Source organism: Desertivirga brevis, from assembly GCF_017355835.1.
The window spans coordinates 57,672-115,342 of sequence record NZ_JAFEWF010000004.1; the positions used below are offsets into that span (position 1 = coordinate 57,672).

At 40.9% G+C, this 57,671-nt stretch carries 37 protein-coding genes (2 of these 37 cut by a window edge); 35 read left to right on the forward strand and 2 right to left on the reverse strand.

All coding sequences use genetic code 11. The features are described 5' to 3' along the window. The 6 genes from J4N25_RS12315 to J4N25_RS12340 all read left to right on the forward strand — a co-directional run. Positions 1-204 carry the 3' portion of a glycoside hydrolase family 95 protein gene (locus J4N25_RS12315; protein ID WP_439648756.1) on the forward strand. Its footprint begins 2,622 nt before the window's first position, so the window shows 204 of its 2,826 coding nt (coding positions 2,623-2,826); its start codon lies off the left edge, out of view; it ends in the stop codon at positions 202-204. A 4-nt stretch (positions 205-208) separates the two neighbouring features. After that, positions 209-3,724, forward strand: a complete 3,516-nt coding sequence (locus tag J4N25_RS12320) for a malectin domain-containing carbohydrate-binding protein (RefSeq protein WP_207422516.1) — start codon at positions 209-211, stop codon at positions 3,722-3,724. A 67-nt stretch (positions 3,725-3,791) separates the two neighbouring features. After that, entirely contained in the window at positions 3,792-4,163 is a 372-nt protein-coding gene (locus J4N25_RS12325) for a SpoIIAA family protein (RefSeq protein ID WP_207422517.1), read from the forward strand. A gap of 140 nt (positions 4,164-4,303) precedes the next feature. Further along, positions 4,304-4,675 (forward strand): iron chaperone, encoded by a 372-nt coding sequence (locus tag J4N25_RS12330; RefSeq protein WP_207422518.1) that lies wholly within the window; start codon positions 4,304-4,306, stop codon positions 4,673-4,675. Positions 4,676-5,088: 413 nt separating this feature from the next. Further along, on the forward strand, positions 5,089-6,645 hold the full coding sequence (locus J4N25_RS12335; protein ID WP_207422519.1) for a sodium:solute symporter family protein: 1,557 nt from the start codon (positions 5,089-5,091) through the stop codon (positions 6,643-6,645). 73 nt (positions 6,646-6,718) lie between these two features. Further along, positions 6,719-7,651, forward strand: a complete 933-nt coding sequence (locus J4N25_RS12340; RefSeq protein ID WP_207422520.1) for a dihydrodipicolinate synthase family protein — start codon at positions 6,719-6,721, stop codon at positions 7,649-7,651. 337 nt (positions 7,652-7,988) lie between these two features. Here the strand turns inward: J4N25_RS12340 and J4N25_RS12345 are convergent, their stop codons facing one another. Beyond that, entirely contained in the window at positions 7,989-8,879 is an 891-nt protein-coding gene (locus tag J4N25_RS12345) for an AraC family transcriptional regulator (RefSeq protein ID WP_207422521.1), read from the reverse strand. 280 nt (positions 8,880-9,159) lie between these two features. On the opposite strand from J4N25_RS12345, the gene J4N25_RS12350 reads away from it, so the two are divergent. The 5 genes from J4N25_RS12350 to J4N25_RS12370 all read left to right on the forward strand — a co-directional run bounded on the left by J4N25_RS12350 (position 9,160) and on the right by J4N25_RS12370 (position 18,297). Next, positions 9,160-10,764, forward strand: coding sequence for a fucose isomerase (locus J4N25_RS12350; RefSeq protein ID WP_207422522.1), 1,605 nt, complete (start codon positions 9,160-9,162; stop codon positions 10,762-10,764). A gap of 123 nt (positions 10,765-10,887) precedes the next feature. Next, the gene (locus tag J4N25_RS12355) at positions 10,888-11,574 is read left to right on the forward strand and encodes a DUF3826 domain-containing protein (RefSeq protein WP_207422523.1); all 687 of its coding nucleotides are present in this window, start codon (positions 10,888-10,890) and stop codon (positions 11,572-11,574) included. A 331-nt stretch (positions 11,575-11,905) separates the two neighbouring features. Beyond that, positions 11,906-15,127 (forward strand): SusC/RagA family TonB-linked outer membrane protein, encoded by a 3,222-nt coding sequence (locus tag J4N25_RS12360; RefSeq protein WP_242695887.1) that lies wholly within the window; start codon positions 11,906-11,908, stop codon positions 15,125-15,127. Between the two features lie 10 nt (positions 15,128-15,137). After that, positions 15,138-17,021, forward strand: coding sequence for a RagB/SusD family nutrient uptake outer membrane protein (locus J4N25_RS12365; protein ID WP_207422524.1), 1,884 nt, complete (start codon positions 15,138-15,140; stop codon positions 17,019-17,021). A 28-nt stretch (positions 17,022-17,049) separates the two neighbouring features. Continuing rightward, positions 17,050-18,297 carry a hypothetical protein gene (locus J4N25_RS12370; RefSeq protein ID WP_207422525.1) on the forward strand — a complete coding sequence of 416 codons (1,248 nt, stop codon included), beginning with the start codon at positions 17,050-17,052 and terminating at the stop codon, positions 18,295-18,297. A gap of 432 nt (positions 18,298-18,729) precedes the next feature. On the opposite strand, the gene J4N25_RS12375 is transcribed toward J4N25_RS12370, so the two are convergent. After that, on the reverse strand, positions 18,730-19,983 hold the full coding sequence (locus J4N25_RS12375) for a hypothetical protein (RefSeq protein ID WP_207422526.1): 1,254 nt from the start codon (positions 19,981-19,983) through the stop codon (positions 18,730-18,732). 268 nt (positions 19,984-20,251) lie between these two features. Here J4N25_RS12375 and J4N25_RS12380 point away from each other — a divergent pair, with 268 nt between their 5' ends. From J4N25_RS12380 to J4N25_RS12495, 24 genes are all read left to right on the forward strand, one after another. Then, positions 20,252-21,907 carry a pectate lyase family protein gene (locus J4N25_RS12380; RefSeq protein ID WP_207422527.1) on the forward strand — a complete coding sequence of 552 codons (1,656 nt, stop codon included), beginning with the start codon at positions 20,252-20,254 and terminating at the stop codon, positions 21,905-21,907. 302 nt (positions 21,908-22,209) lie between these two features. After that, positions 22,210-23,850 carry a pectate lyase family protein gene (locus J4N25_RS12385; RefSeq protein WP_207422528.1) on the forward strand — a complete coding sequence of 547 codons (1,641 nt, stop codon included), beginning with the start codon at positions 22,210-22,212 and terminating at the stop codon, positions 23,848-23,850. Positions 23,851-23,854: 4 nt separating this feature from the next. Next, positions 23,855-26,986: a DUF6298 domain-containing protein gene (locus tag J4N25_RS12390; protein WP_242695888.1), complete on the forward strand. Its 3,132-nt coding sequence runs from the start codon at positions 23,855-23,857 to the stop codon at positions 26,984-26,986. Positions 26,987-26,990: 4 nt separating this feature from the next. Continuing rightward, the gene (locus tag J4N25_RS12395; protein ID WP_242695889.1) at positions 26,991-28,388 is read left to right on the forward strand and encodes a glycoside hydrolase family 140 protein; all 1,398 of its coding nucleotides are present in this window, start codon (positions 26,991-26,993) and stop codon (positions 28,386-28,388) included. A 21-nt stretch (positions 28,389-28,409) separates the two neighbouring features. Beyond that, positions 28,410-29,345, forward strand: coding sequence for a glycoside hydrolase family 43 protein (locus J4N25_RS12400; RefSeq protein WP_207422529.1), 936 nt, complete (start codon positions 28,410-28,412; stop codon positions 29,343-29,345). Positions 29,346-29,348: 3 nt separating this feature from the next. After that, positions 29,349-31,193, forward strand: coding sequence for an exo-alpha-sialidase (locus J4N25_RS12405; RefSeq protein ID WP_207422530.1), 1,845 nt, complete (start codon positions 29,349-29,351; stop codon positions 31,191-31,193). Next, a complete protein-coding gene (locus J4N25_RS12410; protein WP_242695890.1) occupies positions 31,194-32,636 on the forward strand; it encodes a sialate O-acetylesterase in 1,443 nt (480 codons plus the stop codon). A 65-nt stretch (positions 32,637-32,701) separates the two neighbouring features. Continuing rightward, positions 32,702-35,476 (forward strand): glycoside hydrolase family 2 protein, encoded by a 2,775-nt coding sequence (locus tag J4N25_RS12415; protein WP_207422531.1) that lies wholly within the window; start codon positions 32,702-32,704, stop codon positions 35,474-35,476. Positions 35,477-35,480: 4 nt separating this feature from the next. Continuing rightward, positions 35,481-38,216, forward strand: a complete 2,736-nt coding sequence (locus tag J4N25_RS12420) for a glycoside hydrolase family 78 protein (RefSeq protein WP_207422532.1) — start codon at positions 35,481-35,483, stop codon at positions 38,214-38,216. A gap of 21 nt (positions 38,217-38,237) precedes the next feature. Further along, positions 38,238-38,951: a DUF3826 domain-containing protein gene (locus tag J4N25_RS12425; protein ID WP_207422533.1), complete on the forward strand. Its 714-nt coding sequence runs from the start codon at positions 38,238-38,240 to the stop codon at positions 38,949-38,951. 110 nt (positions 38,952-39,061) lie between these two features. Further along, the gene (locus J4N25_RS12430; protein WP_207422534.1) at positions 39,062-40,201 is read left to right on the forward strand and encodes a sialidase family protein; all 1,140 of its coding nucleotides are present in this window, start codon (positions 39,062-39,064) and stop codon (positions 40,199-40,201) included. Between the two features lies 1 nt (position 40,202). Next, the gene (locus J4N25_RS12435) at positions 40,203-41,351 is read left to right on the forward strand and encodes an iron-containing alcohol dehydrogenase (protein ID WP_207422535.1); all 1,149 of its coding nucleotides are present in this window, start codon (positions 40,203-40,205) and stop codon (positions 41,349-41,351) included. A 1-nt stretch (position 41,352) separates the two neighbouring features. Next, positions 41,353-42,291, forward strand: a complete 939-nt coding sequence (locus J4N25_RS12440; RefSeq protein ID WP_207422536.1) for a dihydrodipicolinate synthase family protein — start codon at positions 41,353-41,355, stop codon at positions 42,289-42,291. After that, the gene (pdxA, locus tag J4N25_RS12445; protein WP_207422537.1) at positions 42,284-43,321 is read left to right on the forward strand and encodes a 4-hydroxythreonine-4-phosphate dehydrogenase PdxA; all 1,038 of its coding nucleotides are present in this window, start codon (positions 42,284-42,286) and stop codon (positions 43,319-43,321) included. Before J4N25_RS12440 ends, pdxA begins: the two co-directional genes overlap by 8 nt. Positions 43,322-43,384: 63 nt before the next feature. After that, positions 43,385-44,533, forward strand: a complete 1,149-nt coding sequence (locus J4N25_RS12450) for a four-carbon acid sugar kinase family protein (protein ID WP_207422538.1) — start codon at positions 43,385-43,387, stop codon at positions 44,531-44,533. Positions 44,534-44,551: 18 nt separating this feature from the next. Further along, positions 44,552-46,150, forward strand: a complete 1,599-nt coding sequence (locus tag J4N25_RS12455; RefSeq protein WP_207422539.1) for a sodium:solute symporter family protein — start codon at positions 44,552-44,554, stop codon at positions 46,148-46,150. Between the two features lie 7 nt (positions 46,151-46,157). Next, on the forward strand, positions 46,158-47,546 hold the full coding sequence (locus tag J4N25_RS12460) for an acetylxylan esterase (RefSeq protein WP_207422540.1): 1,389 nt from the start codon (positions 46,158-46,160) through the stop codon (positions 47,544-47,546). 1 nt (position 47,547) lies between these two features. After that, a complete protein-coding gene (locus tag J4N25_RS12465; RefSeq protein WP_207422541.1) occupies positions 47,548-48,444 on the forward strand; it encodes a sugar phosphate isomerase/epimerase family protein in 897 nt (298 codons plus the stop codon). A gap of 229 nt (positions 48,445-48,673) precedes the next feature. Next, positions 48,674-51,457: a family 78 glycoside hydrolase catalytic domain gene (locus J4N25_RS12470; protein WP_207422542.1), complete on the forward strand. Its 2,784-nt coding sequence runs from the start codon at positions 48,674-48,676 to the stop codon at positions 51,455-51,457. 7 nt (positions 51,458-51,464) lie between these two features. Continuing rightward, positions 51,465-52,589 (forward strand): glycosylase, encoded by a 1,125-nt coding sequence (locus J4N25_RS12475; protein ID WP_207422543.1) that lies wholly within the window; start codon positions 51,465-51,467, stop codon positions 52,587-52,589. 249 nt (positions 52,590-52,838) lie between these two features. After that, positions 52,839-53,885, forward strand: a complete 1,047-nt coding sequence (locus tag J4N25_RS12480; RefSeq protein ID WP_207422544.1) for a GntR family transcriptional regulator — start codon at positions 52,839-52,841, stop codon at positions 53,883-53,885. Positions 53,886-53,887: 2 nt separating this feature from the next. Next, positions 53,888-56,410, forward strand: a complete 2,523-nt coding sequence (locus J4N25_RS12485; RefSeq protein ID WP_207422545.1) for an L-rhamnose mutarotase — start codon at positions 53,888-53,890, stop codon at positions 56,408-56,410. Between the two features lie 127 nt (positions 56,411-56,537). Beyond that, a complete protein-coding gene (locus tag J4N25_RS12490; protein ID WP_242695891.1) occupies positions 56,538-57,635 on the forward strand; it encodes a Gfo/Idh/MocA family protein in 1,098 nt (365 codons plus the stop codon). Positions 57,636-57,637: 2 nt separating this feature from the next. Next, positions 57,638-57,671 carry the 5' portion of an SLC5 family protein gene (locus J4N25_RS12495; protein ID WP_207422546.1) on the forward strand. The gene runs 1,550 nt beyond the window's last position, so 34 of the gene's 1,584 nt are visible here — the first part of the coding sequence; the start codon lies at positions 57,638-57,640; its stop codon lies off the right edge, out of view.

The window sequence follows — 57,671 nt, forward strand, 5'->3', positions numbered from 1 at the left end:
TTGCAAGAGGGAAGTGTAAAAGGTATAAAAGCTCGGGGAGGCTTTGAATTATCTTTCGACTGGAAAGATGGTAAGCTGCGCAATGTTCAAGTGATTTCTGCTGTTGGTAATAACTGTACACTGAAATACGGTTCAAAAGAAATTAGCTTTAAAACGAAAAAAGGGAAGAAGTATACTTTCAATGGGAATTTGAGATCAAGGTAAAACAATGAGCAATACAAGATACACACTTACGATACTTTTTATTTTTCTTTTCTCTGCTACATTTTCTCAAACTCGTATCGATATATCTCTTGATAATAACTGGCTTACTACAGCTCATGATAAGAATCAGGCTGCGCATAATGGTTTTGAGAGAGCCGGATATAAAACAACGAACTGGAAGCAGGTTAATGTGCCCCATAACTGGGACCAGTATCATGGCTACAGAAGGTTGATGCACGGTAACCGCCATGGCTATGCCTGGTATCGTAAAAACTTTAAGCTGCAAAAAGCAAAAGATGGTAAGAGGTTTTTTCTGTTTTTTGAAGGCGTGGGTTCCTATGCGACAGTGTTCCTCAACGGGAAAAAAGTAGGCTATCATCCAGGTGGAAGAACCACGTTTACCATTGATGTAACAAATACGATCTTAACAGATAATAAACCAAATCTTCTGGCTGTTCGGGCTGACCATCCTGCAAACATTCAGGACCTTCCCTGGGTTTGTGGTGGATGCTCTGCTGAAAGGGGATTTTCTGAAGGTTCTCAGCCTATGGGTATATTCAGGCCCGTACATCTTATTGTAACCAATGATGTACGCATTGAACCTTTTGGTATTCATGCCTGGAATGATACAACCGTAACCGAGAAGTCGGCAAAGATTAATTTCTCCAGCGAGATTAAGAACTACAGCAGTAGGAAAAGAACCTTAACAGTTAGCACTGGAATTCTCAACAAGAATGGAAAAACGATATTCGAAGAAGGAACGGCTTATTCTGTAGAAGCTGGAAAAACACTAACGGTTAGTGATCAGACACAGCTTAGAGATGTAACTCTTTGGTCTATTGAGAACCCTTATTTATATACTATCGTTACCCGTATCTACGAAAAAGGTAAACTGCTTGATGAGCAGAGCACGCCTTACGGTATACGCTGGATCAGCTGGCCGATTGGAAAGAAGGATCAAAAGCAATTTTTCCTGAACGGGAAGCCGGTGTTTATTAACGGAATTGCAGAGTACGAACATTTAATAGGTAATAGCCATGCCTTTACTACAGAACAGGTAAAGAGTCGCGTTATGCAAATTAAAAGCGCAGGCTTCAATGCTTTCAGGGATGCTCACCAACCTCATAACTTAAGGTACCATGAATATTGGGATAAAATGGGGATTCTGTGGTGGACCCAAATGGCCGCCCACGTTTGGTACGATACCCCTGCTTTCCGTAAAAATTTTAAGGACCTCTTGATAGACTGGGTGAAGGAACGCCGTAATAGCCCTTCTATCGTTTTATGGGGATTGGAAAATGAAAGTACTTTACCAGAAGATTTTGCGCGTGAATGCACAGAACTAATCCGCAAGCTAGATCCTACCGCATCTTCGCAACGATTGGTCACCACTTGTAACGGAGGCAAAGGAACAGACTGGGATGTGCCGCAGAACTGGACTGGTACCTATGGCGGCGATCCGAAGATCTATGACCAGGACGTAGAGCGCCAGGTGTTGATCGGCGAGTATGGTGCTTGGCGTACCCTTGATCTTCATACAGAAGGACCTTTTGTTCAGAACGGAATATTCAGTGAGGACCGGATGACCCAATTAATGGAGATGAAAGTCAAGCTCGCGGAATCGGCAAAGGATAAAACAACCGGACATTTCTTCTGGCTATTGAACTCTCATGATAACCCTGGCCGGGTACAGGGAGGAGAAGGTTTACGAGAATTAGACAGGATCGGCCCTGTTAACTACAAGGGTTTGATGACTCCCTGGGAAGAACCTCTGGACGTCTATTATATGTTCAGAGCTAATTATGCACCAAAAGCAACCGAGCCCATGGTGTATATCGTGTCTCATACATGGCCAGATCGGTGGACTAAGCCAGGAAAAAAAGACAGTATCATTATATACTCAAATTGCGATGAAGTTGAGCTATTTAATGACGTAGACCAGAGTTCTTTAGGCAGGAGAAAACGAGGAGGAATTGGAACCCATTTTCAATGGGATGGGGTAGATATTAAGTATAATGTTCTCCAGGCCAAAGGATATGTCGGTGGTAAGGAAGTTGCAACTGATATGATCGTTCTTCATCATTTACCAACTTCGCCAAATTTCGCTAGGCTCTATAAAGATGCTAAATCTTTGACTGCTCCTCAAAATGGATTTAACTATCTATACAGGGTGAATTGCGGTGGAGCTGACTATAAAGATGAAAATGGAAATATTTGGATGGCTGACAGGGCTCGTAAAAATACCAGCTCCTGGGGGTCAACGTCATGGACAAAAGACTTTCCAGGTACTCCCGATTTCTTTGCAAGCCAGAGGAGGATACACGACCCAATCAAAGGGAGTAAGGATTGGCCTTTATTCCAGAACTTCCGTTATGGACGTGAAAAGTTAAACTTCGGGTTCCCTGTGAAGGATGGAGAGTATTTTGTCGAATTGTATTTCACGGAGCCGTGGTGGGGTACTGGAGAGGGAATGGATTGTTCTGGTATGCGCCTTTTTGATGTAGCGATAAATGGAAATGTTGTATTGAATGATTTAGATATCTGGAAAGAAGCAGGGCACGATGGAGCACTTAAGAAGACAGTTAAAGTAAAGGTAAGTGGTGGCCAATTGCTTATATCCTTCCCGGAGGTAAAATCCGGTCAAGCTATACTTTCAGCAATCGCGATTGCCAGCGTAAACCGGTTTGCTACGCCAGCTCCGGCTTCCGCAACTGTAATTCAAAATATATCTGATAAGAGCGCAGTTGGACAAGGTTGGATGGATACAGGCAATAAAATATTTGCCGACACTGAATCCCGTTTTGTATCTCTGCCATCCAACTTGTATGGCGCAGAGTGGATCAAGACAAGCAGCAAAGCAAGTAACGCCTTTACATTCAAGGTAGGCGAGGAAGCTGATGTTTTTGTTGGATGGGACACTGGTGTTCAAACCCCCGCCTGGTTGAAAGATTATGAGGCTACAGGTGCACAAATAGCGACCACTGGCGAAAATGACAGAAACTATAATGTATTCAGAAAAAGATTTAAAAAGGCGGAGACTGTAGCCCTGGATGCACAGCAAAAACCAGGGTGTTTAGTTGTGGCGGTATTACCAGCAACTATGCTTGAACCTGCCCACGATCTAAAGAAAGCAATTTCTTATAAAGCTACAGAAGCAAAATTTATAGGTACAGGTCTTGGTAAAGCTGATTTCCTTGGCAAAGAGCGGGCTAAGTTCTCTAAAGCAGTTGGTGATGTTCTTGAATGGACCATTAATACGGGCGTAGGGGATACTTATTCTTTAACAGTAAAGTATCATAACCCCTATCAAAAAACGCTTAAGGCACAGATTGAGCTGATAGCGCAAGATGGAACTGTGTTGAAGAAGCCTGAAACCATAGAATTGGCATCAACTAAGGAGGGTAAGTGGAATTATGTGACTACGAACACCGGTACTATGATCAATGCAGGAACGTATAAGGTTAGAATGATTGCTGTAGACACAGAAGGTGTATATGTAGATCAGTTAGACGTTCAATAATATTTGAAGTTAAAGGCAGGCCTGGCTGTATTGGAAAACAATTTCAGTCAGGCTTGTTTGTTTATTAATGTTATGTCAATTACCAGAAACTAAACAAGATCTATTGGCTGTGCGGGTAAACGATGTTTTAAGCACAGAAGATCTTCAACTGTACAAGCAGTTGATAAATGCGATAATTGCTAAGTACGGATCCGTGCGCCTGTATTTTGAAATGAAAGAGTTTAAAGGCTGGGAACCTCTTGGTTTTTTAGAGAACGGCTTATTTGACCTTTTACACGGGATCAATTTTAACCGGGTAGCTATGGTCGGTGAGAAGGAATGGCAGCATTGGGCTGCACGCCTCGCTTCACCGGTTAAGAAAAAAGGCATCAGGTACTTTGATCTTAAAGACAAGGATAAAGCGATTCATTGGCTGGAGGAGGATCCTGATAAAAAGTAACTCATTCTCCCTCTTTATAAAATATCACCCGGGAGGCAGCGATAGGAACGGTTGACGCATTTCTCCCTGAAATAGTCGTATCTCCCCCTCATTCTACATCTCATTAAAGACTTATCTTTAATCTTCATTAAACACTAATTATGGACCGTAAAGCTGAAACTGTAGAAGAGTATATTAACTGTTTTAGTGAAGAAGTTCAATGTATTCTTAGGAAGATACAAGAGTGTATTCAAATGGTTGTACCCGAAGCAACGGAGACGATAAGCTACGGAATCCCCACTTTCAAGCTTGCTAACAAATCACTTGTTCATTTTGCGGCTTTCAAAAAACATATTGGGTTTTATGCACTTCCTGAAGGGAATACTGCCTTTGCTGAAGAACTGAAAAGCTATAAAGTGGGGAAGGGCTCTATACAATTTCCTCTGACTAAACCTATTCCTTACGACCTGATTAAGGAGATGGTGCTGTTTAGAGTGGATGAGCTAAATAATATTCACATGTCAAAGAACTAAAACCGGTTCTGCTTGCAACTACCCGTATTTGCGAAGCATGATACAAAAATACTTCAATTTTGGGCATATCCAGGACTGCAAACCTCCCTTGCGGCTTTTTGCGGTGATTTGCGGACATTTGCGGCGAATTGCGGAAGGATTGGTACTTTCTTCGGGAACTGTTCGGGACAAAGGGGTACTTTGTTCGGAAAATTGAGGGGCTTTCCCGAACCTGCCCCGAACCTGTCTCGAAGCTGGTTCCTATTTGGATCCTATTTTCTATCATCCTGTCTCGTCCTGAGAAGGGAACATTGGATGTAAAAAAATCTTAAGATAATATCGTATAGTATATAGAAAAAATGCTATATAAAAGGGCATCCTTCACAATTGATATTTGTTTAACTAAATTAGCCAGTTAAGAATTGTATTAAACAATGAAAAGCCTGCCAATTTTCGATCTAGCAGTTATACTTCTGTACCTCGTAGCGATGGTATTGGTAGGAATTTACTTCTCAAGAAAGAACAAGAATGCTGAACAGTTTACGAAGGCATCGGGACTTATTCCGGGTTGGGCAATTGGGATGTCTATTTATGCTACATTCTTAAGCAGTAACACGTTCCTGGGAGTTCCAGGGAAGGCGTTTGGAGGTAATTGGAACGCGTTTGTGTTCAGTATATCAATGCCTTTAGCTGCCTGGGTTGCCTCTAAATATTTCGTTCCATTTTATCGTAGTACCGGTGAAATTTCTGCATATACGCACCTTGAGCATCGCTTTGGGCCGTGGGCAAGAACTTATGCTGTTATATGCTTTTTGCTTACTCAGCTTGCGCGGATGGGTTCCATATTTTTTGGAATAGCACTAAGCTTACAAGCTCTTACGGGATACTCTATGCAATTGATCATGATTGTAATGGGTATTGTAATTATTATCTATACAGTGCTGGGTGGTATAGAAGCAGTGATCTGGACGGAAGTTGTTCAAGGGGTTATAAAAACCTTCGGAGCAATCCTGATATTATATCTTATTATCACAGAAATGCCAGGCGGTGCTTCTAAAATTATCGAGATAGGACAGGCAAATGATAAGTTTAGCCTGGGCAGTTTCTCAATGAACTTTACAGAAGCGTCCTTCTGGGTTATACTTCTTTACGGTTTCTTTATCAACCTGAATAACTTCGGGATGGACCAGAATTACATTCAAAGGTATCATACAGCCGAATCGGCTGGAGCTGCTGCAAAGTCAATCTGGCTGTGTGTGTGGTTGTATGTTCCAGCTTCATTACTGTTTTTTGTTATAGGTTCTTGTCTGTTTGCTTACTACCAGCAACATCCGGAATTGGTTGATTTAATTAAACAACAAGTTGCTGTTGAAAGAGCAGGTTTGGGAGCATCAAAGGCAGATGTAGCTGCAATTGCTGCTGGTTTGCAGGCCGCGGATTATGGCGATAAAATAATGCCTCATTTTATGGTTACTAAGATCCCTGCTGGTTTGGTCGGTCTGATAGTATCTGCAATTCTATCCGCGGCAATGAGCACTATTAGTTCTGGAATGAATGCTTCAGCTACTGTGTTCTCAGTGGATATTTACAAACGTTATTTTAAACAAGACCTTGATGAAAAGGCGAACCTTAGACTGCTGCATCTCGCTACCGTAGTTTTCGGATTTCTGGGCTTAGGAACAGGTATTGCGATGATTGGTGTCAAGAGTATCCTGGATGTTTGGTGGGAACTTTCGGGAATCTTTGCTGCAGGAATGTTAGGATTGTTCCTGCTCGGGATAATTAGTAAACAAAGTAAAAACCACGAGGCTTTAACAGCCACAATTATCGGAATATTGGTTATCATTTGGATGACCTTCTCCAACAGTATCCCTTTGGAGTATGGATATTTGAAAAATCCACTTCACAAGAACATGATTATTGTAATTGGAACCCTGACAATTTTCCTGGCCGGTGTATTCTTCACCAGGATCCGGAAAAGGGCAGAATGAAATTGGAATTCACTCTAAAAGACTGATATCCGCTAAATCTCTCTATTGTAAAATATTAGCATAATAAATAAGAATGGAAAACTCACAAAAAGGGTTCATCCCGGTGATGCTCACGCCCTTTAATAATAACGGAAGTATTGATTTTGATACGCTTACCCGACTTACTGAGGTATATTTAGGAGCAGGGGCGAAGGGATTATTCGCGAACTGTCTCTCAAGCGAGATGTTTGAGCTGACCGACAAAGAAAGAATCGACGCGATTAAGCATGTTATAAACGTAGTAGACGGAGCAGTCCCTGTAGTTGCCACAGGAACCTTCGGCGGTCCTATTGCGGAGCAGGCGGATTTCGTTAAAAAAGTTAATGATCAGGGTACCGAAGCGGTTATTTTGATTTCAAGTCTTTTAGCAGCAGAGAACGAGTCTGACGAAGTCTTTAATGACCGCGTTTTTGAACTGCTTAATGCAACGGATAATGTTCCTGTTGGTTTCTACGAGTGCCCTGTTCCATATAAAAGATTGTTGTCTTCATCTCAGTTGCAGAGTTTCGTATCAACCGGAAGGGTGATCTATCATAAAGACACGAGTCTGGACATAAATCAAATAAAAGACAAACTTGCTGTTACAGATGGGCATAAGTTTGGTCTATACGATGCTTATATGGTTCATGCAGTTGAATCATTAAAAGCGGGATCTGCCGGTCTTTCTTGTATCCAGGGAAATTATTTTCCGGAGTTGATCGTATGGTTATGTGACCACTACAATGACGCCAGTTTAACCAATGAAGTGCAAAGAGTTCAGGACTTCCTGATAGAGAATATGGATGTAATGCATAATGTTTATCCAATTGTTTCCAAGTACTTCCTGCAAAAGAGAGGATTGAATATTTCAACCTTTACGCGCAGAAAAGTTGGTGCTTTCACGCAAACAATAACTAATGAAATTGAACTTCTGTATTCAAATTACAACCGTCTGCAGAATGATTTAGATCTAAAAGTAGCTATATAACAGTATTGCTACCCCGTCAATAAAAATTGAAAAGCCCCCGTCGAGTGTAGAACTTTCGGGGGCTTTTTTTGCTCTTTTACTTATGAAGAATTTTCCTAGAAATCTATTTGAGACGCATAGGGGAAATTTAGTATTGGCCTGGCAAAGGGGAACCCATAGTTATATGTCATTCCTATCACCCTGCTATCTCCTTCCTGCCTTACTTACTTACTTACTTTAACAACCAGACAGAACCCAGATACAAGACAGTGAGATGGGGGAGACAAGGTTCCTATACCCTTGATCCCATTGGCATCCTTCTCGAAATAGAAATTCTGAAAAAAATTATGGAATCTGACTACGCAGCGTGATGTTTAACTTTATTCAAATACTTTCTTTTGTACTCTAACGGAGTAATACCTGTAACCTTTTTAAAGTGCCGGTAGAAGTTTGATACGTTGTTGAAGCCACAATCGAAGCAAATTACTTCTGTTGGAAGCTTGTCTTCAATCAAAGACCTGCATGCATGGCTTATCCGTATTTCGATTAAGAAATCGTAATAAGTCTTTTTGGTCATTAGCTTGAAGTAACGGCAGAAGGAAGTAACGCTCAAATTACTTATCGCGGCAATTTCTTCCAACGTGATATCCTTCTTGTAATTAGCGAGTGTGTAATTGCAAACTTTATTTAGTCTGAGCGTATCAGATTCATTCGACTGGTAGAATGCACTCTGACCGTTAACAATAGTTTTGTGATCATCACTCTCCGCTAATGTCTTCAATATGGATAGGAGAATAATAATCCGGTCCATATTAGTGGCATCCAGCGCTGAGTACATCAGTTGAATGATCTTTTCTTTTGCTGGACCTTGAATTATTAATCCGCTTTTAGCCTTTTCATATAGCTTAGGGATCATGTAGGCTTCGGGCAAAGTCCAAAGGAACTTACCAAGGCAATCGGGTAGGAAGTGAAGAACCATGGCTTCCACCTCCATTTCCGGGTTGTTCTGGAAATACTCCTCCTTGCACCTCCAGGTATGTGGGAGATTTTCTCCCAAAAAAACGATCTCGCCTGGCGAAAAGTTGCTGATGTTATCACCGATAAACCGAACCCCTTCACCACGGATGATGTAATGTAACTCAAGTTCCGGGTGGTAATGCCAGATATTACCAAAATTCGGTTTTGTATCATGACGAATACTGAAAGAACTCTCAAGTTTTACTGGAACTTTATGAAATAGAGGCTTCATACTGGATAAAATCTAATAATACACGACTATGAAAAGATATTACAAAATCGAGATGTGTGTGCAATTACTGGTTACAAGTTCAAATATATATAAATGATTTGACTCATGCTAATATCCTACACTAAATTGATAAAAAACAACAGATTTCCGGTCGGCCGTTTCTGCAACTTTGTTAAGTTAATAGGATAACAACGCAAAATTATAAACTTAGAATCAACCGGTTTATTGTACGATCTAATGCAACCAAAGTGTTACAGAGGGTAGTAGTTTAAAAGAAATTATGAACAAAGAAACGAAAGAAGTTCTACTTGTTGCCAGTGGTGATTTAAGGCTTTCAGCTAACCAAAGTTGTTGGGCTGCCCAGGCAGAAATGGAAGCATTATTAACAGCTGCTATTGAAAAGCAAGGCTGGAAAGTAAAACGCGCACATCCTTACGATGAAGTTAAAAAACATGGCTTTATCGATTCTCAAAAAATGGGCATGGAAGTTTTCCGTTCCATAGATCCAACCCAACCTCTTATCGTAGCTGAAAGTGTTTGGCAATATTCTCACCACGTTTTGGCAGGATTAACCACTCACCAAGGACCAATCCTCACGGTAGCAAACTGGAGCGGCCAGTGGCCGGGTCTTGTTGGAATGCTTAACCTGAACGGTTGTTTAACAAAAGCCGGTGTAGAATATAGCACGCTTTGGAGTGAGAATTTTAACGATGAGTTTTTTGAAAGCGCTTTAAAAGAGTGGTTTAGCACGGGCAAGATAAAGCATGATAAGAGTCATGTTAAAAGCTACGATCTGGTAAAGCTCCCTTTTGAGGATGAGCAGGCAGGTCGCGAGTTTGCTCGTGAGATAAAGCAGAATAAAGCAATAATGGGAGTGTTCGATGAAGGTTGTATGGGAATGTACAATGCTATCGTACCAGATGAGCTTCTTCATAAGACCGGAATTTTTAAAGAGAGGCTAAGTCAGTCAGGCCTTTACGCTGCAATGAGAAACGTAAAGGATGAAGAGGCGAAGGCTGTTTTAGACTGGTTGGTTCAAAAGGGAATGAAGTTTAGCTGGGGTTCTGATGAAGCTACTGAGCTAACAGAAGCACAAACGCTTGAGCAGTGCAAAATGTACATCGCAGCTACCAGAATAGCAGACGAATTTGGTTGTTCAACCATCGGTATTCAATACCAGCAAGGCTTAAAAGATCTTACAGTAGCTAGCGACCTGGTAGAAGGGCTATTGAATAACCAGGATAGACCTCCGGTTTATTCAGAGAATGGTACCGAATTATATGCAAACGATGCCTTGCCTCATTTTAATGAAGTAGATGAGTGTGCTGGAATTGATGCTTTCGTAACCTACCACCTTTGGAAAAAGCTGGGATTACCGGGAGAAAACACTCTTCACGATATTCGTTGGGGAGAGAATTACAACGGCGATTTCGTTTGGGTATTCCTTATATCTGGCGCCGCCCCTCCGGCACATTTTATTGATGGTTATAAAGGAGCAAGTAGTGACAGACAGCCGCCAATGTACTTCAGACTAGGTGGAGGCACTTTAAAAGGAGTAAGTAGACCAGGTTATATTGTTTGGAGCAGGGTTTACGTTAAAGATAACAAACTACAATGTGATTTAGGAGTAGGGGAGGCGGTACAATTACCAGAAGAGGAGACAACACGTCGCTGGAACGAAACAACGCCTCAATGGCCGATAATGCATGCTGTTTTAAAAGGCGTTAGTCGTGACCAACTAATGGCTCAACATCAGGCAAACCATATTCACGTTGTTTACGCAAATGACGAGGCTTCTGCACACAAGGCTTGCCGCGTTAAAGCAGCTGCTCTTGCAGAGTTAGGGCTTGAAGTGCATTTCTGCGGGGACGTAGAATTAGTATAAAAGATATAACCAAATGAGATCTTTAGTAGTAAAAGGACTAACCAATTACTCTGAGATCTCATTTAGTTCAGGAAATTAAACCATTTATAGATCTATTATTTAAACAAAGGATCAGTGATTAAGATGAAATCGACTATCAAACCATTTTTAGTATCCCTTGCGCTTACTGCTGCCACAGCTAGCTCTGTGTATTCACAAACCAAACCTTCAGAAAAAGAATATAGACAGGTTGTAACAGGACGCGCTGATAAGATCGTTAAAGGCCTTGGCTTAACAGATACTCTACAGGCTGGTAAAGTTCGTGAAATAATAGCAGATCAGTACATTGATCTAAGTACGATTCACGATGCAAGAAATGCTAAGATTAAGGAAGCGAAGCAAGTTAATAAAGACAATAAAGAAAAGGCAGCGGCGGAGGTGAAGAAGCTTGAAGCAAAAGCTGATAAGAAGCTAGCAAAGCTCCATAAATTCTTCTTGAAAAAATTATCAAAACAACTAAATGCCCAACAGATAGAAGGTGTGAAAAACGGATTGACCTATAATGTTTTACCTAATACCTACCAGGCCTATCAGGAGATGTTGCCAAATTTAACTGAGGAGCAAAAGAAGCAGATATTAGCATGGCTAACAGAAGCAAGAGAACGTGCAATGGACGCAGAATCTTCAGAAAAGAAACACGCTTGGTTTGGAAAGTATAAAGGCAAGATCAATAATTACCTATCAGCAGCGGGTATAGATATGAATAAGGAGGGAAAAGCATGGCAGGAACGAATTAAAGCGCAAAAAGCACAGCAAACTAACTCAAATTAGCCTAATGTTAAGATCGTATAATCTTAAGCGAAAATGCTATATAAAATAGTTGTTACAACAAGTTAAATTTGAGATATAACAAATAGCCAATAACAAATTAAAATTTTCTCAAGTTTTGAAATCTGAATTCTTTAGCAATTCAGTAGTAATTTTTAATAGTTACTAGCCGATTTAATAACACTTTCAATAATATATATGAATTTACTTATACACTCCTCAGCTTAACCAGCGCCCGTTTATGTGATTTCAATTGTTTCAAACCCTGAATCCTCCACAATTTAGTTGTGGGTAGGGGAACTTATTTTTTAATGTAATAAACTAACAATAATTTATGAACTTACTTCATCAAACGCAGCATTACTTGGGTAGGAGGTCAAGAATGGCATGTGCACCGTTATTTGCGGCATTGCTAATGTCCTCTTCAGCTTTCGCAAGCGATAATGTTGCTACCAACAAATTGATGCCACTGGTAAAAGAGGCTGCCAGGGTAAACGTTACCGGTACTGTAAAAGACGCGAAGGGTGAGCCTTTACCAGGCGTTACTGTAAAAATTAAGGGGACTACTACTGGTACCACGACCGATATTAATGGTGTTTTTAGATTAAATCTTCCAACCGGTAATGAAACCTTGGTATTTACCTTTTTAGGTTTTAAAGGTAAAGAAGTTAGAGTTAACGGTCAGACTACGGTTAGTGTAACCATGGAGGAATCAGCCAATGAGTTGAATGCAGTTGTTGTAACGGGTTACGGTACAAAAAAGAAATCTGAAATAATTGGTTCTGTTGCAACAATTTCAGGCGAAGAGATCCAAGATATTCCGGCTCCGAATGTTGCTGCTGCCCTAAGAGGCAGAATTGCAGGTGTTGGAGTTAGTCAAAGTTCCGGTCGGCCGGGAAGTTCGATAACATTAAATGTCCGAAACGCAACCGCCTCTGGCTCAGTTGCTGGGGCTACAGCCGAGCCTCTATATATCATCGATGGTATAACAGTTGATAAAGCAGCCTTTGATAATCTTGATCCTTCAATGGTCGAGAATATGACCATCCTTAAAGATGCTTCAGCTGCAATTTACGGTGCATCAGGAGCTAAAGGGGTTGTCTTAATTACTACGAAAAGAGGTAAAGCAGGAAAGATCGGTGTTAGTTATAACGGATATATGGGTGTTTCAGATGCATCCAGAAAGCCTGAGATGCTTTCAGCTTACGAACATGCTTCCTTGTTAAATGAGACGTATAAAATAAGTAACGCGGCTGCATCTGATTTTTTTACACCAGCAGATTTGGATTATATTAAAACACTTAATCACAAAAGTTGGTATGATGAATTATGGCAGTCCTCACTAACGCAAAGGCATAATTTAAGTATTTCCGGAGGAAGTGATAAAGTTACCTTCTTTGCCGGAGGTAGCTATTCAAACGAGAATGCCAATTATGCTGGTGCTCAATTTGATCGATACTCGTTTAGAAGTGGACTAGTTGCTACGATGTTAAAAGGTTTAAAGGCTGATGTAGCATTCAACGTTGATCACAGTGTTCAGCTTACAAATCACAACTTTTCAGACAACGATGCTACTTTTTTTGAATCTATAGTTGTAACCCCCCAATGGATTCCTATTAGCATTGATGGTAAACCAGTCAATCATGTTGCTAATAATCTTAGAAACCCATTAGGGCAAATTCAGTCTGGGTATTTTGATAATAGAAAAAGTGCTGGTTATCGGATAAATGCGAGCCTAAGCTATGAACCAGCTTTTCTTAAAGGCCTTACAGCAAGGTTGCAAGTTTCTCAAGGTAGTAATCAAACTAATAACCGTCAGTACAATGCGCCTTATAGATTATACAATTTTGTAAGAACAGGAAGTAACAACCAGTTCTGGAGCAATGAGGTTCCAGCCACTACACCTTTCGTTGATATTGTAAGTCCACAAGCTGCTACTATGATACCAACCCTTTCAGGTTCTAACAGTTATCAAGGATTTTTTACGCTGAAGTACGCTAATACTTTCGGTGCTCATACCATCGATGCAACTGCGGGTGGAGAGCAAACAGTTTCGTACTGGGAAAATCTCGCTGTCAAGTTTTCCAACCAATTGATTCCTGAGAAATCAGACTGGTGGGCATTCAACCCCAGCACGTTGACACGGGAAAGCTCAGCAATAATGGAAACAACAAAACGTTCTTTTTTCGGTAGATTAAGCTATGATTTTAGCAAGAAGTACTTGGTAGAAGGGGTGGCGAGAATTGATGCATCCTCAAACTTTGCACGTGGAAACCGATGGGGATTATCTCCAAGTTTAGGTCTTGGATGGATTGCGAGTAATGAGACTTTTTTTAAGGATAATATCTCATTTATCAATTTCTTGAAATTCAAAGTTAACTATGGTATCACTGGAGATGATAGGGTTGGAGATGCAAGCAATCCAAGATTATGGCAAGAAAGATATGCCGTTGATGCAGTTAACGGGTATCTTTTTGGCACGGCTAACAATGGTAATGGTTTAAATCCCTCAAGTTTTCCAAATCCTTTAATTACTTGGGAAAAAAAGAAAACTTTTAATGCCGGTTTCGAAGCTTCATTCCTTAACAGCAAAGTAGATTTAGGAGTTGAATTCTTCCGGAATAAGACTTACGATGGCTTTGACAGAGGTGCAGCGAATCTTTACCCGCTATATGCTGGCTTCACACCTCCAGTGGTGAATTACAGAGAATACTATAACTGGGGCTCGGAGTTTACTGTTGGTTATAAAGCAAAATTAGCCCGGGATTTGAACCTTAATACTAATATAAATTTTGGCTGGGGTAATTCGGTTGTTGACAAAGCCATATACACTCCCGGTGATCTTTATAAAAATCGTGTTGGTGATGATCCTGTACTTGTTGGTACTGATCCAAGAGTATATAATGGTTCAAATTTTGGATTAAGATATAAAGGCATTTTAAGAACAGAGGAAGAAGCTGAAGCATTTAGACAGGCCAATCCAAACTACAAGGTTTATAACAGAATTCCAGAAGTTGGTTGGAGCTACTACGAGGATACAAATGGAGATGGGGTTATATCTGATTTGGATATGGTTCCCTTGTATAAGAATACTAACTCGTTCTTCTCTTCCGGTATCAGTTTAAATCTTAGTTATAAGTCTTTGAGTCTGAGTACGAACTTAAGCGCCCGATTGGGAGGAAAAGTATTCTATGATAGCAGGGCACGTAATGCTCCTTCAAGGACCAGAAATGTACTTTCCATTTGGAATGATCGTTGGACTCCTGAGAATCCAAACGGGTTCTATCCTAGATTTGATGACCCGACAATTGCGAAGAACTCTGATTTCTGGGCTGTTGACGGAACTATGATTCGAGTTAACAACATGACTTTAAGTTACCGTGTCCCTGCGAAATTTACTAGTAAACTAGGCATGAGTAATGTTAGGTTACTTGCAACAGGAAATAACTTATGGACAATTGTAAACCCTCTTCCTTATAAAGATCCATATACCTCAAGTGGTTATGATTATCCTATGCTAAGGACAATATCTGCTGGATTAAGTGTTAATTTTTAAATTTTGTGCGATGTTAAAACAATATAAAAGTATACTAAAAAAGTCTTTATTTGTGCTTTCCATGGCTGCAGGCTTATCTGCCTGTGTTAATAAAGATGAATTCTTTGTGTTACCAGATAGAGGTGGAATAGATGCGGCGATATGGAGTACAGAGGGAGCTTTGGATATGCACTTGAATCGCGCGTATGATGTGATCATGCCAATGTTCCTCTACGAGAATTTCAATACTAATAATATGAATGGTCGCTATGGGGTTCATTATGCCAGCGACGAAAACGCCTTTCCTCTAACAGATGAAATGGCCAGGAAAGCTCTTGGATTACAGGTGCCGCCATTAAACAACAATGATGTCAGATTTGCCGGAAATGTTTATACTGTCAATGCAGGAAATAACAAGTATATGGATATTTCCAGGTGTAATAATGCAATTAAATATATTCCCGAAGGAACTTTACCGCAGGCCACAAAAGATAGATTTTTAGGGCAGTATTATGCGTTAAGAGCCATGGTGTACTTTGACCTGGTTAAAGTTTATGGAGGAGTTCCATTGGTTTTAGAACCTCAGGATCCTGAGAACGTTACCGCCCGTGGTAGAGCGAGCGCCAAAGAATGTTTTAATGTAATTGTTTCTGACTTGGATTCGGCTATGTCTAAGTTAAGGAATGTAACTTGGGACGACGGGACTGGACGAGGACGATTGGATCGCTTAGCTGCTGCCTGTTTAAAAGCAAAAGTCCTTTTATATTGGGCGAGCCCGCAATTCAACCCCCAAAATGATCAGAGCAGGTGGACAACTGCTTTAGAGGCAAATAAGGCCGCGTATCAAATGGCACTTGACGGGCAAAAAAGATTAGTTACGAACTATGCAGATATTTTCCGTGTAGAACCTAATCCGGAGGCGATCATAGTTAGACCATACAGTGAAACTATTGAGAGAAGAGGACATGACGCTGAGGCAAGGTCTCGACCAAGTTCTGAGAGTGGTGGAGCAAGTCCTTATGTTGGATACAGGGCGACTACCAGGCTGGTTGATGCCTATCCAATGAAAGACGGGAATCCAATCTCCGTGGCTAATGGAAAATACACATATGATCCGGTAGTGTTTTGGGTTAACAGAGATCCTCGTTTTGAAGCAACTATTGCTTATAATGGAAGCGTTTGGCCTTTAAGTGGAAAAACAAATAGAAGGCAATGGACCTATAATAGTGCTGCGGATGAAACAAATATAATGGGTCTTTATTGCAAGCGGTTTACTAGACCTGGTTTAGCAGCTGGTAGCGCAAGGTATCAGAATAACCTCGGTGGAAATGGAATGGACTGGATTGAGCTGAGATTAGCAGAAGTGATGCTTAATCTAGCAGATTGTGCTAATGAAACAGGTGATATGAACCTTGCAAAAGACATGGTAAGACAAATTCGGATAAGAGCAGGCATAGAACAAGGTGATGCTGCTAATGACTATGGTTTGGGTAGGATCGCATCTGTCAGCGATATGCGGGATTTGATTCTAAATGAACGGATGGTAGAGTTTGCATTTGAGAATAAGCGTAATGCTGACCTTAGAAGGACCCGTAGAATGCACTTGCTTTCCGGAGATCTAGAAAGTATTGAATTCACAGTTAAAGATGCTGCAGCAAAAAATGCCTTAGAGGCTGGGACCACTACTCGTTTCAGAGAGAGTCTCAATCTTAATGATAAAGCCACTTACCTTCAATATTTTAACCCGCCTGCACGTGTTAAATTTACTGTTTCAGGTGTGGGTGCTTTACTTCCTTATAGTGTTCCCCAAGAACATTATTTCTATACATTCAATGATGATTTCGTAAATAGAGGAGTTAATATTCAACCAACTGTCGGCTGGCCAGGTGGAACCTTTGATCCTCTTGCTGAATAGTATTTGAAAATATACATAATTGATTGAAATGAAGAATATAAGATATAGCGTATTTTCTTTTTTAGCCGCTGGAGCAGTTTTCCTCGCTTCATGCAAAAAAGAATCCGAAAATATTTATAACCGTTTTACTGACGTGGACGTTACTTATAACTCCGCTTTAAATAGTGACGAAGTAATATTAGATTTCGAGGTGAGTACTCCGACAACAAGTCCGGCCATTAACCAGATATACACTGTTAATGTTGCAGAAACAGGAAGTAATACCCCTCTGGTCACTTTAACAGCAAACTCGGCAGAGAGAAATAAATTCGCTGGAGTTGTCAAATTGAAAAAAAGCAGTGCAGGAACCGGTACCTATAGAGTATGGGCAGTCGGGGCAAGCGGGGCACAGATTGCTGCTGCTACAGTTGTTTTTAATGGCGGAAATCCAGTAGTTAATCCTGTTCTAGTTTCGGGAAATACGATTTTAACTGATGGACAGACAGCGTATATAGACTATACCTTGACTTCTGGAAAAGAGGATATTCATTACATTACAGTAGAAAAGTATCCTGGAGCAGGCACTAATCAAGTTGATCGAGTTGTAACTAATGTTTCTGATCCCTCAAAAAGAAGAAACTATTCTGGATTAGTTAAAGTAGTGGCTAATCGAACAGGGAAGACAAGTTACCGAATATACGCTCAAAATTCAACGAATGTTTATATTGGCGATGGTTATAAACAACTGACTATTGATGTTCCAGAGGTGAATTACCGCCTATTGCATAATAGAAGATTATATGCCCCAACTAACGATGGAAACTCTTTGTCATTCTATTCGATATCCAAGGATAAAGCCTATAGTTATAATGAAGGCAAAGAAAATTCCGCTGATATAGATTTTGGAATTTTCACAAAGGTTGACCAGAATCCTCAAAGGTTAGGACAATTGATTTTTAATTTATATTCGCTAAGTAATCCTACCAATCCCAACCCGGTATATGGAATCAGTGATTGGCAAAAAAGGACGACAAGGTTTAGTAATTTTATAGCAAGTTCGGCGACCTTATTCAATTACAATCTTTCTTCCAGCAGCGAAATAGAGACTAGAGCAAAGGCTGAAACCTTGACTAGGACAATATTAGAAGGGACTCAACAATCAAACGGACTCGCTCCTAATACTCTTGTTTATTTTGTTACACCAGAGGGTAAGTACGGTTGCATTTTCGTAAATGCACTTAGTGTTGATTACGATGGTAGACCGTATTTAAGTATTAGCATAAAGGTCCAGAAGTAGATTGTACCTATTCCACTAGACCCTAGTTATTTTGAAGATGGTTCGGCAACTCGCCGAACCTTTTTTATTAAGCACAATTTGGATATCCATATCAATTTTTACTTGGCCCTTTTCCAATCGCTGTTTCTTGAGCTTGGCAGCCTAATAAGTTGATCGGATTAAAGCGAGACGAGGATCAGGCGTAGGATGTCGTCCAAGAAAATAAAAGAAACAAGAGAATTATGGTATACTCTAACACATGGCCTTAATCGCTGATCCGATGATTGTTGCAGATGAGTCGAAGATTTGCCGCCCCCATGAGCTTTACTTATTTGAGGTAGTTTCTCTTGCCATTTAACTTATTATTGTAGGATTTTAACAGATGGAATTAGTATTACTATCAATGACGATCCTTTGCTATGGTTTAAATACTGCAAAACAATACTATGCTAATCACAAATGGTAGCGTATTGCTCCTGAAAGGGTATGCTGCTTTATCATATTGTTGTTTTTTGCTTCGATATTGCTTCCCAGGGGCTGTAGATAACGTGCTAGGATTTGAACTTTACTAATTTGAATTCCACATTCTATTGGAAATTGAATCCAGAAAGAAGGGAAATTATAATTTTCGTTATAGTACGATTGGTCAATCTCCAAGCGCACTGGTGATTTAATCATCTTCTTTTTGAATTCGGATTTTTCTTTAAGTGAGGTATTAATAGCAATACCCGTATTTATAAATCCCTTAACTAACTTTCCATTGTAGATGTTATACTGAATAGTTGGTGTAAAAGCAAGGTTCAGTACATCAAGTTCATAGGTTGCGCGAGATATTCTTCCCGCACTCAGTTCCTCGTCTTTATATGTCTCGAATTGGTGTTTACTAATTCCAAATGTTGTGCGAATAGCTAACTTACGAATCTGGGAACTAGGATAGAAAACAAGTCCTAGTTCAATTCCTGGTAAAATATAAGTTTTAGAGTTATTCTCGCTTCCCGATAAAGGATGAACTTCTTCGAATTCAAACGTTGTTTGATTTGCAGATATTCCAAAGAATATTTCAATAGCCTCTCTTTTTTCTTCAGTATGATTTGTAGTAATACCATTAATAAACATGAACAGCTTTAGAAACGATGCTTTACTATAAGAGGAGTTGTCAATGGCAGGGGGAAAAGCTGGATTATTTAATCCTGCCTCGCTTACCAATGTTTTTAAACGTTCTCGATATGCCTCAAAAGAAAGTAATGAATTATTATGTCGATATTTATAAGAAAGGAGCTCCTCTATTTTCGAAAATTTGTCCTTAACAAAAAATCTTTGTTTTAAATTGTCTTTATAATCAAATAGAGAAAGATATTCTCCATGGACTATTTCCCTTAAAAATACCGTATCTACCTTTGCTGTGGTATCGATAGTTGCACCAACCTTGGTAAATTCATTTTCATTTTTCGAAATTGGTCCATTATAAGTAACATATTTACAAAAACCAGGCACATGGAAGGACTGTATGTGTTTAGGTGAATAATAAACTTTCTTTCCTTCTTTTGTTTTAAACAGGATACTTTTAGGGGTAAGCCCCCATTCTTTGGTGTCCACTAAACCTTTGATCGTGTCTTTATTATTTAGGATGACGTAGCCAGGTTTATAATTAGATTGGGAAAAAGCTGTTAGGGTGCTTACTGTAAATAGTAAAAATAAAAAGCGCATTGTGAAAAGTCTTGGTTGCAAAACTATAAAAAAAAGCAAAATTATAAAGATACCTGCTTGGTTCCCAAATTACGGTGAATCAGATTTTTTGAGACTGTAACAAAAGGGTTATAACCGGACTAAAGCTAACATCCTACAATAACAAGTCAAAATTCTATATTCGCGAATATGGAAATCGATTTATCTTTGGTTTATAATATACTTTCTAACCAAAAGGTATTAATTGTAACCAAATAAATTAAACAATAAGCACACACACTTTTATTAGATGAAGAAGTTTTTTATTCCTTTTTTGGTTGGCGGGGCGTTGGTGATGAATTCAGAAAGATCACTTGCTCAGTATCCTGATATCCCTGCTGATGTTAAGAAGGCGAGTGATGATTTGCTAAAGGAAGCATTTCGTCAATCGGATATTGCCTGGCAAAAAGCGCTTCCTATAATTGAGAAGGAAGGTAGAGAAGGAAAACCTTTTATTCCATGGGCTGGTCGCCCTAGTGATTTACCTCAGTCTTCAATTCCTGCATTTCCTGGAGCAGAAGGTGGTGGTGCTTACTCTTTCGGTGGTCGTGGTGGAAAAGTGTATGTTGTTACAAGTTTAGCAGATAATGGTCCTGGTACCTTACGCGAGGCTTGTGAGCAGGGTGGTGCTCGTATCGTTGTTTTCAACGTGTCTGGTATCATTCGTTTAAAGACTCCTTTGATCATCCGTGCTCCGTACATTACAATTGCTGGTCAGTCAGCTCCTGGTGATGGTGTTTGTGTTGCTGGTGAGTCTGTTTGGATCAATACGCACGACGTGGTTATTCGATTTATGCGTTTCCGCAGAGGTGAGACATTCGTGGGTAGGAGAGATGATGCTATTGGTGGAAACCCAGTAGGTAATATCATGATCGACCACGTATCTGCAAGCTGGGGCTTAGATGAGAACATGTCCATGTATCGCCACATGTATAATGACAGCACGGGTAAAGCAGAAGAAAAGTTAGGAACAGTAAATATTACTATTCAAAATTCAATTTTCTCTGAGGCTTTAGATACCTGGAACCATGCGTTTGGTAGTACTCTTGGTGGAGAGAATTGTACATTCATGCGTAACCTTTGGGCTGATAATGCAGCTCGTAATCCTTCAATAGGATGGAATGGTATCTTCAACTTCGCAAATAACGTTGTCTTTAACTGGAACCACAGGTCTACTGATGGTGGTGACTATAAAGCAAGCTACAATATTATCAATAACTACTACAAACCAGGACCAGTTACAGATTTGAAAGAGCCTATCAGTTATAGGATCTTAAAACCTGAGTCTGGTAGAAGTAAGCTCAAATATGTAGTGTTCGGAAGAGCACATGTAACTGGAAACATCATTGAAGGTAACGATAGAGTTACTAAAGATAACTGGGATGGTGGTATTCAGTTAGAGAATAAGAAAGGTGAATTGATGAGCTTCGAAGAGGCAAAGCCATACTTTGCGGCAATGAAGACAGATAAGCCTTTCCCTATGGCTCCAATCTCGATCATTCCTACAAGAGATGCTTATAGCTACGTACTTCAGAATGCAGGTGCCATCCTGCCTAAAAGAGATGCAGTTGACGCTCGTGTAGTTGAGCAGGTAAGAACAGGTAAGATCAGCTATAAAGAAGGCGTTAAACTTCCTGAAACTCAGTTTAAGCATCGTAAACTACCTATTGATTCGTATAAGTTGGGTATCATTACTGATCCTAGTCAGGTAGGAGGATACCCTGAATATAAGGGTAAACCCTACAAAGATTCAGACAAAGACGGCTTGCCTGACGAGTGGGAAACTAAGAACGGTTTAAATCCTAAAGATCCTTCTGATTCAGCAAAAGATCGCAACAACGATGGTTATAGTAACATTGAAGAGTATTTAAATAGTTTAGTTACTGTAAGTACTGTTAAACCTTAATTTGTTATTCCTTTCTTAATTTAGTAAATATAATTGGTTGAATTGTGAGGGCCGCCCGGCCCTCCTTTTGTTTTTGGAGGAATTTGGTTTGGGGACCGGGCTTCAAGAATTACAAGATCATGCACGATTTACTAGTAAAAGGTAACAAAGTACTTACGACTCATGATAAGAAGCTACAATAGCTTGAGAAAATTCTATAGAACGAGGATACGATCTCAGGGTATTTTTGTTTATGGTTCTAACCAGATGAGCTAGGGTAACCTGTTTGAATAACCAAATTAAACACACTTAAAAAAATCATAATGAACAAAGCTTTAAGTATATCACTTGCTGCATTAACATTTATTTGTTCAAAATCAGTTTTCGCGCAATATCCTACAATCCCTCCTGCCATGGAGGCGAAGGCGGATTCTGCACTAAATGCTGTTAAACGTCAGTCGGACATTGCCTGGCAAAAAGCTTTACCAATCATTGAGCGGGATATCAAGAATGGGAAACCTTATGTTCCCGGAGCTTCTAAGCCATCAGATTTGCCCCAGGCGAAAATCCCTGCGTTTCCTGGCGCCGAAGGTGGCGGTGCATTTACTTCCGGCGGTAGAGGAGGCAAAGTGTTCGTAGTTACCAATCTAAATGACAGTGGTCCTGGTTCTTTCCGCGAGGCTTGTGAGCAAGGCGGGGCAAGAATAGTTGTTTTTAATGTCGCTGGTATTATTCGCTTAAAAAGTCCTGTTATTATTCGTGCCCCTTACATTACAATTGCTGGTCAAACTGCACCGGGTGATGGAGTTTGTATTGCTGGAGAGTCTGTATGGATCGATACACATGATGTTGTTGTTCGCTACATGCGCTTCCGCAGAGGAGAAACTTTGGTAACCCGCAGGGATGATGCCCTTGGTGGAAACCCTGTTGGGAATATCATTATTGATCACGTTTCTGCAAGCTGGGGATTGGATGAGAACATGTCTATGTATCGTCACGTTTATGAAAGGAACAGTGAAAAACCACAAAAGCTTCCGACTGTCAATGTTACTATTCAGAACTCAATCTTTAGTGAGTGTTTGGATACTTATAACCATTCTTTTGGAAGCACCATCGGTGGTCTTAACAGTACCTTCATGCGTAACCTCTGGGCTAATAACATTAGTCGTAATCCTTCAGTGGGCATGTACGGTGATTTTGGGTTCGTAAACAATGTGGTGTTTAACTGGTGGAACCGTTCAGCTGACGGCGGAGATAATAACTCTTTGTTCAATTTTATAAATAATTACTACAAACCTGGTCCGATAACGCCTTTAGATAAACCTATTGGCCACCGAATTTTAAAACCGGAATCAGGACGCTCAGCAGATAAGAAAACTCTTTTTGGAAGAGTTTACGCTAACGGTAATATTGTAGATGGCAATGAGCGTGTAACAAAAAACAATTGGGATGGTGGTATTCAGATTGGGGACATGCCAGATGCCGGTCGTTATACAGATAGTATTAAAGCTGATAAACCTTTTCCAATAGCTAAAGTAGCTATTATCCCTGCGCAGGATGCTTATAAGTATGTGCTTGCTAATGTAGGTGCAACTTTACCTAAAAGAGATCCTGTTGATGAAAGGATTATTCGCGAGGTTAAAACAGGGAAGATCGAGTACAGTGAAAACGCAAAACCTCCGGTTGGTGGCGAGTTTATAAAAAGACGTTTACCGGCTGATAGCTACAAGCAAGGAATTATCAGTGATATTAGTCAGGTAGGTGGTTATCCTGAATATAAGGGTAGCCCTTACAAGGATTCAGATAACGATGGAATGCCTGATGCCTGGGAAATTAAGAATGGCTTGAACCCTAAAAACGCTGCTGATGCAACTGCCGATAGAAATAAAGATGGCTATACAAACATTGAAGAGTATTTAAACAGCGTTGTACCTTTAGTTGCTGTAACTCCTTCCTCAAAATAAGAACATGTCTGCTAAAGATATTACAAAAGTTATAATAGCAGGGCTGGTTGGCATTCAAATGCTGACAAGTCCTGTTTTTGCGCAAAAACAGCCTAAACCTAAACCATTTGAGCCTCTTTCCGCTGAAGGTGGAAAATTGGTTTATTCAGCTTACCCTAATGGCGATCGTATTCCCGATTTCTCTTATGCTGGTTATAAAGCTGGGGAAGAAGCAATACCGAACCTTCCTGTTAAGGTCGTAGTTCCGGTGAAACCAGGTGATGCAACGCTCAGGATCCAATCTGCTTTGGATTATGTAGCATCTCTTCCCGCGGACAAGAGCGGATTCAGGGGTGCCGTGCTGCTGGAAAAAGGAAAGTATGAAGTTGGTGGTGCATTGCAAATCAAGGCATCCGGAGTGGTCCTTCGCGGAAGCGGCGTGAATAACGGAACGGTTTTGCTTGGGACAGGATATGATCGTCAGACCCTGATCACTTTAGGAGGAAAGGGCGATCAACGTTTGGGTGCACAGGTGAATATAACAGATGCTTATGTGCCTGTTAGTTCTGTTAAGATCAACGTTTCTAATCCTAATGCTTTTAAAGTTGGCGACCATATTCAGATCCGCCGTAATTCAACAAAGGCCTGGATAGATGTACTCGGAACACAAACTTTCGGTGGCGGTCTTTCTTCTTTAGGTTGGAAGCCGGGACAGCGGGATATTCTCTTTGATAGAAAAATTACAGCTATAAATGGTTCTGTAATAACTCTGGATGTTCCATTAACAACTTCGCTTGATACAGCTTATGGAGTTGGAACGGTAAGTAAGTATACCTGGCCTGGCCGGATAGCTAATGCCGGAGTTGAAAACATTCATTTACGTTCCTCGTTCGACGCTTCAAATCCTAAGGATGAGGACCACAGATGGATGGCTATTGTTATTGAAAATGCCATGGATGCCTGGGTTCGTCAGGTAAATTTTGAGCACTTTGCTGGATCGGCAGTTAACGTACAGGAAAGTGCAAAACGAGTAACTGTTGAAGATTGTAAATCATTGGCACCGGTTTCAGAGATAGGCGGACAAAGACGGTATACGTTTATGACCGCAGGACAGCAAACTCTTTTTCAGAGATGTTATGCTGAAGCCGGCTACCACGATTTTGCGGTAGGTTTTTGTGCAGCGGGACCCAATGTATTTGTACAGTGTGAGTCGCACTTACCATACAGTTTCAGTGGGCCAGTAGACAGCTGGGCCTCTGGAGTTTTATTTGATATAGTAAATGTTGACGGGCAAGCTTTAAGTTATAAAAATTTGGAGCAAGACGGTCAGGGAGCGGGTTGGAACGCTGCAAATAGTGTTTTCTGGCAGTGCACCGCGTCGAGAGTAGATAATTATGAACCTCCCACTGCTCATAACTGGGCTTTTGGTACATGGGCACAGTTTGCAGGCGATGGTTATTGGACTATGTCAAATGAGCAAATCCAGCCTCGCAGCTTGTATTATGCGCAATTAAAAGAAAGGATTGGCGATAAATTAGGAAACCGTGCTATTGTTATTCCGGTAGGTACAGAGGCTTCTAGTAGTCCTCCAGTTGATGTAGCAATGTCATTAACTAAATTATCAGCAACTCCGGCAATTACATTAACAAGCTTTATAGATGACGCGGCCGAACGTCAACCTATACCTGTTTCCTATTCCAAAGTAAAAACGATAGATCAAATTGGTGTGGTACAACCAGCTCCGGCGCCTAAGGCAGGAGTATTCCATATTCAGAATGGGTGGTTAGTAAGAGGCGATGAGGTTGTTGCCGGACGAAGAAGAGAAGTGCCATGGTGGAATGGCTCATCCCGTCCTTACGGACTGAAAGCACCTAAGCCCCACGTTACGCGCTTTGTTCCGGGACAGGTAGGAGAGGGACTCACAGACGATCTTAATGCCATGACAGACAGTATGAAGGCCGGCAATGTAGTAGCATTGGACCATAACTATGGTTTGTGGTATGAACGTCGTCGTGATGATCACGAGAGAATAAGACGTATGGATGGCGATGTATGGCCTCCATTTTATGAACTTCCGTTTGCACGTAGTGGTAAGGAATCAGCCTGGGACGGCTTAAGTAAATATGATCTTACAAAATACAACCATTGGTATTGGAATCGTTTAAAGCAATATGCAGATCTGGCGGATCAGAAGGGATTGGTATTATTGCACGAGAACTATTTTCAACACAATATTATAGAAGCAGGAGCTCACTATGCTGATTTTCCATGGCGTCCGGTTAATAATATAAATAACACTGGATTCCCGGAGCCTGTTCCTTATGCCGGAGACAAACGGGTATTCATGGCAGAGCAATTCTATGATATTAGTAATCCGGTTAGAAGGGAGTTACATAGAGCATATATTAGAAAGAGCCTTGAAAATTTTACTGAAAATAATGGTGTTATTCAGCTGATCAGTGCTGAGTATACTGGACCACTTCACTTTGTTCAATTCTGGGTGGATGTGATCAAAGAATGGGAGAAAGAAACAGGCAAAAAAGCACTTATTGGTTTAAGTACCACTAAAGATGTGCAAGACGCAATTCTTGCTGACAAAGAACGGGCTTCTGTTATCGATGTAATTGATATCAAATACTGGCACTACCAGGCTGATGAGAAAGCTTACGAGCCTAAGGGAGGCCAAAATCTAGCTCCCCGTCAGCATGCTCGCTTACTTAAACCAAAAGCGAGTTCTTTTGATCAGGTGTACAGAGCAGTCTCAGAGTACAGAATTCAAAATCCTGGAAAGGCAGTGATATATGGCGGTGATGGAGCGGACAGTTATGGATGGGCGGTATTTATGGCTGGTGGGTCTTTGCCTTCAATTCCAAAAACCCCGAAGGCTTTCTTAATAGATGCTTCAGAAATGACTCCGGCGAAGTTATCAAAAGAAGTTGCGCGACAATACGTATTATCATCAAAGAACAAGGGTTATATAGTTTATACTACTTCCTCCGAACCTATCAAACTTGATCTGGCTAATGCTAATTACAACGTGCGTTGGATAGACTCAAGAACAGGTGTTGAAATAGGAAAAGCTGAAAAAATTAAAGGAGCAGCAAATACAGTTTTAAGCAGCCCTAAGGCAGGTGCTGTGTTATGGTTGACTAAATAAATTTTTGAAATTGAAAGTTTTAGGTAAATACATTGTATTAGCAGCGGCGGCTGTTTTAAGTACGATTAGTGTTCATGCCCAGCAAACTGGACCATTAAAGGTTTCTGCAAATAAGAGATATATCCAGCAAGGAAGCAAGCCGTTTTTCTGGTTGGGAGATACTGGATGGTTGTTATTTAGTAAACTAACTCGTGCTGAAGCTGAAAAATATTTACAAGTACGGAAAGCGCAAGGTTTCAACGTAATACAGGTAATGGTTATTCATGATATCGCAGAAGTGAATACCTATGGAGACTCTGCTTTAATCCGAAAAGATATAACACGCCCAAATATTACCTCCGGAGCTAATGCTGCTGATCCTAAACAATACGATTACTGGGATCATGTAGATTATATTGTTAACCTGGCTGAAAAGAAAGGCTTATACATGGCTTTAGTGCCCGTATGGGGATCTGTTGTAAAAGAAGGGCATGTAACATCGAAGCAAGCAAAATCTTATGCCACTTTCCTTACTAATCGCTATAAAGCAAAGTCGAACATTATTTGGATGAATGGTGGGGATATTGCGGGTAGCGATTCAACTGCTGTCTGGAATACTATAGGAAATACAATTAATAATCTGGACAATAATCACCTGATCACTTATCACCCTCGTGGACGTACTCCTTCTTCTGAGTGGTTTCATAACGAGAAATGGCTAGATTTTAACTCTTTCCAGTCCGGACACCGTCGTTATGATCAGGATACTACTGCTAAAGAGAAATATCACTACGGTGAGGACAATTGGAAGTTTGTAGAGGTAGATTATAAGCTAAAACCTACTAAACCAACAATTGATTCTGAGCCGTCTTACGAAGGTATTCCTCAGGGTTTACACGATACGTTGGAGATCAGATGGAAAGATTATGACGTTCGTCGTTACGGTTACTGGTCTGTCTTTGCCGGCGCATTTGGTTACACTTACGGAAATAATTCAGTAATGCAATTCCTTAAATCAAGCGATAAAGGAAGTGCCTATGGCGCAAAAGAATTGTGGGAGACAGCTATTAATAATCCAGGCGCCCAACAAATGATTCATTTGAAAAAACTTATGCTTTCAAGACCTTTCTTCGAACGCATTCCAGATCAAAGTCTGATCGCTGGAAATCCTGGTGAGAAGTATAACCGTCTGGTTGCAACCAGGGGAAAAACTTATGCTTTCATCTATACCTATAACGGAAGAAATATTCCTGTAAATATGGGAAAGATTGCAGGTACAAAAGTTAAAGCATCATGGTTCAATCCAAGGAACGGGGAAACTACGCTGATTGGTAACTTTTCGAATACCGGAGTAAAGGAGTTTAATCCCCCTGCTGAGGAGAAGGATGGAAACGACTGGGTGTTGATATTGGATAGTTTGTAATTCTTGTTAATATTTCCAGTAATGAAAAAAGGCATCTGGCTTCTATTAGTAATAGTAATATCTCTGGCTTCCTGCACTAAGGAAGTCTATATGTTCACGTCTTTTCATGAGCCGGCCAATCAGGGACTACGTTTCCTGTTTAGTAATGACGGTAAACATTGGACTGATCTGAACAAAACTTATCTGAAGCCGCAAGTTGGACAGCAAAAAGTGATGCGTGATCCATCAATTGTAAAAGGACCCGATGGTACTTTCCATTTCGTTTGGACAAGCAGCTGGAAAGGTGACAAAGGTTTTGGATATGCAAGCTCCAAAGACCTTGTAAACTGGTCTGAACAGAAATTTATTCCAGTAATGGAAAATGAACCAACTACTGTTAACGTTTGGGCTCCTGAGCTTTTCTATGATGATGTGGATAAGCAGTATATTATTGTTTGGGCTTCATGTATTCCTTTCCGTTTCCCGAAAGGCCAGGAGGATGAAGATAATAATCATCGTTTATATTATACTACAACCAAGGACTTCAAAACCTTTAGTCCCTCCAAGTTATTTCTTGACCCTGGTTTCAGTGCAATTGATGCTGTAATTGTAAAAAGGAAAGCCAATGATTACGTGTTAGTTGTAAAAGATAATACACGTCCAAACCGAAATATCAAAATCGGTTTCTCCAAGTCGCCGTTAGGACCATATCCAAATATCTCAGCTCCTTTTTCACCAAACTTCACTGAAGGACCTGCTGTGGCGAAAGTAGGCGAGGAGTATATTGTTTACTACGACTCTTATCGAGAAAAGAAATATGGTAGGTTAAAGACTAAAGACTTTATCAACTTCAGTGATGCGGAAAACGAAACAAGTGTGCCTGAAGGACATAAGCACGGAACTATTTTTAAAGCAAGTAAGAAAGTTTTAAGGGGATTACAAAAGAGTGCAGGAATAGATACTGCCAAGATCAATTAGAAAATGAATTTAGTAAACAGAATAAGTTTAAGTTTAGGATTAGCGGCAGCCTTTGTTACGGCAAATGCTCAGGATACTGTTCGTTATACCGGGACTACTTTATCTAATGTTGATTATCACCACGGTCAGTTAAGTCCGGCTGTGGGTGTACATAGTGTTCAGGTTTTCAGAGCAAATCGTCAGCACCCCGAATTAGCTGACGGTTTTAGTTGGACTTACAACCATGCTCCAATGATCGCTCATTGGAATAATACTTTTTATTTGGAATATCTAAGCGATCCTGTTGGTGAACATATTCCTCCAAGTCAGTCACTTTTACACACTTCTAAAGACGGATATAACTGGTCTAAGCCTGTTGTTGTATTTCCTCCTGTAAAAGTTCCTGACGGCTGGAAGAAAGAAGGGTACCCGGGAGTCGCTAAAGATCTGTATGCGGTGATGCACCAGAGAATGGGATTTTTTACATCGAAAAAGAATCGTCTGCTTGTGTTGGCCTATTATGGAATAGCTATGGACCAAAAGGATGATCCAAATGATGGAAAAGGTATGGGAAGGGCTGTGCGTGAAATCAAAAAGGACGGAAGTTTTGGTCCGATATATTTTATCCGTTATAATAAAAGCTGGGATAAAACTAAATCTCAGTTCCCATTTTATACTACCAGTAAGGATAAAGGTTTTGTAGAGGCTTGTAATGAGTTACTTGCTACGCCCCTAATGATGCAGCAGTGGGTTGAAGAAGCAGACAGGGATGATCCTTTAATTCCTCTCAAGAAGGAAGCTAAAGCTTTCAGCTACTATCACCTGCCTGACGGTCGAGTGGTTGGTTTATGGAAGAATGCACTTACCAGTATCAGCAAAGACAACGGTAAAACCTGGGAGTATAATCCTACAAGAGCACCCAAATTTGTGAATAGTAACGCCAAGATCTGGGGCCAAAGAACTTCGGACGGTAAGTTTGCGACTGTTTATAACCCTTCAGAGTTTCGCTGGCCTCTGGCTATTTCTGTGAGCCAGGATGGATTGAACTATAATAACCTTCTACTGGTGAATGGTGAGATTAGCCCGATGCGTTACGGAGGTAATTACAAATCTTATGGACCTCAATACGTACGTGGTATGGAAGAAGGAAACGGGGTACCACCGGATGGAAAGCTTTGGCTTACCTACAGTATGAACAAAGAAGATATTTGGGTTAGTTCTGTTCCTGTTCCTGTTACAGACAAGGTAACAACTTATCCTAATGAGATATTTAGTCAGATGACCGCAGGCAAAGAGCTCGCCTTGTGGAATACTTATAGTCCAAAATGGGCACCTGTTAGTATTAGCAAGATGAATGATGGAACAAAAGCCTTGCTTCTGTCAGATAAAGATCGTTATGAATATGCTAAAGCCGAGCGCGTAATTCCTTCTGGTAAACGTCTTGTTGCTGAAATTACCGTAATTCCTCAGCAGAATAACAAAGGTCAACTTGATATCGAGTTCCTGGATAGTAAAGGAACGCCTGCTATCAGATTGCAATTTGACTCTACTGCAAACTTTACTACAAAAGCCGGCTATAGGAACAGAAATGTAATTCAATATAAAGCCGGAGAGACTTATACCATCAAGATTGATTTAGATACTGATAAGCGCTTCTACAACCTTGATGTAAACGGAAAGAAGATGCCTGGTATTTTCTTCGCACCGGTAGCGGAGATTTCCAGGATTACTTTTAGAACTGGCGATACCAGAAGATTTCCTGATGCTGATACTCCAACAGATCCAATGCACGAATCACTACCAAAAGCTGGTGATGCAGTAGAAAATGCTGCCTTCTTTATTAAATCTTTAGTTACCAAAGGCAAATAGATGAAGAAGCTGCTCAGCATATTAACCATTGTTCTTTGTTCCTTTTCCTCGAAGGCTGAAGTTGTATTGCCAAGAATTTTGGGTCATAATATGGTTCTTCAGCGAGAGAAACCAGTAACAATTTGGGGAACGGCTTCTGCAGGAGAACAAGTATCTGTTCAGTTTGCGGGACAAAGCCTGAAAACTGCGGCTGATGGATCTGGGAACTGGAAGGTTGTGTTATCACCAATGAAAGCATCGACTCGTCCTTCTGCAATGATTATTAGTGGATCTAATACTATAAAGCTGGAAAATATCCTGGTAGGAGAGGTATGGATTTGTTCTGGTCAGTCCAATATGGAGTTTACTATGAGGAAGAACAGTAAGATGGCAAAGCCCGATACTAGTACTGCTAATTCTCCGATAGATGAGTTGGATAGAGCACGCAATCCTCTTATTCGTATCTTTTTGGTAAATAGAAAAGATCAAGTTAAGCCAGATCCTCAGCATAAGGGTTGGAATGTCGCCCAGGATTCAGCTCTCAGGGTATTTTCTGCCCCTGGATATTTTTTCGCAAAGGAACTCCAGTCAAAATTAGGTGTTCCTGTCGGAATGATATCTGCAGCGATTCCTGGAAGTGCTATAGAACCATGGATCCCTGCTAATGCTTATACTTCAGAATTTTTCAAGACCTATAAAGTAAGTACTGGTGGAACAAGTTTCTTTGAATCCATGATCCGTCCTCTTGCTCCTTTTGGGGTAAAGGGATTCATTTGGTACCAGGGAGAAACTAATTGCTTTCAGAATGAAACCCTTGAGTATTCTTATAAATTAGAGGCTTTAATCAATAGTTGGAGAGCGCATTGGAATGATAAAAACCTTCCTTTTTACTATACTCAGATAGCTCCTTTCTATTATTCAAAAAGCACAGGTAAGTACCCGCTCACTAAGGAGACTTTGCCTAAATTCTGGGAAGCACAACAGGCTGTTATGAAAGTTCCGCATACGGGAATGATCACAACAACAGACCTCATAGTGACCCCTGATGATTTGCACCCCAGCTTCAAATGGGAAATAGGGAGAAGGCTTGCTCAATGGCCGTTAGCGGTAGATTACCGCAAGAAAGTAACCCCAAGCGGACCGTTATTTAGGTCGAAAAAAGTTAAAGCGAATTCGGTAGTAGTTTCGTACGAGCATGCACCTAATGGCTTGGTAAGTCATGATGGAAAAGAATTAACTCAATTTGAAATAGCAGGAGCAGATGGTGTGTATCATCCTGCGAAAGCTATTATAAAAGGAAAAAAAGTAATCGTGAGTTCAGACGCTGTAAAAAAGCCGGTCAACGTAAGATTTGGCTGGAACGAGGGAGGTAAAGCAACCTTATATAATAAAGAAGGATACCCGGCAATGCCATTCAGATCAGATAACCCAATTGTTGCACAATTTAAAGTAAGTGCAAAATGAGGGCTTATAATTCATTTAGATTGAAAAACCACTTTCCTAGTTTTAGTTGTATAAGGCTTGGAAGAATGTCTTATCGCGTTATATGCTTTCTGCTTTCTGCTTTTAGCTTTCTGCTTTTAGCTACTACCTCCACCCATGCCCAGCAAACACAGAAACTTTACCTTTCTGGCACTGGTAATGATAATACAGTTTCCTGGGACTTCTTTTGTACTGCTGGTAGGAACTCTGGTAAGTGGGGTAAGATTCCTGTGCCTTCCAACTGGGAATTACAGGGGTACGGGAAATATGATTACGGATTTGCGAAGGACACTATAAGAGGAAAGGAAGAAGGGCTTTATAAGTATTCTTTTAATGTCCCTGCAGATTGGAAAAACAGAAAGATAAATATTGTTTTCGAGGGATCGATGACGGACACCGAAGTGAAAATAAACGGCAAATCAGCCGGGCCGATTCATCAGGGAGCGTTTTATGCCTTTAGATATGATATAAGTAATCAGTTAAATTATGGAAGTTCCAATTTACTTGAAGTAAGGGTTGCGAAGCATTCAGCTAACCCTTCTGTAAATGAGGCGGAAAGAAAAGCAGATTTTTGGATCTTTGGTGGAATTTTCAGGCCTGTATACCTTGAAAATCTTCCCCTGGTAAATATCCGTCATCTAGCGATTGATGCAAAAGCAAATGGCCAGTTCTTTACTAATATCGATATTGAAGGAAAAGCGGATAGAGTAACTGTGCAGCTATTCGACGCCAAAGGAACTAAGTTTGGTGGGTTGATATCAAAAAAGTTGTCTGGAAATAATGGTACAGCAGCACTTAGTGGAACTTTCTCATCACCAAAGCTTTGGTCATCTGAGTTTCCCAATTTGTATAAGGCTGTATTTACTCTTTACTCGGGAGGAAAAGCAACGCATACTGTCCAGCAGAAATTTGGCTTTAGAACCGTAGAGATTAAAGAACGTGACGGTGTTTATGTGAATGGTGTAAAGATCAAGATGAAGGGTGTCAACAGACACTCTTTCTATCCAACATCAGGAAGAACCACAAGTAAGAAAATAAGCATCGCAGATGTAAACATAATGAAGGAAATGAATATGAACGCGGTGAGAATGTCTCATTACCCACCAGATGATCATTTCCTGGATGTTTGTGATTCCCTTGGTTTATTTGTGATGGACGAGTTGGCTGGATGGCATGGAAACTATGATACTCCAACTGGGACTAAGCTGGTAAAGGAAATGATAGAACATGATGTTAACCATCCATCAATCATTTTCTGGTCAAACGGAAATGAAGGGGGACATAATCGCGAGCTTGATCATTTATTTGCACAAGAAGATATTCAGAAGAGAATTGTTCTTCACCCCTGGGAGGACTTCAATGGTTTCGATACACAGCATTACCGTGAATATAACTATGGGATCTCCAATTATAATCACGGGCACAGCATAGTAATGCCGACGGAATTTCTGCATGGTCTGTACGATGGTGGACATGGAGCAGGTCTTGAAGACTATTGGAATGCTATGCTTAAAAATCCAATGTCTGCAGGCGGCTTCTTGTGGGATTTTGCGGATCAGGGTGTTGTTCGTACAGATAAAAATGGTGTACTTGATACAGATGGAAACCGCGGCGCAGATGGAATAGTTGGTCCTTACCATGAAAAGGAAGGAAGTTTCTATACCATCAAAGAGGTTTGGAGCCCTGTTTTCTTTGAGGCAAGGGAGATGACTGCAGGCTTTGATGGGGTTTTTAATGTAGAGAACAGATATCACTATACAAACCTTAACCAATGCAGCTTCAGTTGGAAGCTTAGTAACCTAAAGAATGGTCAAAACAGGACAGGCATATCTAAGTCCCCGGACTTGAAACCTGGATTTAAGGGGACAGTTAAAGTTGATCTTCCTGCAGATTGGAGAAGCTTTGATGTATTATACATCACAGCAAAGGACCCATCACAGAAGGAGCTTTTTACCTGGAGCTTTCCTATAACTCTACCCGGTAAAGAAGCTAATACTCTTGTTCAAAAGGGGGGCGAAAAACGGGTTAAAATAGAAGAAAAAGATAGTTTGCTTACGGTTTCAGTAGGGGAGCTTGTAGTTGGTTTCAGTAAAAAGACTGGAATTCTAAGATCAGTTAAAAATTCAAAAGGTTTAATTCCTTTTAATAATGGACCTATTATACAGCAGGGTGCGACTAATTTCTCCAACATCACTTATAAAAATGACGGTGGAAATGTAGTAATCGAATCTACGTTTGACAGAAAAGCTGCCTACAATAAATTGCAGTGGACAATTTTTCCTTCAGGATGGATTAAATTGAACGTGAAGTACTTCCCTGCACAGTATCTCACAGATTTTATTGGAGTTAATTTTTCTTTTCCGGAATCCGAGATCAAAGGGATCGAGTACATGGGCAACGGTCCATACCGGGTATGGAAGAATCGTTTGAAAGGTAATTCTTTCGGAGTGTGGAAGAAGGATTACAACAACACAGAAACTGGAGAACAATGGGTTTATCCTGAGTTTAAAGGATATCACTCTAACATGTACTGGTGCAAATTCATAACCAAGTCGCAGCCGTTTACTGTGGTTACAGAAAATGAAGATCTTTTCTTCCGTTTGTTTTCTCCTTCTCCGAAGACCGATCAGTGGGGCAACTATGTTATCAATTTCCCGTCAGGTGATATTTCTTTCTTACAAGGTATTCATGCAATTGGTACAAAAACACAGCGGGCAGACCGTACTGGTCCAATGTCTATGCAAAATATCTTTTACGACTATGAAAAAGAGCCTGCGCGTGCATTAGATCTAACATTGTATTTTGATTTTTTAGGTAAATAATTAAATGAAGAAGCTTATTCTTTTAGTGTTCCTTGCTTCGTCTTTTGTTGCGACTAAAGCGCAGGTTTCCGCAGAAAATCTGCGGTGTAACCTGATGGCAAATCCTCTCGCTCTTTCTAGTAATACGCCAAGATTTAGCTGGCAGGTTGTAGCTAAAGGAAGGGGAATTATTCAGGAGGCTTACGAGATATCAGTTTCTTCTGATTCTCTTAAACTTGCCGATGGTCAGGGAGATCTTTGGTCAAGCGGAAAAGTAAATTCTGATGCTGCCTCAAATATTACCTATGCAGGTAAGCCACTTAAGACGAAAAGCAAATATTACTGGAAGGTTAGAGTTTGGACGAACAAAGGCGGATCGGCCTGGAGTCGCACAGCCTCGTTCGGAACGGGCTTACTGAACTATAAAGATTGGGAAGGTCGGTGGATAGGTTTTGATCGGTATTTTCCATGGGATAATGAGGATCAAAATCGCCTATCAGCAAGGTACTTCAGAAAAGAATTTGCTGTAAATAAAGAAGTAAAGTCGGCAACAGCATATATCATTGGATTAGGACTTTATGAGCTCACAATCAATGGTAAGAAAATAGGTGACCAGGTACTTGCTCCAGCACCTACAGATTATACTCAAAATGTTAAATACAATGCGTTTGATGTCACTCCTGTTATTAAACAAGGAAAGCATGCTATTGGAGTTATATTAGGAAATGGACGTTTTTTTGCAATGCGTCAGGCAAAGCCATATAAGGTGAAGACTTTTGGCTTACCGAAGATGTTAATGCAAATAAATATCCAATATAAGGATGGAACCTCGGCAACCATTAAAACTGACGAGTCATGGAAAGGAACAGCAGAAGGACCAATTTTAGCTAACAACGAATACGATGGCGAGGAGTATGACGCGCGGAAAGAGTTTGCTGGCTGGGACAAACCAGGATTCGACGAGAAGAAATGGCTGACTGCAGAATACGTTCAGGAACCGGGTGGGACTTACGAGCCTCAGGAGAATGAGTTCATGAAGGTGATGCAAAGTATTGCTCCCGTATCTATCAAAAAAAGAAGCAATGGTAATTATATAATTGACTTCGGTCAAAATATGGCCGGATGGGTTAAACTTCAGGTGAAAGGAGAGAAAGGCCAAAAGCTTACCTTGAAATTTGCTGAATCTTTGAAAGAGGATCGTAGTCTTTTTATTGAAAACCTACGGGATGCTAAAACTACCGATACTTATATACTAAAAGGAGAGGGAACTGAAGTATGGGAACCACGGTTTACCTTTCATGGATTTAGATATGTTGAAGTTAGCGGTTATCCCGGAACACCTACTCAAAAAGACTTCACTGCCCGCTTTGTGTATGATGACATGGCAACGGTAGGAAAATTTGAATCTTCCAATACTCTTCTAAATCAAATACACCGTAACTCCTGGTGGGGTATTGCCTCAAACTATAAAGGAATGCCGATTGATTGTCCACAACGGAACGAACGTCAGCCATGGCTAGGCGATCGCTCGACGGTATCTTATGGAGAAAGTTTCCTTTTTAATAATACTGCCTTATATAATAAATGGGCTGACGATATAAGGTACTCTCAAAAGGCGGACGGAGCCATTCCTGATGTTGCACCCGCTTTTTGGCGTTACTACAGTGATAATATGACCTGGCCTTCAACTCTTCATCTGGTTGTTGATATGCTTTACCGTCAGACAGGAGATAAGGAAGTGATCCGAAACAACTACCCCGCAATGAAGAAGTGGCTTCAATATATGGAGTCGCGTTATCTGGATGCAGAAGGGGTTATGACGAAAGATAGTTATGGGGACTGGTGTGTACCTCCGGTAAGTGCGGAAGCAGGAAGAGGTGTTAATGCCGACCAGAAACATCCAAGTGCACTGATTGCTACTGCTTATGATTATTATGTAAATAACCTGATGATCCGCTTTGCTAAACTTGCTGGTCAGGACCAGGATATTGCTGGTTTTGCAGCAATGGCTGCCAGATCAAAAGAAGCGTTCAATAAGAGGTTTTATCATAAGGAAGGGTTTTACGGTGAAAATACACTTACGGATAATATCCTTCCTGTAGCATTTGGAATTGTTGAGGAAGAAAATAGAAATAGGTTGGTTGCGCAAATCGCCTCCATCATAAATAAAAATAACGGTCACCTGAGTACCGGATTAATAGGTGTGCAGTGGCTGATGAGAACTCTTTCTGAAATTGGCAGAGCAGATCTTGCCTATACCATTGCCTCCAAAAAAACTTATCCTTCCTGGGGCTACATGATTGAAAACGGGTCTACTGCCATCTGGGAGCTCTGGAATGGCAATACCGCAAATCCGAAAATGAATTCCCAGAATCACGTGATGATGTTGGGTGACTTGCTGATTTGGTATTATGAGAATTTAGCGGGTATTAAATCTGATCTGGAGGAGGCAGGGTACAAGAAGATCATCATGAGACCGGAGATGATCAATGACCTGAGCTATGTTAAGGCCAGCTATAATTCTGTGCGAGGTGAGATCAGGAGCGATTGGAAGAAATCTGGTAAGACATTTACCTGGAATATAACTGTACCAGCCAACTCAAAAGCTATTGTTTATATACCTGCTGGTGGAGCTAACAAAGTTAAAGAAGGAAATAAAAAGGTAAGTACGGTTGACGGAGTTAAGCTGCTAAGAACTGAAGCTAGCAGAGTTGTTCTGGAAGTTGGATCAGGCAATTACTCGTTCAATTCTGAAATGTAAATCAAACTAATCATTCGAATTATGAATACTATAAAAGGAATTTTTGCTGCTGCTGCAATCGTTGCCGCCGCAGGTTTATCAGCTCCAGCGTTTTCACAGACGAAGCAAGCTGCTCCCTTAAGTGCAGAGGCGAAGGCCAAATCTGATGCTGAAGTGGATAATAAGGCGGCTGAATGGGTTTCATCTTTAAACTTGAATGATGCCGCAAAAGAAGCCCGTTTGAAAAAAGTTATTGCTACACACCTTAAGGCTGTCCGCGACTGGCATAATTCTCATTCGGCTGCAGATGTTCCTCCTGGAATTAACCTTGCCAGTGGCAATAAACTTTCAGATCTAGAAAGACAAGTGATTGCTGATTCGGCCATTCCTAAAACGGTGCACCAGGACTTGATGACTGGATTAAGGGCAGACCTTTCTGAACAGCAGGTTGAGGAGATCCTCGATAAGTATACCATTGGAAAGGTTGCTTTCACCATGAAGGCATATAAAGAAATTGTTCCAAACATGACAGCCCAGGAAGAAGAGACAATCCTTAAGAACCTGAAGCAAGCCAGAGAGCAAGCTGTGGATTTCAAAAACATGACGCAGATCTCAGCAATCTTTGAAATCTATAAAACAAAGAACGAACAATTCCTTAATGCCAACGGACGTAGCTGGAAGCAGATGTATAAGGACTATACAGCAGCATTAAAAGCGAAGAAAGCTGCAGCAGCTGCTGCGGAGAAAAAGAATTAGATGCATTGCCTTACGAACACAAGAATAATCCTGGCAGAAAAAAATTAAGCGCTATAAGGTCTTTCCTCCGATCGAAGTGACAGAGAGGAATGATCGATCAAATAATAACAATGAAACTAAAAACTATATTAACTTTTGTAGCCCTCTCCATTGGTTCACTTTCCTTAAATGCACAGACTAAGCCATGGAAAAAAGGAATTCTGGTAGATGAATTTTTGTATGAGAAAGCACCTTTTCCTGAATGCCATTCTGCAACTATAGCAGAAACCCCTGCCGGTTTGGTTACTTCATTTTTTGGAGGAACCAAGGAACGTAACCCTGATGTTTGTATCTGGGTGTGCCGTATGGAGAATGGAAAATGGACTGCTCCAGAGAAAGTGGCTGATGGGATTATGCCTGATAAACGTTATCCTACTTGGAATCCTGTTCTTTTTCAGGTGCCCAATGGTGAACTTTTATTATTCTATAAAATAGGTGCAAGTCCTGGCACATGGAAAGGATATATGCGTACATCTGCAGATAATGGAAAAACCTGGTCAGAGCAGAGAGCTTTACCTGAGGGATTTACTGGTCCTGTTAAGAATAAACCGGTTTTATTAAGTAACGGGAATTTGATCTGCCCTACCAGTACCGAAGGAAATAAAACCGGTAATAGCTGGCAGATCCATTTTGAGTTGACCCCAGATTTCGGCAAAACTTGGAGAAAGGTCGGTCCTCTTAATGCAGGAAAAGACATCAATGGTATTCAGCCAAGTGTTCTTGATCATGGTAATGGCAAGTTACAGATCCTTGCCAGAAGCCGTAATAGAGCTATACTAGAGTCATGGTCTTATGACAACGGAGAAACATGGTGGCCTCTTACTAAAACCACTTTACCTAACAACAATTCCGGAACTGATGCAGTTGCAATGAAAGATGGTCGTTTTGCTCTGATCTACAATCATGTATTGCCTCCGGGAACTGAAGCAAAAGGACCACGTACGCCTTTAAATTTATCTATCTCTAAAGATGGTAAAAAATGGTATGCTGCTGCAATCTTCGAAGACTCTCCAATAAGTCAATACTCATATCCTTCTATTATTCAGACTAAAGACGGAATGCTTCATGCTGTGTATACCTGGCGTCGTCAGAAGATTAAACATGCAGTTGTTGATCCCTCAAAGCTGAAGCTGAAAAAGATTAAAAAGGGAGTTTGGCCTAAAATGAAGGGTTATACAGGTCCAGTTAATGGGGAAATAACACAAGACTAAGATGGAGCAGGCTTTGAAAATCCATTTCCCAGGCAAGCTTATCTTTTCGAAGGGAGCCCTGGATATTCTTTGCGAGGACCTGATTCAATCTGCTCCTTGTAAGATCCTTATTGTAACTATCGATCCTTTACTTGCTTCTCTAAATTCTTTTACTTCGAGGTTGCAAGAGAATGGATTTGAGGTTCAACTCGATACAAGTATTGTTAACGAGCCCTCTTTCAGCGATTTTAATAACCTGTTGGGTAGTATTAGAGGATTTGCACCTGATACTGTTATCGGTATTGGGGGAGGCAGTGTTCTTGATATTGCAAAATTAGTTGCCGCTCAAATTGACAACACACAATCTTTGGAGGAGATAGTTGGGATAGGAAACCTTAAGCAAAGGAATAAGAAGTTGATCTGCGCTCCAGCAACGGCTGGGACAGGCAGTGAGGCTTCGCCAAACGCTATACTTGTAGACGATTCAGACAATCAAAAGAAGGGAATTATTAGTCCTTTCCTGGTTCCAGACGCCGTGTACGTTGATCCTTTATTAACTATCTCTGTCCCTCCGGCAATTACTGCAGCTACAGGTCTTGATGCGTTGACACATTGTTTGGAAGGTTACACCAATAAGTTTTCCCAGCCTTTTATAGATATGTACGCATTTGAAGGGATGCGTTTAATTGGCGCCAATATCGTTACTGCTGTAAAAGATGGCAGGAATGAAGAAGCCCGGACTCATGTAGCAATGGGTAGCTTACTCGGCGGGTTCTGTCTGGGCCCGGTTAACACAGCCGGCGTTCATGCGCTTTCATACCCCCTGGGTAGTCTGTTTCACCTTGCTCATGGCTTGTCCAATGCTTTGTTATTACCCTATGTAATGCAATACAATCTTTCTGCAGCTCCAAAGAAATACGCCGAGGTGGCTATAGCTTTAGGCTGTTCTCCAGAAGAAACACCTGAGAAAACGGCTTTAAAGGGAATCGAGAAGATAAGGGAAATAATAAGGGAATGTGGTATTCCTGCGAAATTATCAGATCTGAATATACCAGAGGATGCTATCCCTCAAATGGCAGAGGATGCTATGAAGGTGCAGCGCTTATTGAAAAATAACCCCAGAGAGATCACTCTTTCAGATGCAATAGAAATTTACAAGTCAGCTTATTAAAATGACGAGACAAAAAGAATACCAGGGCATTATTGTTCCCCTTGTAACGCCTCTGAAAGAGAATTATCAGTTGGATGTTCAAGGGGTGGAGAATATTTTTTCTCATATGTATTCGAATGATGTTCTGCCATTTATATTAGGAACAACAGGAGAGTCCTCTTCCATTTCCTTGCCGGTAAAACAGGCCTATGTGAGGGAAGCGGTAAAAAATAAAAAAGCAGGAAGCAAACTTTACGCCGGGATCTCTTCCAATTGCGTGGAAGAATCTGTAGAATTTGCAAAGTTCTGTTTTGACTCGGGAGTAGATGCTGTTGCCGCAACTCTTCCGTCTTACTATGCGCTTACTGAAGCGCAAATGAGAACTTACTTCCTGACACTAGCTGAGCAGATTAAAGCTCCTATTATTATCTATAATATTCCGGGAACCACTCATATGTCCATTCCTCTTTCGCTTATTGAGGAGCTTAGCTACAATGAGTACATTGTAGGAACAAAAGACTCAGAACGGAGTGAGGAAAGGTTGAATGAGTCGCTGAAACTTTGGTCTGATCGTCCTGATTTCAGCCATTTTCTTGGCTGGGCTGCAAAGTCTGCACATGCTTTAATTAATGGCAGTGATGGGTTGATCCCAAGCACAGGTAATCTTCATCCCGGACTATATACTGAGATGGCTTCGGCGGTAGTTGAGGGAGACCATGAAAAGGCTTATTATTACCAATATTTGTCTGATGAACTAGGTAAGATCTATCAGGGTATTGGTACATTAGGTGAGTCGTTATGGGCATTGAAGGTTCTGATGAATCAATATGGCCTATGTCAACCTGTAGCTATGCCTCCTTTAACTTCTCTTTCTTACGAGGTTAAAGAAAAGCTGTTAAATACATTATCTGACTTTTTCAAAAAAGAAAATATTCAACTTAACGTATCATCAAATGTCTGAAAAACCGATTATAGGTATAACCATGGGCGATCCGGCTAGTATAGGTCCGGAAATTGCAATAAAAGCCCTTTTAAACGAATCGATTTATTCCATCTGCAAGCCAATACTGGTAGGAGATGCGAGTGTGTTCGAGGATATTATTGAAAGACTAAGTCTGAATGCTACATTAAACCCAGTATCTATTGTAAAGGATGCAAAGTTTGAGCTTGGAACAGTTGACGTTTTTGATTTGAAAAACGTTGATCTGTCCAAATTGAAATTTGGAGAAATATCCGCAATGGCTGGTGCTGCATCTTTTGATGCTGTAAAGAGGGTTATTGAGTTGGCTCTTGAAGGGCAGGTTGATGCAACAGTGACCGGACCGATAAATAAAAAGTCAATCAACGAGGCTGGTCATCATTTTGCCGGACATACTGAAATATACGCGCACTACACCAATACAAAGAAGTATGCCATGCTTCTTGTGGAAGAGAATATGAAAGTGATCCACGTTTCTACTCACGTTTCACTTCGTCAGGCTTGCGACCTTGTTAAAAAAGAAAGAATACTGGAAGTAGTGGAACTGCTTCACAACGGTCTTATTAGCCTTGGGGAACCAAATCTTAAGATCGGTATTGCTGGACTTAACCCTCATGCAGGCGATTCTGGCCTATTTGGTACCGAAGATGACGAAGAGATTCTGCCAGCTGTAGAGGAGGCAAAACGAAGAGGCTACGATGTAGAAGGTCCCGTTCCGGCAGATACGATGTTCTCAAAAGCAGCTACCGGTTATTTCGGTGGAGTTGTAGCGATGTATCACGATCAGGGACATATTCCCTTTAAGCTTACCGGGTTTAAATGGAACGCCGAAAAGCAGCAGATGGACAGTGTAAAAGGAGTGAACATTACAATGGGACTTCCAATTATACGTACGTCTGTAGATCATGGTACAGCTTTCGAAATTGCGGGAAAAGGTGTTGCTAGTCCCGATGCAATGATCCTTGCAATAGAATCTGCAGTACAATTGGCGAAGAACAAGAAAACTTCATAAGAAGAACCTCTAAAAGGGAGGATGAAGTAGTTCCTAACAAAATCAGATTTTCAAGAAATCAAAATGATCGTAGTAATTGCGGATGATTTAACGGGGGCAGTAGAACTAGCTGGCATTGGCTTAAGCTACGGGCTTAAAGTCGAGGTGAGCCTTGATCTCACTGCATCCGTTCAATCTGATTTGCTGGTTATTGCTACAGATACACGTTCGAAAACTCAGGAACTAGCAGTCGAAGACGTTAAATCGGTCTCAAGGAACCTTTCGACATTAAATCATTCGTTCGTATTTAAGAAGGTCGATTCAGTGTTAAGAGGGCATGTAATATCTGAGTTGAGAGCACAAATGGAGGTCTTCAATTTAAAAAAGGCACTGCTGGTTCCGGCAAATCCTGGTTTAGGACGTACCATCGAAAATGGGAAGTACCTAATTCACGGAAAACCGCTGCATGAGACAGGTTTCGCCAATGATCCTGAGTTCCCGGCAAGGACATCTGAAATTATTAATATGCTCCGAACTTCTGCTTCCGATGTTTATATCCGCAAACCAACTGATAGTATTGAAGATATTGGTATAAGTGTCGGAGAAACTGTCAGTCCTGCAGATATTGATAAATGGACTGTTAAGGTAGATTCAGAAACACTTTTGGCTGGAGGATCGGCATTTTTTGCGTCCTTGCTTAAGAAAGTCCAGACAGAATACCCGATAGAGACAAAACAGGGATATCGGCCAGGAACCAGAAAATTATTTGTATCAGGCACTGCATATAAAGACAGCGCAATTAAAATTCAACAACTTAGTGAAAGTGGGCAAGTCAGCTACATGCCCTCGTCGCTTTACTTTGAATCAATATCAGATTATGCTGTTGAGCAGTGGGCAGCAGAAATAGAAAATAAATTAAACATCTATCAAACTGCAATTATCGCTATTCACCCTGAATGTGAGACTTTTGCAGGTATTGGAGCGCCAGAGCTAAGAGAAAGGACTGCTTCGGTAGTAAAATCCATATTTGAACGAACCCAAATAGACGAGCTAATGGTAGAAGGTGGTTCAACCGCTTTTTCCATACTAACCAAATTAGGGATAAGTAGACTTTATCCTGTTAACGAATTTTCGACCGGAGTAGTCTGCAGTCGTACAAAGGAAATTAATAACTTGTACATTACCCTAAAGCCTGGCAGCTACCAATGGCCAGAGGAGGTGCGAATGCTATAAGAACTAAATGACCAACTTATGAAACCTATATTAAATGTTATTGATTATTCGATAATCATCATCGTTCTTCTTGTTACGCTGTATTTTGGTTTTCGATTTTCAAAAAATCAAACTTCCACAAAAACGTATTTTGCTGCTCATGGACGTGTTCCGGCCTGGGCAATTGGAATGTCTTTGCTCGCTACATTAATAAGTAGCGTCACATTTCTGGGGTATCCGGGCGAAGGTTATTCCTCCAATTGGATCTTACTTGTACAGGGACTAATGGTTCCCATAGTCTTGTTATGTACTATTTGGTTTATTGTACCACTTTATAGGAAAGTTATCGGTTTAAGTACTTACGAGTATTTCGAGAAACGCTTTGGCTTATTTGCCCGCTACTATAGTTCAATTGCCTTTGTGCTCCGGCAGTTTTCAGGTATGGGAACTGTTTTCTTTCTGTTGGCTATTGCACTTACCAATATGACTGGTGGCAATACCTTCGCGATAATAAGTGTTGTCGGTTTAATAATTATTATCGTAAACCTGATGGGAGGGATTGAAGCTGTGATCTGGCTGGATGTGTTTCAGGGCTTCATGCTGTTTGCATCCGGAATTCTCTGTTTTGCAGTTATTCTTTTCTCGGTGGATGGAGGTCCTATGGAAGTTTGGAAAATTGCTCAAGAAAATGGGCGGACGGGTTTTGGACCTTATGACGTTGATTTCACCCGGTTGACTTTTATTGTAATGGCAATCAATGGAGCATTCTATGCCATTCAGAAATATGGAACAGATCAAACTGTAATTCAAAGATATTTAACAGCAAAGACTGATAAGGCAGCTATTAAGGCTTCATTAATGGGAATTCTCCTGACAGTGCCTGTATGGACGCTGTTTATGCTCATTGGAACAGCACTTTTCGTTTATTACAAGCAACAACCTTTGCCAGAAGGAATGCGAGCAGATGCTGTTTTTCCTTATTTTATAATGACTCAACTACCAACCGGTGTTGTTGGTTTTATTCTGGCAGCCATGATATCTGCAGCCATATGCAGTTTAAGTGCAGATCTGAATTCTCTTGCAGCAGTGGGGATGGAGGATTATTACAAAAAGTTTAGGAAGAACCGCCCTGATAAGGAGTATTTATTTGTAAGTCGACTGTTTGTGGTGCTTTCGGGCCTTTTAGCAATAGGAATTGGAGCTATTTATATTAATGCTGGAAGTGAAGGTGTTCTTGGGATTGTATTTACCCTCTATGCTATCTTTTCCGGTGGAATTGTTGGAATTTTCCTTCTTGGGATCTTGTCTGCGAGAGCCAACAGGCAAGGAGTTAATATAGCTATCATTATCTGTATTATTTTTACTGCCTATGCTTTCTTAACATCAACCGAAATTGGCTTAGGTGAAAACAAGACGCTGCTTCTTGATTTTGGTAAATACAATTTCACACATAATAAACTAATGTTAGGTGTCTACAGTCACCTTATAGTGATAGTGGTGGGCTATATAGCAAGCCTGTTTTTCCCTAAACCCGAGTTAGACAAAAACTTATTGTTTAGTGGATGGAATGCTGCCAGAAAAGTTAGGAAAGCAGAAGAAAGGCTTAAGAGCGTTTCATCTGAAGTTTCATCGTTATAGATTAGATATGAAGTTTTATTTTTCGTTTTGTTTGTTTTTAGTGTTCCACTTCTCATTTGGTCAAACTTCTGACAATGCCTTTAAAAAGCCTCTTAAGGAAGTGATCAACCAAATTGAAAGCCAGTACAAGGTTAAGATTCGCTATCCGGAAGATTTAGTGAAAGACAGGTATGTTACTTACGCCGGCTGGCGTTTTCGTCCTGACTTTGATAAAACTATGACTAATATATTTTCCTCCCAGGATATTACATATGTAAAAGAAAGCGAAGGGAAGTATAAGCTTCAGGCATTTCAATATCATTTAAAGACGCCACAGGAGGGAAAGGAGCAACTGGAATACTTTTCTGGTTTATACAATGACAAGCAGGGCTGGGAGAACCGTAAGGCTCTGTTAAAATCAGAGTTGGTGCAGGCACTTAAGTTATCTCCTTTGCCTCAGAAACCTAATAGTAAGCCAATTATTACTAATAAAAGAATATACGATGGGTATTCTGTTGAGAATGTGGCCATTGAAGTGTTGCCAGGTGTATATACCTCTGGTTCACTTTATATGCCTCTAAACATTAAGGGAAAAATTCCCGTAATATTAAATCCTGATGGCCATTTTGGTGACGGACGATATCGAGCGGATGCACAGTACAGATGTGCTATGCAAGCCAGAATGGGAGCCATGGCATTCAGTTATGACCTTTTTGCCTGGGGTGAATCTCTCTTGCAATTTAAAGGGGCAGATCACCGAAGGGCTTTAGCACAGACTATACAGGCTCTTAACAGCATCCGTATCCTTGACTGGATGTTAAGTTTTAAAAATGCCGATCCTAAGCGTGTTGCCATTACAGGCGGATCTGGCGGTGGAAGTCAGACTATGCTGATCACTGCTATTGACGATCGTATTAAATTAAGTGTTCCTGTGGTTATGTTGTCCTCTTATCATAGCGGAGGGTGTCCTTGTGAAAGCGGTATGGGCGTTCATCTTTGCGGGGGCGGAACCAATAATGTTGAAATTGCTTCTATGGCGGCGCCGAGGCCTCAATTAGTGATCTCAGACGGGAAAGACTGGACTCAGCAGGTTCCTCAGGTCGAGTTTCCTTATGTACAGAAGATATATGGATTTTACGGTCAGCAGAACATGACAGCTAACGCTCATTTCCCTGCTGAAGGTCATGATTATGGACTTAGTAAACGTTTGGCCATGTATGATTTTATTGGTAAGCATTTTAAGCTGGATGTAAAAAGAGTACAGGGTAAGGATGGGAAATTTGATGAGTCTAAAGTTACCATAGAGAAATATCCAACCATGTACGTATTTGGTGAGAAGGGGGAAAAACTGCCATCAAATGCCATTAAGAGTTTTGAAGAATTAGAGCAAGTATTTGCAAAAGCATCAAATAAATAATATGCAAAGTCGTCGTCACTTTTTAAAATCAGCTGCACTTTTTGGTGCCACACTTGTTCTGCCTACAGGTGATATTTTCGCTGCGCTGAAACCGAAGAAACAGCGATATAAAGTAGCCGTAGTGGATCTGATGATCTTGAAGCGTCAGAAGTTAAGTGCATTTCAACTCACTAAAGATCTGGGCGCCGATGGCCTGGAAGTAGATATGGGAGGCTTGGGAAACCGGGATACTTTCGCAAGCGAATTGGCGAAGCCCGAGGTTAGACAACAATTTCTGGATAAAGCTAAGGAGTTAAATATTGAGATATGTTCATTAGCCATGACAGGTTTTTACGCTCAATCTTTCGCTACTCGTCCAACTTACCAGAAAATGGTGCAGGACTGCATTGATACTATGGTTTCGATGAATGTGAAGGTAGGGTTTTTGCCATTAGGTGTTCAGGGTGATCTGGTTAAAAATCCCGAGTTAAGACCAGCTATTGTTGAACGTCTGAAGGTTGTTGGGGAAATGGCTCGTAAGGCAGGTGTAGTGATCGGCATTGAAACCTCTTTAGACGCAGCTTCAGAGGTTAAACTTCTAAAGGATATAGGGTCTTCAGCAATCAAGATCTATTTCAATTTCTCTAATCCCCTTAAGGCAGGTCGCGATCTGCATAAAGAACTTAGGATCCTTGGAAAAAAGAGAATTTGCCAGATTCATTGTACAGACGAGGATGGTGTATGGTTGGAGAATAATACACGCATGGATTTGAACAAGGTGAAAGATACACTCGACGATATGGGTTGGAAGGGGTGGCTAGTTATAGAACGTTCCCGTGACCAGCGTGATCCTACTAATGTTAGAAAGAACTTCAGCGCGAACACCACATACGTGAAAAAGATCTTCCAGGGGCAATGATTTAGTTCATTGCCTTTTTCCGCATGTTAATTGTAATATACCTGCCTTATTGTCTCAAATCTATTACTTTCAGAGATAACATCCTATAATACCTAGGAAACTTGATATAAAAAATCCTTCTGGCCTGCGTATATTTTTGTACTCAGGCTAACCATTTCGGCGGTTCAGAAAAGGATTTTAATGCTATTTTTCTGTTTGTTAACCACCCTAATGGGGCTATTTCTAAGAAATGCGTAAACTAACAATTCTACTCTGCCTCTTTTTTATTTCGTTTTCTCTTTTCTCTCAGTCACTTAGTGTGAGTCGTTTGAAATGCGAATACAAAACTAACCCTTTGGGTATTGGAAACTCGTCTCCGAGATTTGCCTGGGAATTAAGCTCAGGTCAAAGAGGTGTTATTCAAACTGCCTACAGGATCATTGTCTCGGATAATCCGAGCCTCATCGAAAAGGGTGATCCGAATATATGGGATAGCCGGAAGGTTAATTCTGCCTCATCTATTCAGGTAAAATACGATGGGAAACAGCTTCTTGCTGGCAAGAAGTATTTTTGGAGAGTAATAGTTTGGGATAATAAAGGAAATCAGGCAAGCTCAAACACTAACTCTTTCCAAATGGGCTTGCTCAGCAAGGCAGATTGGAAAGGAGCGAGGTGGATCGCTTACGAGAAATTGCCAGATTCTGCTGTTAATAATCTTGTAACCGATAAGAAGCCCGATATTATTCAGGGAAGTAATGTTCTCCCTCTGTTGAGAAAGCAATTTACTATAAAAAAGAAAGTAACAAGGGCTACTGCTTTTATTGCCGGTTTAGGTCATTTCGAATTAAGCATTAATGGCAAAAAAGTAGAGGATCATTTTCTTGATGCAGGCTGGACAAAGTATGATAAAGAGGCGCAGTACGTTACCTTTGATATCACGCAAAATATTAAACAAGGAGGGAATGCGATAGGAGTGACGTTAGGAAATGGTTTCTACTATGTTCCTCCTGTTAAAGGCCGCTACCGTAAATTGAAAACAGCATTCGGTTTTCCTAAGATGATCGGAAGGTTCCTGATTGAATATACAGACGGATCCACCGAAAATATCCTAAGCGATGCCAGCTGGAAGACTTCTTCTGGACCTATTGTTTTTTCCAGTATCTATGGAGGTGAAGATTATAACGCTAATCTTGAAAAGAATGGTTGGGATACACCAACTTATAATGATAAGGCCTGGAGGAAAGTAATCCTTGTTGACGGGCCTCCGTCTTTAATTCCCCAAATTCAGGAACCTCTGCGGGTATTCGAACAATTTTCAGCCAAATCAATTACTCAGGCGAAAAATGGAAACTGGGTTTATGACCTTGGTCAGAACTTCTCGGGTATTGTCGAATTGAAAGTTAAAGGGAAAAAAGGAGACACTGTTAGGATAATTCCCGCTGAGTTGCTGAAAGCTGACGGTTCAGGATCTGTAAATCAAAGACCCACTGGGAGTCCATTTTATTTTACCTACATATTAAAGGGAAGTGGGGTTGAGGTTTGGCGACCTCGTTTTACTTATTATGGCTTCAGATACCTGGAAGTACAAGGCGGAACACCTGAAGGAAAAGATGGTAAAAATATTGGTCCTTCACTTGTTGGCCTGAAGGGTTTACATGTGCGTAATGCAGCTGAAGGGGCAGGAACTTTCAGTTCTTCGAGCGACTTATTTAATCGCACCAATACTTTGATAGACTGGTCTATCAAAAGTAACCTGGCAAGTGTAATGACCGACTGCCCGCACCGGGAGAAATTGGGATGGTTGGAACAAGTACATCTTATGGGTAGCTCCATCAGGTATCAGTATGACATAGCAAATTTATCAAGGAAAGCTATTCAAGATATTAAAGCCTCACAGTTAGACAACGGCCTTGTTCCTGAAATCGCTCCTGAGTATGTCTTGTTCACCTGGGGAGGGGATATGTTTAGGGATTCTCCGGAATGGGCCAGTACACTTATTCTGATGCCATGGTATCTTTATAAATGGTATGGAGATGAGGATGTTATCAGGGACGCGTACCCTGCCTTGAAGAGATATATGGCTTATTTAGAGAATAAAGGTAAGTCAAGTAACTATATACTGAGTCAGGGCCTAGGAGATTGGTATGATCTGGGACCTAATCCTCCTGGAGTTTCGCAATTAACTCCACTGGGAGTAACCGGTACAGCAATTTTTTATCATGACCTGACGGTGATGGATAGCATTGCACAGATGCTTTCCCTTCCCGGGGATGCGGATAAGTTCAGATCGTTAGCCGGCAAGGTAAAGGAGTCATTCAACGAAAAATATTTTAATAAAGAGACCAAGCAGTATTCCACCGGAAGTCAGACCGCTAATGCGATGGCCCTATACATGAACCTCGTTGCTCCTTCAGACAGGCCAGCTGTTCTGGCAAATCTTATAAAGGACATAAAAGACAGAGGAAACGCACTGACGGCAGGAGATATTGGTTATCGTTACTTACTAAGAGTGCTTGAAAATGAAGGCCGTTCTGATGTTATTTTCGCTATGAATAATCGCTCAGATGTTCCTGGGTATGGTTACCAACTCGCAAAAGGAGCAACAGCATTAACAGAGTCATGGGCCGCACTACCTACTGTTTCCAATAATCATTTGATGTTGGGGCATTTAATGGAGTGGTTTTACAGTGGCGTTGGTGGCATCCGCTCTGCTCAAAGTTCTAGTGCTTTTAAAGACATTGAAATAAATCCACAGGTAGTGGGAGACCTTAGCTCCGCTAAAGTGGATTATCATTCGCCCTACGGTTTAATTACATCCGACTGGAGGAAAACTTCAAACGGTTTCGAATTAAACGTTACCGTACCTGCAAATACCACAGCTACAGTTTATTTGCCTGCAACTAATGCTGATCAAATCAAGGAGGGGGGCTCTGATGTAAATAATAAACCTGAACTTCAGCTTCTCCCTGTTAAAGGTGGAAGGGCTATAATTAAAGTCGGTTCAGGGGCTTATCGTTTTACTGCTACACACTAACACATATATGAAACTTAGATATCAATTGATCTTAACGCTATTAGCGCTTTCCGGCTTTCTCAAAGCCCAAACCATTAATCCGGTGCCGCAGAACAAAATGCAGGAGATCTATGAGGAGGTAAAGACCCCTTATAAGTATGGATTAGTAATGGTTCCTTCTGATAATTCCCAAAAAATGGATTGTCCTACAGTATTCCGGAAAGGCGGTAAATGGTACATGACATACGTGATTTTCAACGGCCGCGGGTACGAAACGTGGTTAGCAAAGAGTAAAAATCTACTTAGTTGGGAAAACATAGGAAAGGTTATGTCTTTTGGCGATACGGTAGTTTGGGATGGTAGCCAACGTGCAGGATATCCTGGTCTGCAGGATTCGAAATGGGGCGGTAGTTACAAGCTTAAGAAGCATGACGGAAAATATTGGATGTCGTATTTCGGTGGATCAACTAAAGGATATGAAGCAGGCGATTTGAGCATTAGTATGGCTTATACTAGTAAAGATGCGTCGAAGCCTCATGAATGGCAGAGGTTTTCTGGCCCCATATTTACCTCAAAAGACAAGGATGTACGTTGGTGGGAGAACCGCAAGTTGTTTAAGAGTTCCGTAATCTGGGATAAAGAGAAAAAGACAGGTCATGAATTTGTGATGTACTATAATGCAAATGGTGATTCAGCTAAGAATAATTTGAAGACTCGTTGGTTTGAGCGCATCGGCATGGCCGTTTCTGATGACATGATCCATTGGAAACGCTTTCACGAGGAACCGGTTATGCATCATCCTGTTGGGATCACTGGTGATGCTGTTCTTCAAAAAATGGGAGATACCTGGGTGATGTTTTATTTCGGTGCATTCTGGCAAGACAGGAAAGGTGCCTTCAATCGCTTCGCTGCTTCTAAAGACTTGGTTAATTGGACAGATTGGAATGGTGAAAACCTTGTTCAATCCTCTGAACCCTATGACGAGCTGTACGCTCATAAATCATTTGTGGTAAAGCATAAAGGTGTAGTGTATCACTTTTATTGTGCTGTAAATAAAAAGGAACAAAGAGGGATTGCAGTAGCTACATCAAAAGATCTTGGAAAAAGTCAACTGAACTTTATTTATCAGGAACCCAAGGCAGATAAAAAATAGCAAGATTTATGCAAACGAGACAAATTCTTAGTTTGATTAGAACATGCTTTTTTGCGGTATCTCTGTTGGTTTTTTCAGGTTCAGTCGCTTTAGCTCGGTCGAGGAGTCGTATAAGCTTTAATGAAGGTTGGAAGTTTTATCCGGGCGATAATGCTCTTGTTCAGTTAACCAAAAAGGCAGGGACTATAACCTTTACAGCTACATCAGACGGTTTTCAATCTAGTTCAATTACATTGGTAAGCAAATAATATGAGAACGTCGACTGCAGGTATTCACGATGGTTTTTTTGAATATGTTCAGATGGACATGTATTCATCAACCCCTAAGTATCTGCAGTTGGCTCATTCCATTTTGGATGCAATCAAGAAGGGTAAGATCAAAAAAAATATCCTTTTGCCTTCACTCAATGAGTTGACCTATAATCTCGAGATATCGAGGGAAACTGCGGATAAAAGTTATAAGTATTTGCAGAGCCTGGGGATCTTAAATACAATCCCAGGTAAAGGGCATTATATAACTACCACCGAGGTTAAACAAGATCTACGTATTTGCTTGCTTATTAATAAAATAAGTAACGAAAAGAAAAACTTCTATGAAGCTTTTGTAGCAAAATTGGGGATGGATGTACCTATTGATTTTTATATCTATAATAACGACTTTCTACTCTTTAAAAAGTTTTTTAGTAAAAAGACATCCTACTCTCATTATCTGATCATGCCACACTTTACCGACAGTTCAGGGAAGGCTGAGAGTTTAATTAATACGATTGATAAAGGAAAGCTTATTTTACTTGATAAAAAGCTACCTGCAATAACTGGTAACCCTGGCCTTATTTATGAAAATTTTAAAAAGGATATATACACTGCACTTGAAAAGGCCTTAGTTCCATTATCCCGCTATCACACTCTTAAATTGGTTTTTCCCGAGAGAAGTTATTATCCAAAAGAAATAATACAAGGTTTTAATTCTTTCTGCCTGCAGTATGCCTTTGAAAGGGAAGTTGTCGGTTCAATTGAAGATTCTGGGATTGAAGCTGGGCAAGTATATATTTGCCTTTGTGAGGATAGCCTAATTAAATTACTTGAGAAAATTCAAATATCTGATCTGAAAGTAGGGAAGGATATCGGTGTGATCTCCTACAATGAAAGTCCAATAAAGAAAATAATCCTCAACGGGATTACCACCATTTCAACAGACTATCGGAAAATGGGTGAGATTGCTGCTGATATGATCAAGAATAATTACAGGGGAGAGTTTGAACTCCCTTTTACTTTAAATATTCGTCCGTCATTATAACCATGTATAAATCAATTAAACGTTTTTTCTGCACTGGGGCTTTTTGTACCTTTTTAGGTTTTAGTGGGTTTTCTGCAGAAATCTGGGTGTCGCCTACAGGCTCGGATGCAAATCCAGGAACGAAAGAAAAGCCACTTGCTCATATTGATATCGCATTAAGAAAGGCCAGGGAGCTGAGGCGCTTGGCTGATCCATCAATAGCAAAGGGAATTACAATCTATCTTAAAGGAGGATTATACCAGCTTGATGAGACAGTTTTTATAAGACCTGAGGATTCGGGCACACCTTCAAGTCCGACTATAATTCAGTCTGCTTCGAATGATAGAGCAGTATTGAGTGGCGGAATACAGGTAAAAGGTTGGCGGAAAGCAAGCAATATTGCTGGTCTTCCTGCTGCTGCCGCCGGAAAAGTATGGGAAGCTGATGCACCTTTAATAGGAGATGAAATCCTTAATTTCAGACAGCTCTGGGTTAATAATTTAAAGGCTGTGAGATCGAAGAGTACCCAGGGCGACTTAATGGACAGGATTCTTTCCTGGAATAAGAAGGACGAAACCTGCTGGATCCCAAGGCCGAAGGCAGGCTTGAGTAATATAAAGGGAATGGAGATGTTCATTCATCAATGGTGGGCAATTGCCATTCTGCGGGTAAAAGCGGCAGAGATAAAAGGAGATAGTGTTAAATTATCGTTCTATCAGCCTGAAAGTCGCGTACAATCAGAACATCCATGGCCTGCTCCCTGGATATCTAAGGAAACCGGAAACTCAGCATTTTTTCTTTCCAATGCCATACAGTTTTTGGATGAGCCAGGAGAATGGTATTTGGATAGACGATCTGCGAAGATCTATTACTGGCCAAGACAGGGCGAGAATATGTCGTCTGCTGATGTCCGTGTTCCTGCTTTAGAAACCTTAGTAAGGATGCAGGGGACAATCGACAGGCCTGTTTCCAATGTCTTTGTTAAAGGTATCTCCTTTCAGCATGCTACTTGGTTGTATCCTTCAAAAAATGGACTCGTTCCTCATCAGGCCGGAATGTACATGCTGGATGCATATAAGTTGAAAATACCGGGTACACCCGAGAAGAAATCCCTGGAAAATCAGGCGTGGGTAGGACGCCCAGGCTCGGCAGTTGAAGTATCTTATGCAAATAATACCGCGTTTGAGAATTGCCGGTTTGAACACACAGCTTCTACTGGATTAGATTATAAAGGTGGAACGAACAATAATAAGATTGTAGGTAATCTTTTTAAGGATATTGGAGGAACGGCGATCCTTGTGGGCAAGTTTTCAGATGAGTCGCAGGAGGTGCATTTACCTTACAACCCCGCAGACGAGAGAGAGGTTTGCACCAATGAATTGATCAGCAACAACCTTATTACAGATGCAACTAATGAAGATTGGGGATGCGTAGGTATTGGAACTGGGTTTGTTCGCGGAATCAATATTCAGCATAACGACATCAGTGAGGTTTCCTACTCCGGAATTTCTATGGGATGGGGTTGGACAAAGGCCATCAATGCAATGCGTGATAATTCGATCATAGCGAACAGAATTGTCAGATATGGAAAGCATATGTATGATGTGGCTGGCATTTACACCTTATCTGCTCAACCGGGTTCAGTAATAACTGAGAATTGTGTGGATAGTATTTATAAAGCTCCCTATGCGCACGACCCTAATCACTGGTTCTACCTATACACCGACGAGGGTTCCTCTTACTTTTCTGTAAAAAATAATTGGACAACTACAGACAAATATCTTCAGAATGCAAATGGACCTGGTAACGTATGGGAGAATAATGGACCTCAGGTTGCGGATAGCGTTCGGTTAAATGCAGGCCTTGAGAAAAACTATCAGTACCTGCTTAAGGACAAGAGCAAGGCGACTAGCTCGCGAGAGATCAATCATTCTGAGCGTTTCAAGGTGGTTGAGTTGATCGATGATGCGGGAATTACTCATAATACTGCTAAAATTAAGGCGGTTTGTCAAAAGAACGGAGTTGCCGGGGTAGAAATACATCGTTGGAAGAACCATTCTGTTATCTATGGCCGAATAGAGAATCCAGAATCACTTCGTCGTGAACTACTAGCCGCGTTTCCTGGTAACTCTGTTAAAATATACAATGCTCCTTTTTATGAGTTCAATAGGAAAAAGAGTTGCGCAGGCAATGGGATAGTTAAAGAGTGGGATAACATTTTCCTTACAGCTAATCTTGTGAAGGATTCTTTGTTACAGAAAGAATACCTCGATTACCACGCTACTCAGTTCAAAAAGTGGCCAGAGATTTCCCAGGGATTTTGCAATGCTCAGTTCCAGCAGTTACTTATCTTTAAGAATGGTCCGCAGTTGATGTTGGTAATAAGCATTCCAAAAGGGGAAAGTTTAGATAAACTAAATCCTAAAACAACAGAGAACAATCCGAGGGTAAATGAATGGAATAAGCTTATGGGCAAGTACCAGGAAGGCATTCCGGGCACTAAGGCAGGTGAAACCTGGGTGTTTCTTGAAAAAACAGATAAATAATTGAATTGTGATGAGCCTGCATTTTGGGCAGGTTTCTATCAAGCCATCAAAAGATAATTAAACAAGGAATCTCAGGAATAGCAGGTGCTAACCATCAATCAGGCCCGCTCCATTCTTTGATTCCCAAATGAGAAAATATATGCTAAAACTTGGAATACTTGGCCTTGGGGAAGGCAGGAGCACCATTTCGGCTGCATTAAGCAGTGAGAAATGGGAATTAAAGACTATTTGCGACATGAATGAAGACATGTGCAAACAGCGCGCAAAAGAGTTCGACTTTCAAAATTACACTACTAAGTACCAGGATATGCTGGATGATCAGGAAATAGACGTAATTGCTATTTATACGCCTGATCACCTTCATGCTGAACATATCAAGCAAGCGATGCTTCATGGTAAGCACGTGGTATGTACAAAACCCTTTATCGATGACCTGGCAAAAGCAAATGAATTGCTTGAGGTTGCGGAAAAAACAGGAAAAAAGGCTTTTGTTGGGCAAAGTTCACGATTCTTCGAGCCAGCAAAACGTCAGCGCAAAGACTTTGAAGCGGGATTAATTGGAGAATTAATTACGGTAGAGAGCCATTACCACGCTGATCATCGTTGGTTCTTGAAAAAAGGTTGGTCTCTGCTTAATTCTTTCAAATGGCTATACGGTGGCTTAAGTCACCCTGTAGATTTCATCAGATGGTATTTGCCAAACGTAGAGGAGGTGATGGGATATGGTATGATCAGCAGTAATGGTGTAACCGCTGGTTTGAAAAATGAAGATACCATGCATTTTATCTTCAAAGCAAGTGATGGCAGGATTGCCAGGGTTAGCGGTGCTTACACTGGTCCAACTCAGCCAGCAAGTCGCGATAGTGGAATGACTGTTATCTTAAGATGCACCGAAGGGGCTTCTCAAGCTGATTATCATGAACTACGTTATTCTGTTACCGATAAGACCGGGGAGGAGAAAATAGTTCGTTGGGGAGACGATACAATGAAACATTATTTCCGTTTCGAAGGTCAGAGTCACCACGCCGGAGAATATCAAAACTACCTTGATTATTTTGCTGATAGCCTAAATGAAGGGTTCACTGCATATCCAGACATTAAAGAAGGTATTGGAACTATTGCTTTACTGCAGGCGATGGACAGGACGCTTCAGACAGGAATGCCTGTAAAGGTTAAAGATATCCTGAAAGAGTTTAATATATCTCCTGAAAGCATAAGTCTGTAAATATGAACGGCATCGTTTCCAAACTAACCATATACG

Bases quoted from the DNA above. Each gene is read 5' to 3' on its own strand.
- J4N25_RS12320 (WP_207422516.1), top strand. From the start codon at position 209: ATGAGCAATACAAGATACACACTTACGATACTTTTTATTTTTCTTTTC.
- J4N25_RS12325 (WP_207422517.1), top strand. From the start codon at position 3,792: ATGTTATGTCAATTACCAGAAACTAAACAAGATCTATTGGCTGTGCGG.
- J4N25_RS12330 (WP_207422518.1), top strand. From the start codon at position 4,304: ATGGACCGTAAAGCTGAAACTGTAGAAGAGTATATTAACTGTTTTAGT.
- J4N25_RS12335 (WP_207422519.1), top strand. From the start codon at position 5,089: ATGAAAAGCCTGCCAATTTTCGATCTAGCAGTTATACTTCTGTACCTC.
- J4N25_RS12340 (WP_207422520.1), top strand. From the start codon at position 6,719: ATGGAAAACTCACAAAAAGGGTTCATCCCGGTGATGCTCACGCCCTTT.
- J4N25_RS12345 (WP_207422521.1), bottom strand. From the start codon at position 8,879: ATGAAGCCTCTATTTCATAAAGTTCCAGTAAAACTTGAGAGTTCTTTC.
- J4N25_RS12350 (WP_207422522.1), top strand. From the start codon at position 9,160: ATGAACAAAGAAACGAAAGAAGTTCTACTTGTTGCCAGTGGTGATTTA.
- J4N25_RS12355 (WP_207422523.1), top strand. From the start codon at position 10,888: ATGAAATCGACTATCAAACCATTTTTAGTATCCCTTGCGCTTACTGCT.
- J4N25_RS12360 (WP_242695887.1), top strand. From the start codon at position 11,906: ATGAACTTACTTCATCAAACGCAGCATTACTTGGGTAGGAGGTCAAGA.
- J4N25_RS12365 (WP_207422524.1), top strand. From the start codon at position 15,138: ATGTTAAAACAATATAAAAGTATACTAAAAAAGTCTTTATTTGTGCTT.
- J4N25_RS12370 (WP_207422525.1), top strand. From the start codon at position 17,050: ATGAAGAATATAAGATATAGCGTATTTTCTTTTTTAGCCGCTGGAGCA.
- J4N25_RS12375 (WP_207422526.1), bottom strand. From the start codon at position 19,983: ATGCGCTTTTTATTTTTACTATTTACAGTAAGCACCCTAACAGCTTTT.
- J4N25_RS12380 (WP_207422527.1), top strand. From the start codon at position 20,252: ATGAAGAAGTTTTTTATTCCTTTTTTGGTTGGCGGGGCGTTGGTGATG.
- J4N25_RS12385 (WP_207422528.1), top strand. From the start codon at position 22,210: ATGAACAAAGCTTTAAGTATATCACTTGCTGCATTAACATTTATTTGT.
- J4N25_RS12390 (WP_242695888.1), top strand. From the start codon at position 23,855: ATGTCTGCTAAAGATATTACAAAAGTTATAATAGCAGGGCTGGTTGGC.
- J4N25_RS12400 (WP_207422529.1), top strand. From the start codon at position 28,410: ATGAAAAAAGGCATCTGGCTTCTATTAGTAATAGTAATATCTCTGGCT.
- J4N25_RS12405 (WP_207422530.1), top strand. From the start codon at position 29,349: ATGAATTTAGTAAACAGAATAAGTTTAAGTTTAGGATTAGCGGCAGCC.
- J4N25_RS12410 (WP_242695890.1), top strand. From the start codon at position 31,194: ATGAAGAAGCTGCTCAGCATATTAACCATTGTTCTTTGTTCCTTTTCC.
- J4N25_RS12415 (WP_207422531.1), top strand. From the start codon at position 32,702: ATGTCTTATCGCGTTATATGCTTTCTGCTTTCTGCTTTTAGCTTTCTG.
- J4N25_RS12420 (WP_207422532.1), top strand. From the start codon at position 35,481: ATGAAGAAGCTTATTCTTTTAGTGTTCCTTGCTTCGTCTTTTGTTGCG.
- J4N25_RS12425 (WP_207422533.1), top strand. From the start codon at position 38,238: ATGAATACTATAAAAGGAATTTTTGCTGCTGCTGCAATCGTTGCCGCC.
- J4N25_RS12430 (WP_207422534.1), top strand. From the start codon at position 39,062: ATGAAACTAAAAACTATATTAACTTTTGTAGCCCTCTCCATTGGTTCA.
- J4N25_RS12435 (WP_207422535.1), top strand. From the start codon at position 40,203: ATGGAGCAGGCTTTGAAAATCCATTTCCCAGGCAAGCTTATCTTTTCG.
- J4N25_RS12440 (WP_207422536.1), top strand. From the start codon at position 41,353: ATGACGAGACAAAAAGAATACCAGGGCATTATTGTTCCCCTTGTAACG.
- pdxA (WP_207422537.1), top strand. From the start codon at position 42,284: ATGTCTGAAAAACCGATTATAGGTATAACCATGGGCGATCCGGCTAGT.
- J4N25_RS12450 (WP_207422538.1), top strand. From the start codon at position 43,385: ATGATCGTAGTAATTGCGGATGATTTAACGGGGGCAGTAGAACTAGCT.
- J4N25_RS12455 (WP_207422539.1), top strand. From the start codon at position 44,552: ATGAAACCTATATTAAATGTTATTGATTATTCGATAATCATCATCGTT.
- J4N25_RS12460 (WP_207422540.1), top strand. From the start codon at position 46,158: ATGAAGTTTTATTTTTCGTTTTGTTTGTTTTTAGTGTTCCACTTCTCA.
- J4N25_RS12465 (WP_207422541.1), top strand. From the start codon at position 47,548: ATGCAAAGTCGTCGTCACTTTTTAAAATCAGCTGCACTTTTTGGTGCC.
- J4N25_RS12470 (WP_207422542.1), top strand. From the start codon at position 48,674: ATGCGTAAACTAACAATTCTACTCTGCCTCTTTTTTATTTCGTTTTCT.
- J4N25_RS12475 (WP_207422543.1), top strand. From the start codon at position 51,465: ATGAAACTTAGATATCAATTGATCTTAACGCTATTAGCGCTTTCCGGC.
- J4N25_RS12480 (WP_207422544.1), top strand. From the start codon at position 52,839: ATGAGAACGTCGACTGCAGGTATTCACGATGGTTTTTTTGAATATGTT.
- J4N25_RS12485 (WP_207422545.1), top strand. From the start codon at position 53,888: ATGTATAAATCAATTAAACGTTTTTTCTGCACTGGGGCTTTTTGTACC.
- J4N25_RS12490 (WP_242695891.1), top strand. From the start codon at position 56,538: ATGAGAAAATATATGCTAAAACTTGGAATACTTGGCCTTGGGGAAGGC.